At 59.8% G+C, this 56430-nt stretch carries 55 protein-coding genes and 2 pseudogenes (1 of these 57 cut by a window edge); 44 read left to right on the top strand and 13 right to left on the bottom strand.

The window, feature by feature from the left end; translation table 11 throughout:
* From AC07ZE_RS22390 to AC07ZE_RS22380, 3 genes are all read left to right on the top strand, one after another.
* Window positions 1–34, top strand: partial view of a glutathione S-transferase family protein gene (locus AC07ZE_RS22390; RefSeq protein WP_207266669.1) — the end only. 626 nt of this gene lie to the left of the window's left edge; only the last 34 of its 660 coding nucleotides appear in the window; its start codon lies beyond the left edge, outside the window; it ends in the stop codon at window positions 32–34.
* An 8-nt stretch (window positions 35–42) separates the two neighbouring features.
* Window positions 43–849, top strand: a complete 807-nt coding sequence (locus AC07ZE_RS22385) for a DUF4892 domain-containing protein (protein ID WP_207266668.1) — start codon at window positions 43–45, stop codon at window positions 847–849.
* A gap of 70 nt (window positions 850–919) precedes the next feature.
* Window positions 920–1972: an AI-2E family transporter gene (locus tag AC07ZE_RS22380; RefSeq protein ID WP_207266667.1), complete on the top strand. Its 1053-nt coding sequence runs from the start codon at window positions 920–922 to the stop codon at window positions 1970–1972.
* A gap of 135 nt (window positions 1973–2107) precedes the next feature.
* Here AC07ZE_RS22380 and AC07ZE_RS22375 read toward each other — a convergent pair whose 3' ends face one another.
* A complete protein-coding gene (locus tag AC07ZE_RS22375) occupies window positions 2108–3433 on the bottom strand; it encodes a putative porin (protein ID WP_095195753.1) in 1326 nt (441 codons plus the stop codon).
* Between the two features lie 283 nt (window positions 3434–3716).
* Between AC07ZE_RS22375 and AC07ZE_RS22370 the strand changes: the two genes are divergently transcribed.
* Window positions 3717–4841, top strand: coding sequence for a GNAT family N-acetyltransferase (locus AC07ZE_RS22370; RefSeq protein ID WP_207266666.1), 1125 nt, complete (start codon window positions 3717–3719; stop codon window positions 4839–4841).
* 67 nt (window positions 4842–4908) lie between these two features.
* Here AC07ZE_RS22370 and AC07ZE_RS22365 read toward each other — a convergent pair whose 3' ends face one another.
* The 4 genes and pseudogenes from AC07ZE_RS22365 to AC07ZE_RS22350 form a co-directional block, all read right to left on the bottom strand.
* Entirely contained in the window at window positions 4909–6741 is a 1833-nt protein-coding gene (locus AC07ZE_RS22365) for an ABC transporter ATP-binding protein (RefSeq protein ID WP_207266665.1), read from the bottom strand.
* Window positions 6742–6833: 92 nt separating this feature from the next.
* The gene (locus AC07ZE_RS22360; protein ID WP_095195751.1) at window positions 6834–7391 is read right to left on the bottom strand and encodes a peptidylprolyl isomerase; all 558 of its coding nucleotides are present in this window, start codon (window positions 7389–7391) and stop codon (window positions 6834–6836) included.
* 6 nt (window positions 7392–7397) lie between these two features.
* Window positions 7398–8200, bottom strand: a pseudogene (locus tag AC07ZE_RS22355) (alpha/beta fold hydrolase); the annotation flags it as partial.
* Window positions 8201–8214: 14 nt separating this feature from the next.
* Window positions 8215–9138, bottom strand: a complete 924-nt coding sequence (locus AC07ZE_RS22350) for a PA3225 family LysR-type transcriptional regulator (RefSeq protein ID WP_137805358.1) — start codon at window positions 9136–9138, stop codon at window positions 8215–8217.
* Window positions 9139–9188: 50 nt separating this feature from the next.
* On the opposite strand from AC07ZE_RS22350, the gene AC07ZE_RS22345 reads away from it, so the two are divergent.
* The 3 genes from AC07ZE_RS22345 (at window position 9189) to AC07ZE_RS22335 (ending at window position 11378) form a co-directional block, all read left to right on the top strand.
* A complete protein-coding gene (locus AC07ZE_RS22345; protein ID WP_207266663.1) occupies window positions 9189–9503 on the top strand; it encodes a 3-phosphoglycerate kinase in 315 nt (104 codons plus the stop codon).
* Window positions 9504–9653: 150 nt separating this feature from the next.
* Window positions 9654–10253, top strand: coding sequence for an FMN-dependent NADH-azoreductase (locus AC07ZE_RS22340; protein WP_095195747.1), 600 nt, complete (start codon window positions 9654–9656; stop codon window positions 10251–10253).
* A gap of 258 nt (window positions 10254–10511) precedes the next feature.
* On the top strand, window positions 10512–11378 hold the full coding sequence (locus tag AC07ZE_RS22335) for a carboxylate/amino acid/amine transporter (RefSeq protein WP_207266662.1): 867 nt from the start codon (window positions 10512–10514) through the stop codon (window positions 11376–11378).
* Between the two features lie 47 nt (window positions 11379–11425).
* On the opposite strand, the gene AC07ZE_RS22330 is transcribed toward AC07ZE_RS22335, so the two are convergent.
* A complete protein-coding gene (locus AC07ZE_RS22330; protein ID WP_207266661.1) occupies window positions 11426–12724 on the bottom strand; it encodes a mechanosensitive ion channel family protein in 1299 nt (432 codons plus the stop codon).
* A gap of 191 nt (window positions 12725–12915) precedes the next feature.
* Here AC07ZE_RS22330 and AC07ZE_RS22325 point away from each other — a divergent pair, with 191 nt between their 5' ends.
* On the top strand, window positions 12916–14256 hold the full coding sequence (locus AC07ZE_RS22325) for a DEAD/DEAH box helicase (protein ID WP_095195744.1): 1341 nt from the start codon (window positions 12916–12918) through the stop codon (window positions 14254–14256).
* Window positions 14257–14343: 87 nt separating this feature from the next.
* Entirely contained in the window at window positions 14344–14757 is a 414-nt protein-coding gene (arfB, locus tag AC07ZE_RS22320) for an alternative ribosome rescue aminoacyl-tRNA hydrolase ArfB (protein WP_207266660.1), read from the top strand.
* Here the strand turns inward: arfB and AC07ZE_RS22315 are convergent.
* The 6 genes from AC07ZE_RS22315 to phhA form a co-directional block, all read right to left on the bottom strand.
* Window positions 14754–15953 carry an MFS transporter gene (locus AC07ZE_RS22315; protein WP_207266659.1) on the bottom strand — a complete coding sequence of 400 codons (1200 nt, stop codon included), beginning with the start codon at window positions 15951–15953 and terminating at the stop codon, window positions 14754–14756. The two genes, arfB and AC07ZE_RS22315, sit on opposite strands and share 4 nt — an antisense overlap.
* A gap of 103 nt (window positions 15954–16056) precedes the next feature.
* Window positions 16057–16239 carry a hypothetical protein gene (locus AC07ZE_RS22310; RefSeq protein WP_207266658.1) on the bottom strand — a complete coding sequence of 61 codons (183 nt, stop codon included), beginning with the start codon at window positions 16237–16239 and terminating at the stop codon, window positions 16057–16059.
* A gap of 74 nt (window positions 16240–16313) precedes the next feature.
* Entirely contained in the window at window positions 16314–16445 is a 132-nt protein-coding gene (locus AC07ZE_RS22305; RefSeq protein ID WP_256590294.1) for a hypothetical protein, read from the bottom strand.
* Window positions 16446–16720: 275 nt separating this feature from the next.
* Window positions 16721–17914, bottom strand: a complete 1194-nt coding sequence (locus tag AC07ZE_RS22300) for an amino acid aminotransferase (RefSeq protein WP_207266657.1) — start codon at window positions 17912–17914, stop codon at window positions 16721–16723.
* Window positions 17914–18270: a 4a-hydroxytetrahydrobiopterin dehydratase gene (locus AC07ZE_RS22295; RefSeq protein ID WP_007975310.1), complete on the bottom strand. Its 357-nt coding sequence runs from the start codon at window positions 18268–18270 to the stop codon at window positions 17914–17916. The genes AC07ZE_RS22300 and AC07ZE_RS22295 overlap by 1 nt, the downstream gene beginning before the upstream one ends.
* 118 nt (window positions 18271–18388) lie before the next feature.
* Entirely contained in the window at window positions 18389–19180 is a 792-nt protein-coding gene (gene phhA, locus AC07ZE_RS22290) for a phenylalanine 4-monooxygenase (protein ID WP_095195739.1), read from the bottom strand.
* A gap of 370 nt (window positions 19181–19550) precedes the next feature.
* Between phhA and AC07ZE_RS22285 the strand changes: the two genes are divergently transcribed.
* The 35 genes from AC07ZE_RS22285 to flhB all read left to right on the top strand — a co-directional run bounded on the left by AC07ZE_RS22285 (window position 19551) and on the right by flhB (window position 55398).
* Window positions 19551–21110 carry a sigma-54-dependent transcriptional regulator gene (locus AC07ZE_RS22285; RefSeq protein WP_095195738.1) on the top strand — a complete coding sequence of 520 codons (1560 nt, stop codon included), beginning with the start codon at window positions 19551–19553 and terminating at the stop codon, window positions 21108–21110.
* A gap of 310 nt (window positions 21111–21420) precedes the next feature.
* The gene (locus AC07ZE_RS22280; RefSeq protein WP_175389155.1) at window positions 21421–22161 is read left to right on the top strand and encodes a flagellar basal body rod protein FlgF; all 741 of its coding nucleotides are present in this window, start codon (window positions 21421–21423) and stop codon (window positions 22159–22161) included.
* Window positions 22162–22206: 45 nt separating this feature from the next.
* Complete coding sequence (flgG, locus tag AC07ZE_RS22275; protein ID WP_008055493.1) at window positions 22207–22992, top strand: flagellar basal-body rod protein FlgG; 786 nt, start codon at window positions 22207–22209, stop codon at window positions 22990–22992.
* 52 nt (window positions 22993–23044) lie between these two features.
* Window positions 23045–23740 (top strand): flagellar basal body L-ring protein FlgH, encoded by a 696-nt coding sequence (gene flgH, locus AC07ZE_RS22270; protein WP_095195736.1) that lies wholly within the window; start codon window positions 23045–23047, stop codon window positions 23738–23740.
* 6 nt (window positions 23741–23746) lie between these two features.
* Entirely contained in the window at window positions 23747–24856 is a 1110-nt protein-coding gene (locus AC07ZE_RS22265) for a flagellar basal body P-ring protein FlgI (RefSeq protein WP_207266656.1), read from the top strand.
* A gap of 11 nt (window positions 24857–24867) precedes the next feature.
* Window positions 24868–26160, top strand: a complete 1293-nt coding sequence (gene flgJ, locus AC07ZE_RS22260; protein ID WP_207266655.1) for a flagellar assembly peptidoglycan hydrolase FlgJ — start codon at window positions 24868–24870, stop codon at window positions 26158–26160.
* Between the two features lie 23 nt (window positions 26161–26183).
* Complete coding sequence (gene flgK / locus AC07ZE_RS22255) at window positions 26184–28193, top strand: flagellar hook-associated protein FlgK (RefSeq protein WP_207266654.1); 2010 nt, start codon at window positions 26184–26186, stop codon at window positions 28191–28193.
* 13 nt (window positions 28194–28206) lie between these two features.
* Window positions 28207–29799, top strand: a complete 1593-nt coding sequence (locus tag AC07ZE_RS22250) for a flagellar hook-associated protein 3 (RefSeq protein ID WP_207266653.1) — start codon at window positions 28207–28209, stop codon at window positions 29797–29799.
* A gap of 314 nt (window positions 29800–30113) precedes the next feature.
* On the top strand, window positions 30114–31043 hold the full coding sequence (locus AC07ZE_RS22245; RefSeq protein ID WP_095195731.1) for a ketoacyl-ACP synthase III: 930 nt from the start codon (window positions 30114–30116) through the stop codon (window positions 31041–31043).
* 244 nt (window positions 31044–31287) lie between these two features.
* Entirely contained in the window at window positions 31288–32733 is a 1446-nt protein-coding gene (locus tag AC07ZE_RS22240; protein WP_207266652.1) for a flagellin N-terminal helical domain-containing protein, read from the top strand.
* Window positions 32734–32807: 74 nt separating this feature from the next.
* On the top strand, window positions 32808–33158 hold the full coding sequence (locus tag AC07ZE_RS22235) for a flagellar protein FlaG (protein ID WP_207266651.1): 351 nt from the start codon (window positions 32808–32810) through the stop codon (window positions 33156–33158).
* Between the two features lie 81 nt (window positions 33159–33239).
* Window positions 33240–34625: a flagellar filament capping protein FliD gene (gene fliD / locus AC07ZE_RS22230; RefSeq protein WP_207266650.1), complete on the top strand. Its 1386-nt coding sequence runs from the start codon at window positions 33240–33242 to the stop codon at window positions 34623–34625.
* A 155-nt stretch (window positions 34626–34780) separates the two neighbouring features.
* Window positions 34781–35176, top strand: a complete 396-nt coding sequence (gene fliS / locus AC07ZE_RS22225; protein ID WP_095195727.1) for a flagellar export chaperone FliS — start codon at window positions 34781–34783, stop codon at window positions 35174–35176.
* Window positions 35177–35193: 17 nt separating this feature from the next.
* Window positions 35194–35490, top strand: a complete 297-nt coding sequence (fliT, locus tag AC07ZE_RS22220; protein ID WP_095195815.1) for a flagellar protein FliT — start codon at window positions 35194–35196, stop codon at window positions 35488–35490.
* 172 nt (window positions 35491–35662) lie between these two features.
* Entirely contained in the window at window positions 35663–37138 is a 1476-nt protein-coding gene (locus AC07ZE_RS22215) for a sigma-54 dependent transcriptional regulator (RefSeq protein ID WP_137805375.1), read from the top strand.
* A 128-nt stretch (window positions 37139–37266) separates the two neighbouring features.
* Window positions 37267–38472 (top strand): sensor histidine kinase, encoded by a 1206-nt coding sequence (locus AC07ZE_RS22210; RefSeq protein ID WP_207266649.1) that lies wholly within the window; start codon window positions 37267–37269, stop codon window positions 38470–38472.
* A 5-nt stretch (window positions 38473–38477) separates the two neighbouring features.
* Window positions 38478–39869 carry a sigma-54-dependent transcriptional regulator gene (gene fleR / locus AC07ZE_RS22205; RefSeq protein WP_207266648.1) on the top strand — a complete coding sequence of 464 codons (1392 nt, stop codon included), beginning with the start codon at window positions 38478–38480 and terminating at the stop codon, window positions 39867–39869.
* Between the two features lie 146 nt (window positions 39870–40015).
* Window positions 40016–40345: a flagellar hook-basal body complex protein FliE gene (gene fliE, locus AC07ZE_RS22200; protein ID WP_175389139.1), complete on the top strand. Its 330-nt coding sequence runs from the start codon at window positions 40016–40018 to the stop codon at window positions 40343–40345.
* Between the two features lie 15 nt (window positions 40346–40360).
* Window positions 40361–42148, top strand: coding sequence for a flagellar basal-body MS-ring/collar protein FliF (fliF, locus tag AC07ZE_RS22195; RefSeq protein ID WP_207266647.1), 1788 nt, complete (start codon window positions 40361–40363; stop codon window positions 42146–42148).
* Window positions 42141–43160: a flagellar motor switch protein FliG gene (gene fliG / locus AC07ZE_RS22190; protein ID WP_095195723.1), complete on the top strand. Its 1020-nt coding sequence runs from the start codon at window positions 42141–42143 to the stop codon at window positions 43158–43160. Before fliF ends, fliG begins: the two co-directional genes overlap by 8 nt.
* A 4-nt stretch (window positions 43161–43164) precedes the next feature.
* Window positions 43165–43950 carry a flagellar assembly protein FliH gene (fliH, locus tag AC07ZE_RS22185; RefSeq protein ID WP_207266646.1) on the top strand — a complete coding sequence of 262 codons (786 nt, stop codon included), beginning with the start codon at window positions 43165–43167 and terminating at the stop codon, window positions 43948–43950.
* Complete coding sequence (gene fliI, locus AC07ZE_RS22180) at window positions 43940–45298, top strand: flagellar protein export ATPase FliI (RefSeq protein WP_207266645.1); 1359 nt, start codon at window positions 43940–43942, stop codon at window positions 45296–45298. The genes fliH and fliI overlap by 11 nt, the downstream gene beginning before the upstream one ends.
* A gap of 6 nt (window positions 45299–45304) precedes the next feature.
* Window positions 45305–45754 (top strand): flagellar export protein FliJ, encoded by a 450-nt coding sequence (gene fliJ, locus AC07ZE_RS22175; protein ID WP_095195720.1) that lies wholly within the window; start codon window positions 45305–45307, stop codon window positions 45752–45754.
* A gap of 144 nt (window positions 45755–45898) precedes the next feature.
* A complete protein-coding gene (locus tag AC07ZE_RS22170) occupies window positions 45899–46198 on the top strand; it encodes an STAS domain-containing protein (protein WP_137805381.1) in 300 nt (99 codons plus the stop codon).
* Between the two features lie 5 nt (window positions 46199–46203).
* Entirely contained in the window at window positions 46204–47910 is a 1707-nt protein-coding gene (locus AC07ZE_RS22165) for an ATP-binding SpoIIE family protein phosphatase (RefSeq protein WP_207266644.1), read from the top strand.
* Window positions 47911–47940: 30 nt separating this feature from the next.
* A complete protein-coding gene (locus AC07ZE_RS22160) occupies window positions 47941–48309 on the top strand; it encodes an Hpt domain-containing protein (RefSeq protein ID WP_207266643.1) in 369 nt (122 codons plus the stop codon).
* 83 nt (window positions 48310–48392) lie between these two features.
* A complete protein-coding gene (locus AC07ZE_RS22155) occupies window positions 48393–49754 on the top strand; it encodes a flagellar hook-length control protein FliK (protein WP_207266642.1) in 1362 nt (453 codons plus the stop codon).
* A gap of 234 nt (window positions 49755–49988) precedes the next feature.
* On the top strand, window positions 49989–50489 hold the full coding sequence (fliL, locus tag AC07ZE_RS22150; RefSeq protein WP_207266641.1) for a flagellar basal body-associated protein FliL: 501 nt from the start codon (window positions 49989–49991) through the stop codon (window positions 50487–50489).
* Between the two features lie 9 nt (window positions 50490–50498).
* Window positions 50499–51467, top strand: coding sequence for a flagellar motor switch protein FliM (fliM, locus tag AC07ZE_RS22145; RefSeq protein ID WP_056853014.1), 969 nt, complete (start codon window positions 50499–50501; stop codon window positions 51465–51467).
* 66 nt (window positions 51468–51533) lie between these two features.
* Window positions 51534–51992 (top strand): flagellar motor switch protein FliN, encoded by a 459-nt coding sequence (fliN, locus tag AC07ZE_RS22140; protein ID WP_137805386.1) that lies wholly within the window; start codon window positions 51534–51536, stop codon window positions 51990–51992.
* Window positions 51993–52442 (top strand): flagellar biosynthetic protein FliO, encoded by a 450-nt coding sequence (gene fliO, locus AC07ZE_RS22135; RefSeq protein ID WP_207266640.1) that lies wholly within the window; start codon window positions 51993–51995, stop codon window positions 52440–52442.
* Window positions 52442–53200, top strand: a complete 759-nt coding sequence (fliP, locus tag AC07ZE_RS22130) for a flagellar type III secretion system pore protein FliP (protein ID WP_095195713.1) — start codon at window positions 52442–52444, stop codon at window positions 53198–53200. Before fliO ends, fliP begins: the two co-directional genes overlap by 1 nt.
* Entirely contained in the window at window positions 53197–53466 is a 270-nt protein-coding gene (fliQ, locus tag AC07ZE_RS22125; RefSeq protein WP_008058625.1) for a flagellar biosynthesis protein FliQ, read from the top strand. The genes fliP and fliQ overlap by 4 nt, the downstream gene beginning before the upstream one ends.
* Before the next feature lie 3 nt (window positions 53467–53469).
* Window positions 53470–54255, top strand: coding sequence for a flagellar biosynthetic protein FliR (gene fliR / locus AC07ZE_RS22120; RefSeq protein ID WP_095195711.1), 786 nt, complete (start codon window positions 53470–53472; stop codon window positions 54253–54255).
* Between the two features lie 3 nt (window positions 54256–54258).
* On the top strand, window positions 54259–55398 hold the full coding sequence (gene flhB, locus AC07ZE_RS22115) for a flagellar biosynthesis protein FlhB (RefSeq protein ID WP_207266639.1): 1140 nt from the start codon (window positions 54259–54261) through the stop codon (window positions 55396–55398).
* A 151-nt stretch (window positions 55399–55549) separates the two neighbouring features.
* Here flhB and AC07ZE_RS22110 read toward each other — a convergent pair.
* Window positions 55550–55903 (bottom strand): annotated as a pseudogene (locus AC07ZE_RS22110) (DUF6124 family protein); the annotation flags it as partial.
* Between the last annotated feature and the right edge of the window lie 527 nt (window positions 55904–56430).

The raw sequence follows: 56430 nt of genomic DNA, 5'->3' as shown, positions 1-56430 counted from the left end.
CGTCAAGGGTGCCCAGGCCATGCTGATCCGATGAGTCTACCGATGCGTTCTCTCAGTCTGCTGGTGCTGTGCAGTTTCAGTCCCTTGTTGTTTGGCGCTGATATTCCAGGCAGTCAGGACCTGCCGATCGTGCCGCGCATGGTCGATGCGCAGATCGTCGACTATCGCCCGACAGCCGAACTTGAGCGGATTTATCCGCTGGGTTCGATCCGCAAGATCAGCGGCCAGTTGCGCTTCGATGGCCAGGTCAACGCGCGGGGTAACGCCACGTCGGTGACTTATGAGCTGCCACCGGAGCATTCAGCGACGCAAGCGTTCACCGCTGCCCGCGAAGCCTTGCAGAAGCAGGACGCCCAGTTGCTGTTCTGGTGTCAGGCCCGCGATTGCGGCGAAAGCAGCCTGTGGGCCAATGAGGTGTTCGGCAACGCCAAACTCTATGGCTCGGATAATGAGCAGGCGTACCTGCTGTTGCGTCTGGCGGCGCCGAAGGACAACACGCTGGTGGCGCTTTACAGCATCACGCGCGGCAATCGCAAAGCTTATCTGCATGTCGAACAGTTCGAAGCCGCGGCACCTCTGGGCGATTTGCGGCCGACGTCCGCGACTTTGCTGCGTGAACTCAAAAGCACTGGCGAGCTCGATTTCCCCAAGCTGACCAGCGCACCCGATGACACCTGGGTGCGCTTGATCTCCCGTGGCCTGAACCTGGACACGACGCTGAGAATCAGTGTTTCCGGTCCGACTGCCGAAGCCTGGCGTCAGGCGCTGATCGAACAGGGCGTGCGTGCCGCGCGACTGGAAACCGGTAGCGTCGAAGGCTCGGGCCTGCACATCCAACTGTTGCGATAAGCTTTATCGGGCGAACGCGTATCGAAGCGTTCGCCTACTCTTTTGCTGACTGATTTATTCGAGATTTCAAATGATCAATAACGATCGGCTGTTGGTGCAGATCCTGCTCCTGGTGCTGTTTGGCGCGAGCTTCTGGGTGATGGCACCGTTCTGGTCGGCGCTGTTCTGGGGGGCGGTGCTGGCGTTCGCCAGTTGGCCGCTGATGCGTCTGTTGACCCGCTGGCTCAATGGTCGCGAGTCCCTGGCGGCAGCGGTGTTGACCGTGGGCTGGATGGTGCTGGTGGCGGCCCCACTGGTGTGGCTGGGATTCAACCTGGCGGATCATGTACGTGATGCCGTGGCGTTCATCAAGGATGTGCAGATGGATGGCCTGCCGGAAGCGCCGGACTGGCTGGGCGGTATTCCGTTGGTGGGCGGGCGTCTGATGGGGATCTGGAACAGCATCGACCAGCAGGGCGCGGCGATGATGGTGTCGCTCAAGCCCTACTTCGGGCAAGTCGGTAACTGGCTGCTGGCGCGCAGTGCGCAGATCGGCGGCGGCATTCTCGAACTGACCTTGAGCATTGTCTTCGTGTTCTTTTTCTATCGTGACGGGCCACGGTTGGCGGCGTTTGTTCATAGCCTGCTGGAGCGCCTGATCGGCAAGCGTGCCGGGTATTACATCGAACTCGTGGCAGGCACAGTGCAGCGGGTCGTGAACGGGGTGATCGGCACGGCGGCGGCTCAGGCGGTACTGGCGTTGACCGGGTTCCTGATTGCCGGGGTGCCGGGGGCGCTGGTGCTCGGTATCGTGACGTTCCTGCTCAGCCTGATTCCCATGGGGCCACCGCTGGTGTGGATCCCGGCCACGGCCTGGCTGGTCTGGCAAGGTGAGTACGGAATGGCGGTGTTCCTCGGGATCTGGGGCATATTCATCATCAGCGGCGTGGACAACGTCCTCAAGCCGTACCTGATCAGTCGCGGCGGGAACTTGCCGTTGGTGATCGTGCTGCTGGGGGTATTTGGCGGTTTGATCGCGTTCGGTTTCATCGGATTGTTCATCGGTCCGACGTTGCTGGCGGTGGCCTACAGTTTGTTGACCGACTGGAGCAAGAGTCAGGCCCGGGTCGAAGACCGTCGCTGATTCGAGGAGGGATTGCGAGAGGGCAGGAATACAGACTCGCGTTGGTCCGGCGGACGGATGATGGGGACCGTCAGACCAACGCCAGGCTGTAAAAGCGGCTCGGGCTTCCTTGCCCGAGTCGTGTAGCGGGGTCAATCAGAACTTCGCTTCGGCATCCAGTTGCAGGGTGTTGATGTCCGAATCCTTGAGGGTGGCGTTGGTGTAGTCGGAGTTCGCCATGAAGTACGTCGCACCCAGGGTGAAGTTCTTGTCCAGCTCATAGCTCACTTTCAGCTTGCTGCCGCGCGAACCGGTGAAGCCGTTGGCGAAGTCGGAGTCGGTGAAGGCACCCACAACGGCGTTACGCTGTACATCGCGGTAGTTGTAATCCAGACCGAAGCCATAGACCTTGGTTTTGACACCGGCCAGCCAGCCCATGTCCTGGTCGTTGCTGGCATCGTCGTTGTTGACGACTTGACCGTACAACGACAGCGGCATTGGCAGGCCGCCGATGTCGATCTGACCAAAGCCTTCGTACAGTTTGAACTGCTCGCCCGGGCTGTTGCCGTTGACGGCCAGTGCGCATGGCGCGGTGACGGTGCCGGAGGTAGGGCAGGCGCTGTCCTGATCGTTGTCGTAGGCGTAGATGCTGCCGCCCAACGTCATTTTCAGGTTGTCGGTGATGGCGAAGCGTGCGCCCAACTGGCCGGCGTAAAGACGCAGGTCGTGCTTGAACTGCACGCCTTCGCCGTCGACGTTGTCCTTGAGGGTGTAGTGACCGGCGCTACCGAACAACTCGGTGGAGCCGCCCAGCGGGTATTTGTAAGTGACTGCCAGACCTTCCGGGTTGATGTCGCTATCCCAGATGATGTCGCCCATGCTTACCCATGGTTGCGGCATCTTGCCGCCGATCAGGTGCAGGTTCTTGATGGCGTCGGGGTGGTAGTCCACGTAGCCCTGGTCCAGCCAGATCTGCTTCTTGTCGAAGTAGTTGTTCAGGTCCTGGTTGGTGGAGCGGGCGTCGTCGCTGCTGCCGGTAGCGATACGGATACCGGTGTCGACCTGGGAGTTGATCTCCGTATAGGCACCCAGCCGGGCACGAATGCGTTGGCGATCCGAGTCTTTGTTGTTGGAGACGCCGTCGTTCTTGATGGTTTCCTGACGGAAACGCACGTCGCCCTTGAATTGGGTCTTGGCAGCCCAGGCCAGTTTCTGGTCGAAGGTGCTCAGTTCGTTGGTTTTCTTCGCGGTGGCCGCGATCTGCTCATTGGTCTCTTGCTGAGCCTGGCGGGCGATTTGCTGTTCTTTCTGATCCCTGGCCAGCTCGGCTTGCAGTTCGCTGTACTGCGCGTTGGTAATCGAGCCGTTTGCCTTGAGCATGTCGAGCAGTTTGGCGTCGACTGCGGCGCTGGCAGGAACACTCATGGCCAGCAACAGACCACCACACAGGGCTGCCGCAGTTTTCGTGGAAGCAAGACGCATATCAATCTCCGAAGATGAGAGTGGATGACTGAGCCATCCCGGGCACAACCGACCATTGATGGACGGAAAACGGTGGCCGGGCTATAACCCGGCGCTCTAAAAACAGGCGCCAGTATCGCGATGGTTTATGACAGGGCGGTGGCAATGTGATGGCATGTCGATGACGATACGAAGTCTTCGCGAACTATTGAGCTAGAGCGCTGTCGTCGATTTGATCGTGTGCAAAGGATGGCGATGCGCGATACTCGCGAGGCTTTCACGCCATGAATGAGTGAGGATGGTGATGCCGTTGCAACGCCTGCAAAGTCTGTCCGAAATCGCCCCGCACACGTGGGACGCCCTGGTGCCCGAGAATCAGCCGTTTCTGTGTCACGCATTCCTCAGCGCGCTGGAGGACAGTGGTAGCGTCGGTCCCCATTGCGGTTGGCAGCCTGAACATTTGCTGCATGTCGAAGGCGATCGGTTGATCGCCGCACTGCCCAGCTACCGCAAATGGCATTCCTACGGCGAGTACGTGTTCGATCACGCCTGGGCTGATGCCTGTGAGCGTGCCGGTATCGATTACTACCCCAAACTCTTGACCGCCGTGCCATTCAGCCCGGTCAGCGGCCCGCGTTTGCTGGCAGCCAGCGTCGAGGACGGCTTCGAACTGTTGAAAAGCCTGCCGGGCTATCTGGAGATCGAACAACTCTCCAGTGCCCACATCAACTTCACCGACCCGTTCACCGATGCCGCATTGGCTGAACAACCGGGTTGGTTGCAACGCATCGGCTGTCAGTACCATTGGCAGAATCGCGACTATCGGGACTTCCAGGATTTCCTCGACGCCCTGAGTTCGCGTAAACGCAAACAGATGCGCAAGGAGCGCGAGCAAGTGGCGGGGCAGGGCTTCGAATTCGAATGGCTTGAAGGTCGGCAACTGACCCAGGCACAGTGGGATTTTGTCTATGCCTGCTACGCCAATACCTACGCGGTGCGTCGGCAAAGACCTTACCTGACGCGAGCGTTTTTCAGCCTGCTGGCCGAGCGCATGCCGCAGTCGATTCGCGTGGTATTGGCCAAACAAGGTTCACGGCCGGTGGCGATGGCGTTCAGTCTGGTGGGGGGAGACAGTTTTTACGGTCGTTACTGGGGTTGTCTGGCGGAGTTCGACCGCCTGCACTTTGAAACCTGTTTCTACCAGGGCATGGACTATGCGATTGCCAACGGCTTCCAGCGCTTCGATGCCGGCGCCCAGGGTGAGCATAAATTGATCCGCGGGTTTGAACCGGTGATCACCCATTCCTGGCATTACCTGCGCCACCCCGGGCTGAAGGCCGCGGTCAAGGACTTCCTGCATCAGGAACGGGTTGGGGTGCTGGCGTATGCCGAGGATGCGCGGACGGCGTTGCCTTATCGACAATCCTGAAGTCACACAAATTTAATGTGGGAGCGGGCTTGCTCGCTCCCACAATGGATTGTAGTGGACACAGGATCTAGTCGATCCCGACAAACCCACCCGTCTGGTGCTGCCATAACCGCGCATACAAACCGCCATGGGCCAGCAGTTCAGCGTGGCTACCGGTTTCGGCGATCTTGCCGTTTTCCAGCACCACCAGGCGGTCCATGCGGGCGATGGTCGAGAGTCGGTGGGCGATGGCGATCACGGTTTTGCCCTGCATCAGGGTTTCCAGGCTTTCCTGGATCGCCGCTTCGACTTCCGAATCCAGTGCCGACGTGGCTTCGTCCATGATCAGGATCGGCGCGTCCTTGAGCAACACGCGGGCAATGGCAATCCGCTGACGCTGGCCGCCGGAGAGTTTCACCCCGCGTTCACCGACGTGGGCATCGAAGCCGATGCGGCCTTCGGCGTCTGACAGGGTGGGAATGAAACCATCGGCCCGCGCCTTGTGCACCGCTTCCCAGAGTTCGGTGTCGGTGGCGTCGGGTTTGCCATACAGCAGATTGTCGCGGATCGAGCGATGCAGCAGGGACGTATCCTGGGTGATCATGCCGATACGTTCGCGCAGGCTTTCCTGGCTGACGTCGGCGATGTTCTGGCCATCGATGAGAATCTTCCCGCCCTCCACGTCGTAAAGGCGCAGCAGCAGGTTGACCAGCGTCGACTTGCCGGCACCGGACGGACCGATCAGGCCGATCTTTTCACCGGGTTTGATCGTCAGGTTGAGCCCGCCGATGATCCCGCTCTGTTTGCCGTAGTGGAAGTCCACATCCTCGAAACGCACTTCACCACGGGCCACGGCCAACGGTTTGGCCTGGTCACGGTCGGTGACGCTGACCGGTTGTGAAATGCTCTGCAAGCCGTCCTGAACCATGCCGATGTTTTCGAAGATGCCGGTGACCACCCACATGATCCAGCCGGACATGTTGACGATCCGGATCACCAGCCCGGTGGCCAGGGCGATTGCGCCCACGGTAATCAGCGATTGCGTCCACAGCCACAGCGCCAGACCGGTGGTGCAGACGATCAACAGGCCGTTCATGCTGGTGATGACCACGTCCATGCTGGTGACGACACGGCCGGCGAGCTGGGCTTTTTCGGTTTGTTCCTTGATCGCTTCGCGGGCGTACTGTTGTTCGAAGTTGGTGTGGGCGAACAGCTTCAAGGTGGTGATGTTGGTGTAGCCATCGACGATGCGCCCCATGAGTTTGGAGCGCGCATCGGAGGCAACCACCGAGCGATCCTTGACCCGTGGTACGAAGTAGTAGAGGGCGCTGATAAAGGCGACGATCCAGGTCAGCAACGGGATCATCAGGCGCCAGTCGGCTTCGGCGAACAGCACCAGCGAACTGATGGCGTAGATCAGCACGTGCCACAGCGCATCCACCGCTTGCACTGCTGAATCGCGCAGGGAGTTGCCGGTTTGCATGATGCGTTGGGCGATGCGCCCGGCGAAGTCGTTCTGGAAAAAATTCAGGCTCTGCTTGAGCACGTAACTGTGGTTTTGCCAGCGGATCAGGCTGGTCATGCTGGGGCTCAGGGTCTGGTGCACCAGCAAGTCATGCAGGCCAACGAACACCGGGCGCAGGATCAGCGCCACCACCACCATCCAGGCCAGTTCAACGCCATGTTCCTTGAAAAAGTCGGCGTTTGGAGTGCCCTGTGCCAGGTCGATGATGCGGCTCAGGTAGCTGAACAGTGCCACTTCAATCAGCGCGCCGAACAGGCCGACGATCAGCAGGGCAACGAAACTCGGCCAGACCTGTTTGAGGTAATAGGTATAGAAAGGCAGGACCCGGTCCGGTGGTGCGGCAGTCGGGGCGTCGCGAAAGATGTCGATCAGTTTTTCAAAACGGCGATAAAGCATCGGTTTTTCACCCGCGAACGGGTACTCCTTCAACGGTTTGAGCGTTGCCGGTCAAACCGGCAAACGCTCGGACATCCCTGTCCAGCTTAGTCTCAGTCGATGCGCTTGGCCGACTTGATGAATACCGGGTCGGCCGGTACATCCTTCATGCCGCCGCGCACGGTGGTTGGCGAGTTGACGATGATATCGACCACATCCATGCCCTTGACCACTTTGCCGAACACCGCGTAGCCGTCACCCTGGTCGAGGAAATCGTTGTCCTTGACGTTGATGAAGAACTGACTGGTGGCCGAATCCGGCACAGAAGTGCGCGCCATGGACAAGGTGCCACGAACGTTGACCAGGCCGTTCTTGTGTTCGTTTTTGATCGGCGCCTTGGTTTCTTTTTGCTGCATCTGCTGAGTGAAGCCGCCGCCCTGGACCATGAAGCCCGGAATCACGCGGTGGAAAATCGTGTTGTTGTAAAAGCCGCTGTCCACATACTCAAGGAAGTTCTTGGTACTGATCGGAGCCTTGACCGGGTCCAGTTCGATTTCGATCTGGCCGTTGGTGGTTTCCAGCAGCACATGCGGCGCCTTGGCAGGCGTTGCGGCCATCAGGTTGGCGGCAAACAGAACGGAGCCGGCGGCGAGGGCGATTTTTTTCAGCATGGGTCGGTGATCCTGAGTGGGGTGGTATCGACTGCGGTGAGAAACTCGAGCAGTGTCTGGTTGAAGCGTTCGGGCTGGTCCAGCGGGGTGGCGTGACGGGAGTCGGCAATCACCACCAGCCGCGCATCGGGCAGCAGTTTTACGTAGTTTTCTTTCAGCGAGACCGGTGTGTAGTCACGGTCGGCGCTGACGATGAGGGTTGGACAGGACACTTTCGAAAGTCGTTCCTGAACCCCCCAGCCAACGATTGCATCGAAGCTGGCGAGATAAGCATGTTTGTCGTTTTTTGCCCAGCGCTCGGCCATCTTTTGTCGCAAATCCGCCTGCTCAGGCTTGGGGAACAATTTGCCACCCAAGGCCTTGCCAATGGTGCGCAGGCTGAGGACGCGCATCAGGCTCCAGCGTTTGAACCACTGCCAGTAGTCGTCGCGGCTACGCAGTTTGACCTCGGGTGCGCTGTTGACGATGCACAGGCTCTTGAGCAATTGCGGCTGATCCACGGCCAGTTGAAAGCCGATCATGCCGCCCATGGACAGGCCCACAAAGTGGGTCGGTCCGAGGTTCAAATGCTCGATCAGTGCAATCAGGTCGGCGCTGAAACCGGCGATGCTGTAGCGCTCGCGGGGTTTGTCGGAGCGCCCGTGACCGCGTACATCGGGGACGATCACCCGGTAGCGCGCGGCCAGCGCGGGGATCTGTTTTTCCCAGTCCAGCGTGCTGGAACCCAGGCCGTGGACCAGTAGCAACGGCGTGCCGTGGCCATATTCCTCATAGTGCAGGTTACAACCTTCGTGTTCGAAATAGGCCATGGGTACACTCCGTGTCAGGCTTGTTCAGGGGCCGCGAAAGGTGCGTCCAGCGGCGCAGTGTCGAAAGTGCGCAACAGTTCGATGAGGATCTGTGTGGCCGGCCCCAGGGGTTTGTCCTTGTTCGAATAGAGGTAAAAACTCGGGTTGCGGCTACCGCCCTGATCCAACGGTAGCAGCTTGAGCGTACCTTCTCGCAATTCCCGTTCGATCATGTGCCGCGGCAACCACGCAAACCCCAGGCCACTGCTGACAAAGGTGGCGGCGGTGGCCAGGCTGCCGACGGTCCAGCGTTGCTCGGCGCCGAGCCAGCCGACGTCCCGTGGTTGCTGGCGACCGGAGTCGCGGATAACCACTTGCAGCTGGCTCTCCAGGTCCTGGAAATTCAGTTCACGGTTGAGGCGGTGCAGGGAGTGTTCCGGGTGGGCGACCGCGACGAATTCGACATCGCTCAATTCCGCACCCAGGTATCCAGGAATGCTGAAGCCGCTGATGGCCAGGTCGGCCACGCCTTCGAGCAGCACTTCTTCCACACCCGACAGCACCTCTTCGCGCAGCCGCACCCGGCAGCCACGGCTTTGCGGCATGAACGCGGTCAGCGCACGGACGATGCGGGCGCTGGGGTATGCGGCGTCGACCACCAGGCGCACTTCGGCTTCCCAGCCTTGTTCCATGTGGTGGGCCAGGTCTTCCAGCTGGCTGGCCTGTTTCACCAGTTGCCGGGACCGGCGCAACAGAACGCCACCGGCTTCGGTGAGCACCGCTTTGCGCCCGTCGATGCGCAGCAGCGGCACGCCGAGCTGGTCCTGCATGCGTGCCACGGTGTAGCTGACTGACGATTGCGAGCGGTGCAGCGCTTCAGCGGCCTGGGCGAAACCACCGTGGTCGACCACGGCCTGAAGCGTTCGCCATTGATCAAGGGTCACGCGGGGCGCTTTCATGATGGGCTCCTATTGTCCTAAGCTGCGCAGTTCTTATTGGAGACTGCTGAATGAAAAAAATCGTTTGTGTCCTGCTGGCGATGTTGCCGTTGACTGCGTTTGCTTATCCGATCGATGTACAAAAAGAACTCAATGGGCTGAAGATCGACTACACCACCTACGCCTCCGATTACGATCTGGGCTCGATCACCCTGAACAACTACGGTGATACCGCTGCCGAGTGTGCAGTGGTATTTCGCAATGGCCCGGAATCGCCCAAGACCCGCAGGGTCAATCTGGATGCCGGTAAAAGTGCCGACCTCTCAGCCAAGTTCAATCGCAAAATCATCAAGCTGTACATCAGCATGACCTGCAAGCCGAAATGACCCCCAGCGGAGCAGGCCCATCAGCCATGCTTCGCTTATAAACGAAATTATTGATTGGTTATAGCAGTTATTTGCGCTTTTTTATCGATTTGGTCCTGTTTAACCTTCACTCCATCGACTTACAGCATTCTCAGATGGAGCCTACAACCCATGTCCCGCGTTCTGATCATCGAAAGCAGTGCCCGTCAGCAAGACTCGGTTTCCCGTCAACTGACCCAGACCTTCATCAACCAGTGGAAAGCTGCGCACCCGAACGATCAGATCACCGTTCGTGACCTGGCCGTCAACCCGGTGCCACACCTGGATATCAACCTGTTGGGCGGTTGGATGAAACCCGCCGATCAGCGCAGCGACCTCGAACAGCTGTCCCTGGAACGCTCCAACCAATTGACCGACGAACTGCTGGCCGCCGACGTGCTGGTGATGGCCGCGCCCATGTACAACTTCGCCATTCCGAGCACCTTGAAAGCCTGGCTTGACCATGTGCTGCGTGCCGGCGTGACCTTCAAGTACACCGAAACCGGTCCCCAGGGTTTGCTCAGCGGCAAGCGTGCCTACGTCCTGACTGCTCGCGGCGGCATCCACGCCGGCGCCCCGTCGGATCACCAGGAACCGTACCTGCGTCAGGTCATGGGCTTCATCGGCATCCATGACGTCACGTTCATTCACGCCGAAGGCATGAACCTGGGCGGCGGCTTCCAGGAGAAAGGCCTGAACCAGGCGAACGCCCGGCTTTCGCAAGTCGCCTGACCGGTTAATCGCCAGATAATCGCTGGATGGTCTAGTGACCTGGCGCAACCCTTCAAGCCTGTACGCGCATCGAACCTCCCTTTGCACTTATTGCTCCTGAGTGCCGTAGCCCGATTGAACGCATTGGCGAGATCGGGCTTTTTTTTGCCCGCAATTTGATGGGTGGCCACAGATACCACAGAGATTTGTATGCTGTCTGACGATTCGCAGTGAATGACAAAACCCGTTATCTTCGCCGCCATTCGAAACGAGGCGAGCATGGGCTATCTACTTTTTGTCACGCTGATCCAGGCGTTTTCCTTCAGTTTGATCGGCGAGTACCTGGCCGGTCATGTCGACAGTTACTTCGCGGTGCTGGTGCGAGTATTGCTGGCGGGGCTGGTGTTTATTCCACTGACGCGCTGGCGTTCGGTGGAACCGGCTTTCATGCGTGGCATGTTGCTGATCGGCGCTTTGCAGTTTGGCGTGACTTACGTCTGCCTGTACTTGAGCTTCCGCGTGCTGACGGTCCCGGAAGTCTTGCTGTTCACCATCCTCACCCCGTTGCACGTAACCCTGATCGAAGACGCGTTGAACCGCCGGTTCAATCCCTGGGCGTTGGTCGCGGCGCTGGTGGCGGTGGCGGGCGCGGCGGTGATTCGCTTCGATCGCATCAACCCGGATTTCTTCATGGGGTTCCTGTTGCTGCAACTGGCCAACTTCACCTATGCCGCCGGACAAGTGCTCTATAAGCACCTGGTCGCACGGCATCCGAGCGACCTGCCGCATTACCGGCGCTTCGGCTATTTCTACCTGGGTGCTCTGGCGGTAGCGTTACCGGCGTTCCTGCTGTTCGGCAAACAGAACTTCCTGCCTGAAGCACCGTTGCAATGGGGCGTGCTGCTGTTCCTCGGCCTGGTCTCGACGGCGCTGGGACTGTATTGGTGGAACAAAGGCGCGTGCCTGGTCAATGGCGGGACGCTGGCGGTGATGAACAACCTGCATGTGCCGGTGGGATTGCTGGTCAATCTGCTGATCTGGAATCAGCATGAAGAGTTGGGGCGGTTGCTGCTGGGCGGGTCGGTGATATTGATGGCGGTGTGGATCAGTCGGTTGGGTGTACGCCAACCAGCGCTCGCGCACTGACCCCCTGTGGGAGCGAGCAGGCTCGCTCCCACAAAGGAACTGTGGGGTTACATGATGTGTTTTTCCGGCTCGGGGATATGGCTCGCACCCAACACCGCCGGCAACAGCCCGGCCCGTAGATCCGTACCGCTGGGCTGCTGATAGAGGCTCAAGCCAAACTCCGGCAGCACCGCCAGCAAGTAGTCGAAAATATCCCCCTGGATCCGCTCGTAATCGGCCCACGCCGTGGTGCGAGTGAAGCAGTAGATTTCCAGCGGGATGCCTTGGGCTGTGGTCTGCATTTGCCGAACCATGCAGGTCATGTTCGGCTGAACCTCGGGATGGCTTTTCAGATACGCCAGCGCATAGGCGCGGAACGTGCCGATATTGGTCATCCGTCGACGGTTGGCCGACATGGCCGCGACATTGCCCTGGGCTTCATTCCAGGCCTTGAGTTCGGCCTGCTTGCGGCTGATGTAGTCAGTCAGCAGATGCACCTGGGACAATTTCTGTTCTTCATCATCGCGAATGAAGCGCACGCCGCTGGCGTCGATGAACAGGCTGCGCTTGATCCGGCGGCCTCCGGACTGCTGCATGCCGCGCCAGTTCTTGAACGACTCGGACATCAGGCGCCAGGTCGGAATCGAAACGATGGTCTTGTCGAAGTTTTGCACCTTGACTGTGTGCAGGGTGATGTCCACCACATCGCCATCGGCGCCGACTTGCGGCATTTCGATCCAGTCACCGACCCGCAGCATGTCGTTGCTGGTCAGCTGCACGCTGGCCACAAACGACAGCAAGGTGTCCTTGTAGACCAACAGAATCACTGCCGACATGGCGCCAAGACCCGACAGCAGCAACAGCGGTGAACGGTCGATCAGCGTGGCGACGATGATGATTGCACCAAACACGTACAAGACCATTTTTGCCAGTTGCACGTAGCCCTTGATCGAGCGGGTACGGGCGTGTTCGGTGCGGGCATAGATGTCGAGCAAGGCGTTGAGCAGGGCACTGATGGACAGCACCAGGAACAGAATGGTGAAGGCCAGTGCCACGTTGCCGAGAAAAACCATCGCGGTTTTACTCAGCTCCGGTACCAGGTGCAGGCCGAACTGGATCACCAGTGACGGCGTCATTTGTGCCAGGCGCTGGAAGACCTTGTTGTGGCGAAAGTCGTTGATCCAGTGCAGGGCAGGCTGGCGACCGAGCATTCGGCTGGCGTGCAGGATCAGGTAGCGTGCCACTCGTCCGAGCACCAGGGCGATCACCAGCAGCAGTACCAGGGCCAGGCCGGCGTGCAGGAGCGGGTGCTGATCGAGGGTGCCCCAAAGGTCTTGGGCGTTGAGCCAGAGCTGTTTGATATCCATGGGAGAAACGATTCTTCTGTAAGACGCGATGGGCAATTAGAGCATTTAAGACGCTTTGTATTACGTTTGGGGACAAATCAGGCAACAAAAAAGCCACTGTTTGCAGTCGATTGCATAAAGAAACTCGGCCTTCGCGCTCGAAACCGTTACCCTATGCAGCTGATTTTTTGCATTTCTTCGAGGTAGCACCCGTGTTTTCCGAATTCGCCCTGCACGAACGCCTGCTCAAAGCCGTGGCCGAACTGAAATTTGTCGAGCCAACGCCTGTGCAAGCAGCGGCTATTCCGCTGGCGCTCCAAGGGCGTGACCTGCGGGTGACAGCGCAAACCGGTAGCGGCAAAACCGCTGCCTTCGTGTTGCCGATCCTCAACCGCCTGATCGGCCCGGCCAAGATCCGCGTCAGCATCAAGACCCTGATCCTGCTGCCAACCCGCGAACTGGCCCAGCAGACCCTGAAAGAAGTTGAACGCTTCTCGCAGTTCACCTTCATCAAGTCCGGCCTGATCACCGGCGGCGAAGACTTCAAGGTCCAGGCTGCCATGCTGCGCAAGGTGCCGGACATCCTGATCGGTACGCCGGGCCGGATGATCGAGCAACTGAACGCCGGCAACCTCGACCTCAAGGAAGTCGAAGTGCTGGTGCTCGACGAAGCCGACCGCATGCTCGACATGGGGTTCGCCGAAGACGTGCAGCGCCTGGTGGACGAGTGCACCAACCGCCAGCAGACCATGCTGTTCTCCGCCACCACCGGTGGTTCGGGCCTGCGCGAGATGGTCGCCAAGGTCCTGAACAACCCTGAGCACTTGCAGCTCAACGCGGTCAGCCAGCTGAACGAAACCACCCGGCAGCAAATCATCACCGCTGACCACAACCAGCACAAAGAACAGATCGTCAATTGGCTGCTGGCCAACGAGACTTATCAGAAGGCCATCGTCTTCACTAATACCCGGGCCATGGCCGACCGTATCTACGGCCGCCTGGTGGCGCAGGAATACAAGGCGTTCGTCCTGCACGGCGACAAGGACCAGAAGGATCGCAAGCTGGCGATCGACCGTCTGAAGCAGGGCGGGGTGAAGATCCTCGTCGCGACCGACGTTGCCGCTCGCGGCCTGGACGTCGACGGCCTGGACCTGGTGATCAACTTCGACATGCCGCGCAGCGGCGACGAATACGTGCACCGTATCGGTCGTACCGGTCGTGCCGGCAACGATGGCCTGGCCATCTCGCTGATCTGCCACGGCGACTGGAACTTGATGTCGAGCATCGAGCGCTACCTCAAGCAAAGCTTCGAGCGCCGCACCATCAAGGAAGTCAAAGGCACCTACGGCGGACCGAAAAAGGTCAAGGCCTCGGGCAAGGCTGTCGGCGTGAAGAAGAAAAAGACCGACGCCAAGGGCGACAAGAAAAAAGTCGCCGCCAAGACCCCGACCAAGCGCAAGAGCGTCAATCGGCCGAAGAGCGATTCCCTGGTCAGCAAGGACGGCATGGCCCCGCTCAAGCGCCGCAAGCCAGAAGCCCCGGCTGCTGAATAATCGCTTTGGCTGAACAAAAAATGCCCGTATCGTCAGATACGGGCATTTTTGTTTAGATGTCATATAGACCTGAGGCAGTGATTTTCCATGCTGGTGATTTCCAACAACGTGCAGATACCGGATGCCGAGATCGAGTTGACCGCCATTCGCGCCCAGGGCGCCGGTGGGCAGAACGTCAACAAGGTCTCCAGCGCCGTGCACTTACGCTTTGACATACCGGCCTCGTCCTTGCCCGAGTTCTACAAGGAGCGGCTGTTGGCGCTGCGCGACAGTCGCATCACCAGCGAAGGCGTGTTGATCATCAAGGCCCAGCAATACCGCACCCAGGAACAGAACCGTGCCGATGCGCTGGAGCGTTTGACCGAGCTGATTCTGAGCGCCACCAAGATCGAGAAGAAACGCCGCCCGACCAAACCAACCCTTGGTTCGAAGACCCGCAGGCTTGAATCCAAAAGCAAGCGCGGCAACATCAAGGCCGGGCGCGGCAAGGTGGATTTTTAGCGGGTTTCCCGCGTCTGGCGACGTTTCGGTGCCTGCCGGTACAGGTAAATGCAGAGCATCAAACTGCTGATGGCGGCCAGTGCGGCGAACAGGAAGATCGACGCAAAACCGAATCCCGCCGCCACCGCGCCGGCTAATGGCCCGGTGATCCCCAGTGACAAATCAATGAACAGTGAATAAGCGCCGACCGCCGCGCCTCGACTGGAGGCAGGTACCAGGTTCACCGCCTCAACGCCCAGCGCCGGAAACACCAACGAGAAACCGAAACCGCTCAGCGCGGCACCCGCCAGTGCCCAATGAGCATCCGGTGCCAGCCACAGCAGTAACAGGCCCAGGGTTTCTACCGAGAGGCAGGCAATCGCCACGCGAAAGCCACCCAGGCGATTGATCAGGTTACCGAACAACAGCCGCGCACCGATAAAACTGGCGCCGAACAGGCTCAGGCACAACACCGCGTTATCCCAGTGTTGGGTGGCGTAATACAGGGTGATAAATGTAGCGATGGTGCCGAAACCGATCGAGCCCAACGCCAGGCCGCAGCCGTGGGGCAGCACCCGCCCGAGTACGTGCATGAACGGCAGGCGTTCACCGACCACGATTGGTGCGGCGGTTTTCGGCCAGGCCAGTACCAGGCCAAAAGCCGCCAGCAACACAATACTCACACCCATGCTCCACAACCCCAACTGACTGACCAGCCACACACCCAGCGGTGCACCGACCGCCAGCGCGCCGTAACTGGCGATGCCGTTCCAGGAGATGACTTTGGCGGTGTTCGCTGCGCCGACCCGGCCGATGCCCCAGCCAATGGAGCCGGAACCCACCAGGCTTTCCGCGCTGCCGAGCACCAGGCGACCGATGAACAGGCTGATCAGGCTCAGCATCGGCAGGCTTTGGGTCCAGGCCGAAATCAGCATGAACACACCGCTCAAGCCGCAACCGGCCAGGCCATACATCACCGCCAGTTTACTGCCCTTGTTGTCGATGATTTTCCCTGCGTAGGGACGGCTGAGCAGGGTGGCCAGGTATTGCACGCTGATCACCAGTCCCGCAATCACTGCGCCGAAGCCCAAATCGCTGTGGACGTACCCGGGCAGTACCGCCAGGGGAATGCCGATATTCAGGTAGCCGATAAAGGTGAACAGGACGATGGAAACAACTTGCAGCGTGACCGCCAGGGGGCGCTGGTTTTCAGACATGGGCAAAGGTCCACGGAGAAGCAGGATTAGATAGGCTGCTTATGATAACGGTGCTAGCGTTCGTGGGTTGTGAAAAAGTAAAACTATTTGCCGGGCAGGGCCGTCAGGGCTTGGCAGGCGCCACCAATTGCGTGGTGACCAAAGCGGCCAATGCATTTTCCTCGCTGCCGAAACGGGCGAGCAAAGCGGCTTGTTTCTCGGGGGAGAGGCGATTCCAGATCTCGATCATTTTCTCGGCGGTGCCGATCAGAATGCTGGCCTGCTCTTCGCTGAAATCATCTGTCATGGGGGGAGGGCTCGTTTCAGGCAGTGTGGAAAGCGCATGTTAGCGCTTTCCACACGGTCTGTACGGCGGGTGTTTCAGTCTTCGCTGTCAGCCTGGCGGCTGCCAGTGGCTTCTTTCGGCTCGGGCTGTTGGGCACCGGCTTGTTGCGTGGTCGTCTGCTCAGGTTCGTGCAGGCTTGGGAAGGGGAGATTAGGAATCTCGTGCATAGTCGCGCTCCTCGCTAAGTCTGTTGATAGATCTGGTAGATCCGCGCTTTTGAAAAAGCCTGCGCAGGATACAGCACGAGAAATGACAAACAGACTTTTATATCCATTTGTTTCGACGAGTGGGGTTGTCTAGACAGGTAAGGGGTAGTGGCACAAAAACAACTGTGGGAGCGAGCCTGCTCGCGAAGGAGGCGTGACAGTCGAGGTGTATGTTGACTGACACACCGCTTTCGCGAGCAGGCTGGCTCCCACAGGGGGCTACAGAGTTCTGGAGGTTATTTGCAGACCTTGGCGATGGCTTCGGCCAGCAGATCCAGGCGCGTCGCATCAATCCCCGCCACGTTCGCCCGACCTGTACCGACCATGTAAACGCTGTGATGATCGCGCAGCTGTTTGACCTGGTCAGGCGTCAACCCGGTATAGGAAAACATCCCGCGCTGCACACCAATGTGCGCAAAACGCTCACGCAAACCATGCGGTTCCAGTGCTTCCACCAGACCGCTGCGCAGTTGGGCAATCCGCAAGCGCATGGCTTCCACTTCGTCGGCCCAGAGTTGTTTCAATTCCGGATCGCCGAGGATAGTCGCAACCACGGCGGCACCATGGTCCGGCGGTGTCGACCACAGGTTGCGGGCGATGTTGGCCAGTTGGCTGCGAATGTCCACCAGCTTGTCCGCGGTTTTTGCGCAGACAATCAGTGCTCCGGTGCGGTCGCGGTACAGGCCGAAATTCTTCGAGCAGGAACTGGTAATCAGCACTTCCGGCAACTCGGCGGCGAACAGCCGGGTCGACCAGGCGTCCTGTTCCAGGCCATCGCCAAAGCCCTGGTAGGCGAAGTCGATCAGCGGCAGCAGTTCACGCCGACGCACCACCTCCAGCACCCGACGCCAGTCGTCATGGGACAGATCGAAACCGGTCGGGTTATGGCAGCAGGCGTGCAGCAACACCACATCGCCCTTGGGCGCTTCATTGAGCACGGCGAGCATCGCCTCGACGTCGAGACGGTTGTCGCTGCCCACGTACGGGTAGTGACTGACCTTGACCCCGGCCGTGGCGAAAATGGTTTCGTGGATCGGCCAGGTCGGATTGCTCAGCCACACACCACGGCCCGGCAGGCATTGGGCGATAAAGTCCGCACTCAAGCGCAACGCACCAGTGCCGCCCGGTGTCTGGGTGGCGCCGGCGCGTTTTTCGCTGATCAGCTTTGAGTCGGCACCGAGCACCAACTCATTGATGGCTTTGCCGAACGCCGGCTCACCGTGACCGCCAATGTAGGTCTTGGTGGTCTGACGATCCACCAGTCGTGCCTCGGCCAGTTTCACCGATTGCGGAATTGGCGTCAGGCCTTGGGCGTCCTTGTAGACACCCACGCCAAGGTCGAACTTGCGCGGGTTCGGGTCTTGCGCATAGGCCTCCATCAGGCCGAGGATCGGGTCGCCGGGCACCCGGCCTATGGCGTCGAAATGCATTACTTGCGGCCCTCGGCGTCCTTGGCCACTTCGTCAGTGCGCGCGGCCATGATGAAGTCGTTGCGGTGCAGGCCCTTGATCGAGTGGCTCCACCAGGTCACGGTCACTTTGCCCCACTCGGTCAACAGACCCGGGTGATGACCTTCAGCCTCGGAGATTTCGCCGACCGCGTTGGTGAATGCCAGGGCGTGTTTGAAGTTTTTGAACAGGAAGACTTTTTCCAGCTGCATGATGCTGTCGCGTACTTCGATGTTCCAGTCCGGGATCTGCTTGATCAGGATCGGCAGTTCTTCGTCGCTGACTTGTGGGGCATCGGCGCGGCAGGCTTCGCAGTGGGCTTGGTTCAATGTGGACATGATGGATTCCTGAAATCGAATAAATGGAAATCAGCTGTCATGCAACTGGATTAAGTGCTACCACGCTAAAGCAAAGCGTGGTTTCCAGACAGACTCACTTGATCGTAAAAGCAGCGGTTCAGGCGGCTTTTGGTTTTGGCGGAAATTTCGGCGCGTGCAGACCCATCTGCATGGCTTGCTTGACCATGCCCATGATGTCTTCGTGGGCCAGGTCGAACAGGCGCTTGAGGTTCGGCAAGACGAAATACAGGGGTTGCAGGATGTCGATGCGGTACGGCGTGCGCATGCATTCCAGCGGATCGAACGCTTGATGCTCGGGTTCGTCCGACAGGCAGTACACGGTTTCTTTTGGCGAAGACAGGATGCCGCCGCCGTAGATGCGCTGGCCTTGCGGGGTGTCGAGCAGGCCGAACTCGATGGTCATCCAGTACAGACGCGCCAGGTACACACGTTCTTCCTTGGAAGCCTGTAGGCCAAGTTTGCCGTAAGTGTGGGTAAATTCGGCGAACCAAGGGTTGGTCAGCAGCGGGCAGTGGCCAAAGATCTCATGGAAAATGTCCGGCTCTTGCAGGTAATCCAGTTCTTCGCGGGTGCGAATGAACGTGGCCACTGGAAACTGTTTGCTGGCCAGTAATTCAAAAAAGGTCTGGAAAGGGATCAGCGCGGGAACGCGGGCGACCTGCCAACCGGTGGTTTCACCGAGAACCTTATTGATCTCGCCCAGTTGCGGAATGCGGTCGTGGGGCAGACCGAGTTTTTCGATACCGTCCAGGTATTCCTGGCACGCACGCCCTTCGACCACTTTCAGTTGGCGAGTGATCAGCGTGTTCCACACCGCATGCTCTTCGGCGGTGTAGTCGATAAAACCTTGCGCATCGGGCTCGCGAGCCACGTATTGCGTCTGCTTCATGCTGCTCTCCTGCAAGGGGATTCGTTCTTGTTATGTACTGCTATGGACCTAGAAATACTCCATGAATTGCGGTTTTGCAGCTGGAGAGAGGCGTCACACGCAGGAAATCTCGCTGTTAATCGTAAACTTTTCGTTACGTGTTGGTGGCTCTCGCGCAGGTATTGAGATTGACGGGTAGGAAAAGCCGTTTGACTGTCACATAATCTTGACGACTATCTGCGCGCCGAATCAGAAAAATCGGGCACTAACCTTGTGGGAGCCAGCCTGCTGGCGATAGCGGTGTGACATTCGACATACACAGGGCCTGATGCGACGCCATCGCCAGCAGGCTGGCTCCCACAGGTCAATCATCGTTTATCAGGTCTTTTATATGCGTATCAAAGTCCACTGCCAGAACCGCATCGGCATCCTGCGCGACATTCTCAATCTGTTGGTGGAATACGGCATCAACGTCGCTCGCGGGGAAGTAGGCGGTGAGCACGGCAATGCGATCTACCTGCACTGTCCGAACCTGATCAACATTCAGTTCCAGGCGTTGCGTCCGAAATTCGAGGCGATTGCCGGGGTTTTCGGTGTCAAGCGCGTAGGCCTGATGCCCAGCGAGCGTCGGCACATGGAACTTAATGCGTTGCTGGGCGCGCTGGAGTTTCCGGTGCTGTCGATCGACATGGGTGGTTCCATCGTTGCCGCTAACCGGGCGGCGGCGCAGCTGCTGGGTGTGCGCGTCGATGAAGTGCCGGGGATTCCGTTGTCGCGGTATGCCGAAGACTTTGATTTGCCGGAACTGGTGCGCGCCAATAAATCACGGATCAACGGATTGCGCGTCAAGGTCAAGGGTGACGTGTTTCTCGCCGACATCGCACCGCTGCAATCGGAACATGACGACAGCGAAGCCATGGCCGGTGCCGTGCTGACGCTGCATCGCGCCGACCGGGTTGGGGAACGCATCTACAACGTGCGCAAGCAGGAGTTGCGCGGTTTCGACAGCATCTTTCAGAGCTCGAAAGTGATGGCGGCGGTGGTGCGAGAAGCCAGGCGCATGGCCCCGCTCGACGCGCCACTATTAATAGAAGGGGAAACCGGGACCGGCAAAGAGTTGTTGGCACGTGCCTGCCATTTGGCCAGCCCGCGCGGGCAATCACCGTTGATGGCGCTCAACTGCGCCGGCCTGCCGGAATCCATGGCCGAGACCGAACTGTTCGGCTACGGCCCCGGTGCCTTCGAAGGGGCGCGGGCCGAAGGCAAGCTCGGGCTGCTGGAACTGACGGCGGGAGGTACGCTGTTTCTCGACGGTGTCGGCGAAATGAGTCCTCGGTTACAGGTGAAATTGCTGCGCTTCCTGCAGGACGGCTGCTTCCGGCGTGTCGGCAGCGATGAAGAGGTTTATCTCGATGTGCGGGTGATCTGCGCGACCCAGGTCGATCTGTCCGAGTTGTGCGCCCGCGGTGAGTTTCGTCAGGACCTGTATCACCGCTTGAACGTGTTGTCGCTGCACATCCCGCCACTGCGTGAATGCCTTGACGGTTTGCCGCCGCTGGTTGAGCACTTCCTCGATCAGGCCAGCCGACAGATCGGTTGCCCCTTACCCAAACTGGCCCCGGCGGCCATGGATCGGCTTACTCATTACCATTGGCCGGGCAATGTCCGGCAGTTGGAAAACGTGCTGTTCCAGGCGGTTTCCCTGTGCGACGGCGGGACGGTCAAGGCTGAGCACATTCGATTGCCGGACTATGGCGTGCGTCAGCCTTTGGGTGATTTTTCCCTGGAGGGCGGGCTGGACGAGATTGTCGGGCGCTTTGAGAAAGCGGTGCTGGAACGGTTGTATTCCGAACATCCGAGCAGTCGGCAATTGGGTAAGCGGCTGGGGGTTTCTCATACCACCATTGCCAACAAGTTGCGCGAGTATGAGGTCGGTAAGACCGAGTCATAACCGATAGTTGATTCACCTGTGATGGCCTCTTCGCGAGCAGGCTCGCTCCCACATTTGAATCGATAACCCTCTGGGAGCGAGCCCGCTCGCGAAAGCGGAGTTGGCCACTGCCCAAGGCCAAGCCTTGCCACCCACCGGCATGACACCGCCGGTTTTTCGTCTCTGACACATTTCTCCTGATCCCCTGAAACTCCCTCAAGTCCTTTGTTTGCCGGGCCTCGCGCTGCAAAAAACAAGTTGGTCTGCAAATTGCTTATGGCTCATCAGTACAGCAGTGGGCGGCAAACGTCCGGCAGGCAGAGGATAGATTGTGGACAAGTACCTTTATGTGGCAATGACCGGCGCCAGCCAGAATGCACTGGCGCAGAAGGCTCATGCCAACAACCTGGCGAACATCTCTACCAACGGCTTCCAGAAAGACCTGGAGCAGGCGCGCTCGATGCCGGTGTTCGGTGACAGCTTTCCGGCGCGTGCCTTTGCGATGTCCGAACGCCCGGCCACCGACTTCTCTCCGGGCGCTTTGGTGGAAACCGGCCGCGACCTCGATGTCGCCGTGCAAGGCAACGGCTGGCTGGCGGTGCAGAACCCTGACGGCGGTGAAAGCTACGTGCGCACCGGCAGCCTGGTGGTTGACGCCCTGGGTGTGTTGCGCGCCGGCAATGGCATGCCGGTGATCGGCAATGGCGGTCCGATTGCCGTGCCGCCCGAGCAGCAGATCGAAGTGGGCGAGGACGGCACCATCAGCATTCGTGCGATGGGCGAAGGTCCCCGCGTCATGGCGGAAGTCGACCGCATCAAACTGGTCAACCCGGACATCAAGAACATGACCAAGGGCCTGGACGGTTCGATCCACACCAAGGATGGCCAGCCGGCGCAAGCCGATGCCAACGTCAAACTGGTGTCCGGTTTCCTTGAGTCGAGCAACGTCAATGCCGTGGACGAGATGACCTCGGTGCTGGCCTTGTCCAAGCAGTTCGAGCTGCACATCAAGATGATGAACACCGCCAAAGAAGACGACCAGGCCATGGCTCGGGTCTTGCAGATCAGCTAATTATCAGAACGTCGCGCCGTAAAACAGGCGCACGAGGAGAATCGAATGCTTCCGGCTCTATGGGTTGCCAAAACCGGTCTGTCCGCCCAGGACACCAACCTGACCACCATTTCCAACAACCTGGCCAACGTGTCGACCACGGGTTTCAAACGTGACCGCGCCGAGTTCCAGGACCTGCTCTACCAGATCAAGCGTCAGCCAGGCGCCCAGTCGACCCAGGACAGCGAACTGCCGTCGGGTCTGCAACTGGGTACCGGTGTGCGCATCGTCGGCACCCAGAAAAACTTCAACGCCGGCAGCCTGCAAACCACCGAGCAGCCGCTGGACATGGCCATCGACGGTCGCGGTTTCTTCCAGATCCTGCAACCGGACGGCACCACGTCCTACACCCGTGACGGTACGTTCCATCTGGACTCCAACGGCCAGATCGTCAACGCCAGCGGCTTCGCCCTGGAACCGGCAATTGTCATTCCGAACGACGCTCAGACCTTCACCGTGGGTAAAGACGGCACCGTGTCCATCACCGTGGCCGGCAACCCGGCTTCCCAAGTGATCGGCAACCTGCAAACCGCCGACTTCATCAACCCGGCCGGCTTGCAAGCGGTGGGTAACAACCTGTTCCTGGAAACCGCTGCCAGTGGTGCGCCACAAGTCGGCACCCCGGGCCTGGCCGGTTTCGGTACCACGCTGCAGAACACTCTGGAAACGTCCAACGTCAGCACCGTTGAGGAGATGGTCAACATGATCACCACCCAGCGCGCCTACGAGATGAACTCCAAGGTGATCTCCACCGCCGACCAGATGCTCTCGTTCGTAACGCAGAATCTGTAATCAAGTCTATGAGGCGACCATGAGGTCGCCTGCAACACCGTGAGGTAGGGTCATGAAACGCTTCGTCTCTGTTCTGGCACTGAGTGGGATCACCGCGCTCGCAGGCTGCGTGCCTGTGACGCCCAAGCCCAATGACCCTTACTACGCCCCGGTGTTGCCGCGCACGCCGCTGCCGGCTGCGGCGAACAACGGCTCGATCTATCAGGCCGGGTTCGAACAGAATCTCTACACCGACCGCAAGGCGTTCCGGGTCGGTGACATCATCACCATTACCCTGAACGAGAAGACCCAGGCCAGCAAAAACGCCAACTCGCAAATCGACAAGACCAGCAAGACCGGCATCGGCCTGACCTCGCTGTTCGGTAGCAGCGCCACCACCAACAACCCGTTCGGTAGCAACGACCTGAGCCTGAGTGCCAGTTATGAAGGCGATCGCGCGACCAAGGGTGACAGCAAGGCCGGGCAGGGCAACAGCCTGACCGGTTCGATCACCGTGACCGTCGCCGATGTTTTGCCCAACGGCATCATCGCCGTGCGTGGCGAGAAATGGCTGACGCTCAATACCGGCGATGAGCTGGTACGGATTGCCGGGCTGGTTCGCGCCGATGACATCGCCACCGACAACACCGTGTCGTCGACCCGCGTCGCCGATGCACGCATCACCTATTCGGGCACCGGTTCGTTTGCCGATGCGAGTCAGCCAGGCTGGTTCGACCGTTTCTTCCTCAGCCCGCTGTTCCCTTTCTAGGTGGCTATGTTGAATTTCAAACACCTGATCGCGGCTGCGCTGTTGATGTCCATTTCGATAGGCGCTCAAGCCGAGCGCCTGAAGGACATCGCCAGCATTTCCGGCGTGCGTTCCAACCAGTTGATCGGATACGGCCTGGTGGTCGGGCTTAACGGCACCGGCGACCAGACGACCCAGACGCCATTCACCCTGCAGACCTTCAACAACATGCTCTCGCAGTTTGGCATCAAGGTGCCGCCGGGTTCGGGCAACGTGCAGTTGAAGAACGTCGCGGCGGTGTCGATCAGTGCCGATCTGCCGCCGTTCGCCAAGCCGGGTCAGCAGGTCGACATTACCGTTTCGTCCATCGGTAACTCCAAGAGTCTGCGCGGCGGTACGTTGTTGTTGACGCCGCTCAAGGGTATTGATGGCAATGTTTACGCCGTGGCTCAGGGCAACCTGGTGGTCGGCGGTTTCGATGCCGAAGGTCGCGACGGTTCGAAGATCACTGTCAACGTTCCATCGGCCGGTCGCATCCCTGGCGGTGCGTCGGTTGAGCGGGCGGTGCCGAGCGGTTTCAACCAGGGCAACAGCCTGACCCTGAACCTCAACCGTTCCGACTTCACCACGGCCAAGCGCATCGTCGACAAGATCAACGACATGCTCGGCCCGGGCGTGGCCCAAGCCATCGACGGCGGTTCGATTCGCGTCACTGCGCCACTGGATCCGAGCCAGCGTGTCGACTACCTGTCGATCCTCGAAAACCTCGAGATCGATCCGGGCCAGGCGGTGGCGAAAGTCATCATCAACTCCCGTACCGGCACCATCGTGATCGGGCAAAACGTCAAGGTTTCCCCAGCTGCCGTCACCCACGGCAGCCTGACGGTGACCATCACCGAAGACCCGATCGTCAGCCAGCCCGGCCCGTTGTCCAATGGTCAAACGGCGGTCGTGCCGCGCTCGCGGGTCAACGCCGAGCAGGAAGCCAAGCCGATGTTCAAGTTCGGCCCGGGCACCACCCTCGACGAAATCGTGCGTGCGGTGAACCAGGTCGGCGCGGCGCCGGGTGACTTGATGGCCATCCTCGAAGCCTTGAAACAGGCCGGCGCCTTGCAAGCCGATCTGATCGTGATCTGAGGACGTCGACCATGGACATGTACAAGAGCGGTCGTGTGAGCAGCAGCGATTCGGGTGCCTTTTCCGACTTGAACCGCCTCAATCAGCTCAAGGTCGGCGACAAGAACAGCGACGCGAACATGCGCAAGGTCGCGCAGGAATTCGAATCGCTGTTCCTCGGCGAGATGCTCAAGTCCATGCGCTCGGCCACCGAAGCGCTGGGCAAGGACAATCCGATGAACACCGCGGAGGCCAAGCAATACCAGGAAATGTACGACCAGCAGCTGGCCGTTTCCATGTCCCGTGAGGGCGGTGGTATCGGGTTGGCGGACGTGCTGATGCGCCAGATGTCGAAGAACAAACCGCTGGCGCCGGGTGAAGCGGCAACGCTGTCCGCCGCCAAGCAAGCAGCCGCCAAGGCCGCCGCGCAAACGCCGGTGGCCGCCGGTACGGTGGCGATCAACGGGCCGCTGTCGCGGGTCAATGGCGAGCGTCCGTTGTGGGCATCGCGTTCGGTCGGTGCGCCGAGCGGCGAGGGCGCGCATCGCAATGACATGGCATTGATCAATCAGCGTCGCCTGGCTTTGCCGCCGAAACTGGCCGATCGCTTGCTGGCAGGCCTGGTGCCTTCCGCCACGACGACTGCCGCGGCGACCGTCGCGACAGCCAACAAAACTCAATTGCCAGAGCGCGCCACGCCTACCGGTACGGGGCCGCTGTTCAATGGCGACTGGCTGGTGAATGCGCAAAACGCAGCCAACGGCAGCCTGCAGATTCATGGCCGCGCCATTGCCCAGATTCCTTTGGCGCCGGCGAAGAAAGCTTTCAGCTCCGCCGACGCATTCGTCAACACCATGCTGCCGATGGCCAAGGAAGCCGCCGACCGCATCGGCGTCGATCCGCGTTACCTGGTGGCTCAGGCCGCACTGGAAACCGGTTGGGGCAAATCGGTCATGCGCGCCCAGGATGGCAGCAGCAGTCACAACCTGTTCGGCATCAAGACCGGCAGCAGCTGGAAGGGCGATTCGGCGCGGGCGATCACCAGCGAGTTCAGGAATGGCGAGATGGTCAAGGAGACGGCCGAGTTCCGTTCCTACGCCTCTTACAAAGACAGCTTCCACGACCTTGTGACGTTGTTGCAGTCCAACAATCGCTATCAAGATGTCGTGAAGTCGGCCGATAACCCGGAACAGTTTGTACGTGAGCTGCAAAAGGCCGGTTACGCAACCGACCCGAACTACGCAAGCAAGATTTCGCAGATAGCCCGGCAAATGACGAGCTACCAGAACTACGCCGCGGCGGGCGCTTCCACGACGCCTCTATAGACACAAGGTATAAGGTCTGAACCATGAGTTTACTCAACATCGGAATGTCGGGTTTGGCCGCTAGCCACGCATCGTTGGTGACTACCGGTAATAACATTTCCAACGTCGATACCGTCGGGTACTCGCGCCAGCAAACTGTGCAGAACAGCAAAAGTTCTATTCAGTACGGCAATGTGTTCATCGGCACCGGCACCACGCTGGCCGATGTGCGTCGGGTGTACAACAGCTACCTCGATGCACAGTTGCAGACCACGACTTCGCTCAACAGTGATGCGCAGGCCTATCTCGGCCAGGCCACCCAGGTGGACAAGCTGTTGTCCGACAGCGGCACCGGCGTGACCAAGTCATTGCAGGCGTTTTTCACGTCCTTGCAAACCCTGGCCGGCAACTCCAATGACAATGCCGCGCGTCAGGCGTTGCTGACCAATGCCCAGGGCTTGAGCAGTCGCTTCAATGCCATCTCCCAGCAATTGACGCAGCAAAACACCTACATCAACGATCAGTTGGGTTCGATGGCCGACCAGGTCAACAAACTGGCGTCCACCGTTGCCGCGTACAACAAGAAAATCGCCGAAGTCAGCGGTTCGGGCGGCACGCCCAACGAGCTGCTGGACCAGCGCAACGAAACCGTGCGCCAGCTCAACGAGCTGATCGGCACGCAGGTCACCGAAACCGAAGGCCGGCTCGATATCTACCTGGGCAGTGGCCAGCCGCTGGTGGTTGGCGATGTCGTCAATAAATTGCGCGTGGCCCCGGACGCCACCGACCCGACCCGTTCCTCGATCATCATGGACCGTAACGGCTCGTCGGTCGACATCACCAGCGTGATGAGCGGCGGCGAGATGGGCGGCTTGATACGTTATCGCAATGAAGTGCTGACGCCGGCGGTCAATGGCCTGGGGCGCATCGCCATGGTCGTGGCCGATCAGGTCAACAAGCAGTTGGGCCAGGGCCTGGACCAGAACGGCAATTTCGGCGCGGCACTGTTCAATAACATCAACAGCCTGGCAGCCATCAGCCAGCGCAGTATCGCCAGCGCCAACAACAACCCGGCGTCCGGCAACCTGAACGTGACCATCAAGGACACCAGCAAGCTGGCGGCCAGCGATTATCAGGTGACCTTCACCAGTGCCACGGGCTACAGCGTGCGTCGCCTGTCGGATAACACCGACATGGGCAGTTTCACCCTGGGCGCGACGCCGGAGCCGGTCATCGACGGTTTCACTCTGAGCCTGAACGCCGGTCCGGTCGCCGCCGGCGACACGTTCAAAATTACCCCGACCCGCAGTTCTGCCGCGGACATGGCCACGGTCATGACCGATACCAAGACCCTGGCCACGGCGGCGCCGTTGACCTCGACCAAGGCCTCGGGCAATGACGGCACCGGTGCGGTCAGTCAGCCGACCCTCAGCACCCTTCTGGATATCTACGATCCGGTCCAGCGTCTTGAAGTGCAGACGGCAGTCAAGGCTGCGATGCCGGTCCGGATGCTGATGACCAGCGCCACGGCCTATGAAGTATTCGATGCCAAAGGCACCAGCCTGGGCACCGGCAGCATCGTGCCTGGCCAGAACAACGACCTGAATATTGCAGTGCCTTACACCGATGCTGGCGGCAACGCCAAGACCTTCAATGTGGCGATGACTGTCAGCGGCAGCCCGGCGGCGGGCGACAGCTTCAACATCGGCATGACGTCGGCCAGCAGTACCGACAACCGCAACGCTCAGGCACTGCTCGGGCTGCAATCGAAGGCCACGGTCGGCGCCAGTGCCACCAGCCCGGGCGTGAGTTTTACCGACGCGTACGGTGGCCTGGTCACGACCGTGGGTTCCTTGACCAAGCAGGGGCAGCTGGATGCCACGGCCACGGACACCATCATGACCGGTGCACGAAACGCCCGTGACTCGCTGTCGGGTGTCGACCTCGATGAAGAGGCGGGCAACCTGACCAAGTACCAGCAGTACTACACGGCCTCTTCGCAGATCATCAAGACTGCGCAGGAAATTTTCAGCACTCTGATCAATGCCCTTTAAGGAGCCGTAGAACATGCGCATTTCTACAGCACAGTATTACGCGACTACGGCTGCCAACTATTCTCGCAACCTCAACAATGTGATGAAAACGGCTGAGCAGGCCAGTAGCAACCTTAAACTCACGACAGCCGCGGATGATCCGGTCGGAGCCGCACGGCTGCTGCAACTGGAACAGCAAAAAGCCATGCTGGGCCAGTACACCTCCAACATCAACGCGTTGAACACGGCTCAGGCGCAGGAAGAAAGCGTGCTGGACAGCATCAACAACGTGCTGCAGAAAGTCAGCGAGTTGGCAGTGCGCGCCGGTGGTGGTTCGTTGAACGACGATGACCGTAAATCCATTGCGGCGGAGCTCAAGCAGTCCGAAGAGCAATTGCTGACCTTGATGAACAGCAAGGACGCCAACGGCAAGTACATCTTTTCCGGTGCCAGCAACAACACCCAGCCTTTTGTGCGCAACAGCGACGGCACCTACAGTTATCAGGGTGACCAGACCCAGCTGGAGTTGAAGATCGGTGACTCGATGTCGCTGGGCTTGAACGATACCGGTTGGGAGGTATTCCAGCAGGCGATCAACGCGGCCCGCAGTTCGACCACCATGACCGCACCAGCCGTGGATGACGGGCGTGTGGCTTTGTCGCCCGGGCTGGTCAACTCCGGTCCGGCCTTTGATGCGAACTTCCGCCAGGGCCAGCCTTACACCCTGTCGTTCACCAGCAGCACCCAGTATGTGATCACCGATGCATTGGGCAATGACGTAACGGCTGAATCGACGCAGTCTGGCAAGTTCGACCCGAATGCCAAGGGCGGTTCCGATATCAACTTCCGTGGCGTGACGTTCAAGCTGGATATCACCTTCCAGCCGGGCGACAACCCTGCTGACTCCGCCAGTGCCGACGCGGTGATCGCCGGTCACAGCTTCCAGCTGACGGCCAAGCCCGACAGCTTCGTCAGCAACCGTGCCCCGAGCAACGCCTCGACGGCGATCATCAGCCAGACGGCGGTGACCAACGCCGCCGACTACCAGAGCTTTTTCCCGGAAGGCGGAGCGGTTCTGAAGTTCACCGGTCCCGGTACTTTCGAGCTCTACGCCCGTCCATTGACCAGCGGCAGCACGCCGGTAACCACCGGAACCGTGGTGGCTGGCGTGGCGACGGCGGCGGGTGTCAGCTTTACCCTCGGTGGCACGCCCCCGACGCCGGCGGCAGGTGATCAGTTCGACATCGCGGTCAATACTCACCAGACCCAAAACGTGCTCGACACCATCAGCCAGCTGCGTACGGCGCTCGACGCGCCGACCCAGGGCAATCCTGCTGCACAACGTTTTCTGGAAGACACGGTCGCTTCGTCCATTGCCAACCTGAACAACTCCAAGAACCAGGTGGACCTGGCGCGTGGTGCGATCGGTGCCCGGGGCAACGTGATGGACATGCAGCGCGACCAGAATACGAGTACCGGCTTGATCAACGAATCGACATCGAGTGGTATCAGGGATATCGATCCGGCAGAAGTGCTGACGCGCCTGACACTGCAGCAGACCATGCTGCAGGCCGCGCAACTGGCGTTCGCCAAGGTTTCCCAGTTGAGCCTGTTCAACAAGCTTTGAGTCGGTCTTGACCGCTCGCGGCCAGTCCCTGTCATAGGGGGCTGGCTTTTTTTTGCCTTTTTTTTGAATGAAGTGAAGCAGGGCGGGGGGGCAATCCTGGCCACAAAATCAAATAAAGCAGCGATCTCTGAGTGACCCGTCAGTCAAAACGCGCATCTTCACTGTATCCTGTCTGCGGGCGGTGAAGGTGGGAGGGTTGTTCAAGGTGATACCTTGAGTCCCGACGTTGCTTCTTCTGGGGGCCTGGCCCCGACTGTAGACGCCCTCGATTCAGCGAGCGGCGATGTTCAGCTGTTTATTATTGGGAAGCCATAATGATTGGCATAAAAAATATAGCGAGTTACGTGCCGACAGCCGGGGTTGATAACTACGCCCAGGGTGCAAAGTTCGACAAGGACGAAACCTTCATCCTTGGCAAGATCGGTTCGGCGTTTTTGCCGCGCATGGATGCCGATCAGGAAACTTCCGACCTGTGTGTCGAAGCAGCCAATGCGCTGTTCGCCGCCAGTCCCGAACTCAAGCGTGAAGCCATCGACTGCCTGATCGTCGTCACCCAGAACGGTGATGAAGAAGGGTTGCCGCACACCGCCGCAATCGTTCAGGACAAGCTGGGTCTGCCGACCCATGTCGCCGCTTTCGATATTTCCCTGGGTTGCTCCGGCTATGTCTACGGCATCTACGCGATCAAGGGCTTCATGGAAGCGGCGGGGCTGAAAAACGGCCTGCTGATCACCGCCGATCCTTATTCGAAGATCGTCGACCCGGAAGACCGCAACACCACCATGCTGTTCGGCGATGCCGCGACCGCGACCTGGATGGGCGAAGACCCGATCTGGCAGCTGGGCAAATCGAAGTTCGGTACCGACGGTTCCGGCGCACCGCACCTGAAGGTCACCGACGGGGTGTTCTTCATGAACGGCCGCCAGGTGTTCAACTTTGCCTTGCTCAAAGTTCCGGCGCATTTGCATGAGCTGCTGGACGAATCGCACTTGCAGGCCAGCGATATCGACGCCTTCTGCATCCACCAGGGCAGTGCAGCCATTGTCGATGCCGTGGCGCGCCGCTTCGAAGAAGGTGAGCCGGAGAAGTTCGTCAAGGACATGCTCGAAACCGGTAACACCGTTTCGTCGAGTATCCCGCTGCTGTTGCAGAACCATGTGTTCGATTCGAAGTGGACGCGTGTGGCCATCAGTGGCTTCGGTGTAGGTCTGTCGTGGGGTTCGGCGATTCTCTATCGCGGCTGATCGAATCCTTGCAATAAAAAAACGCCCGGAAACGCAAGCTTCCGGGCGTTTTGCGTTTTCTGGCGCCGATTTTCTGGCTCCAAGGCCTTGAAAACAAAGGGCTGGCACCCTGCCACTAAAAAATTCAAAAAAAGCCCTCAAGCAAACCAGTACCACGACGATAACTATTACGTAGGTTCTCTAGGCCAAACCCGACGGATGTCAGGGCCGGAAGCCGAAGTATCCATCCAACGAGGATTTCGTCATGGCTTTAACAGTAAACACTAACATTGCATCGCTGACCGTTCAGAAGAACCTGACCCGCTCGTCCGACGCTCTGCAAACTTCGATGCAACGTCTGTCTTCCGGCCTGCGTATCAACAGCGCTAAAGACGATGCGGCCGGCCTGCAAATTTCCAACCGTCTGACCAGCCAGATCAACGGCCTGGGCACTGCCATCAAGAACGCCGGTGACGGTATCTCCATCGCGCAAACTGCTGAAGGCGCGATGCAAGAATCCACCAACATCCTGCAGAAAATGCGTACCCTGGCTCTGGCTTCCGCGAACGGCTCGCCAAGCGCCGAAGACCGTAAGTCGAACAACGCTGAATACGCTGCTCTGACCTCCGAGCTGACCCGTATCGCTACCACCACTACTTTCGGTGGTCGTAACCTGCTGGACGGTTCTTTCGGTACCACCGCTTTCCAAGTGGGCGCCAACGCCAACCAGACCATCAACATGACTCTGGGCGACGTATCGGCTAACAACATCGGTTCCCAGCAGCTGAAATCCGTGGCCATCGCGCCTAACGCTACCGGTGTTGCCGGCGGTGCAATTGCTATCACCGGTGGTGGCCAGACCGCTAGCATCACTGTTGCCGCTGGTCAGTCCGCCAAGGCTACCGCTGCTCAGATGAACGGCGCTATCGGTGGTCTGTCGGCTACTGCCAGCACTGAAGTCAAGTTCGGTGTCAACACCGCAGCCATCACTGGTGCTGCTCCAGGTACCGCGAACTTCTCCATCCAGGTAGGTTCGGGTACTGCGGTCAACCTGGTTGGTGTAACCGACACTGCTGGTCTGGCTGACCAACTGAAGTCCAACGCTGCCAAACTGGGCATCAGCGTTAACTTCAACGCCACTACCAACAACCTGGAAATCAAATCCGACACCGGTGAGAACATCATCTTCGCCGGCGCTGACGCCAGTGCTCAGGCTGGTATCACTGTTGCGGCAAAAAATGGTGCTGGTGCATTCGGTGCCGGTGTTCCCGCCACCGCCGCTGCTCTGCAAGTGACGGGTGCTGTTTCCCTGAACTCCACCAACAGCTACTCGCTGAACGGCGCTGGTGCTACCGGTCTGTTCGTGGCTGCCGGTACTACCGTCAGCTCGGCCAAAACCGTCGTCAGCAACACTGACGTGACCACTGCTACCAACGCGCAAAACGCTGTTGACGTGATCACCCAGGCGATTGCCAACATCGACTCCCAGCGTGCTGACCTCGGTGCGGTACAAAACCGTTTCGACAGCACCGTGTCGAACCTGCGCAGCATCTCGGACAACTCCACAGCTGCTCGTGGTGTGATCCAGGACGTTGACTTCGCGGCCGAAACTGCTCAGCTGACCAAGCAACAAACCCTGCAACAGGCTTCCACCGCGATCCTGTCCCAGGCCAACCAGCTGCCATCGGCTGTACTGAAGCTGCTGGGTTAATCCTGCGCTTTGATGACTGACGGAAGGGCGCGTTTACGCGCCCTTTTGTTTTTTTCATGATGAGGAGTTCAGGCATGGACATGAGCGTCAAGTTGAACCAGTCCTATCCCGCCGTTGCCCCTCAGGGCGCGACGCCGAATGTCACTGACAAGCAGGAGCAGTCCAGGGCCGAAGTCGTTTCGGTCGCGAAATCCGAGCCCAAGCGCGACGACCTGGAAAAAGCTGTCACCGATATTCAGGAGTTTGTCCAGGCTGCGCAGCGCAATCTGGATTTTTCCATTGATGATTCCACCGGCCGGGTCGTGGTCAAGGTCATCGCCACCGACACCGGTGACGTGATCCGCCAGATCCCTTCGGAAACCGCGTTGAAACTGGCGCAAAGCCTGTCGGACGCCAGTAGTTTGTTGTTTGACGACAAAGTCTGAACTGGCATGAATTTTGTTGCTGTCGCCGATTAAAGCGCACTTTGTCAAGAAGTCGGCAGCCACTGGATAAGGAGAGAGATGATGGCGGGTACAACGGTTAGCGGTATTGGTTCGAACATCGATACCCAGTCGATCGTGAAGTCTTTGGTCGATTCCGAAAGGGCGCCGAAACAGACGCAGATCAACAACCAGACGCTCAAAGCAACCACCTCGCTGTCGTCTATCGGCAAAATCCAGGCGGCGCTGGATGCCTTCCGTGGTGCGTTGGACAACATGAAAACCGCCTCCAGCTTCAGTGGCTTGAGCGGCACTTCCTCTGACGAAAAAGTCGCCACCGTGACCACTGGCACCGGCGCGGCTGCAGGCAGTTTTTCGTTGCTGGTCACCCAGTTGGCAACCGCGTCGAAAATCTCGACCAAGGTCTTTGCCGGTGGCGCTTCTTCGGTGGTCAACGCGGGTTCCGTACCCAGCACGCTGACCATCAAGCAGGGCACCGACACCTTTGACGTCAGCGTTCCTGCGGGTGCGACCTTGCAGCAGGTGCGGGACTCGATCAACTCTCAGTATGCCAACAAGGGGTTGAGTGCCAACATCCTGACCGACGCCAATGGTTCCCGGATGGTGCTGACTTCGACCACTACCGGCGTCGGTACGGACCTGACACTGTCGGGTAACTCGGGTCTGGAAACCGGCACCTCGGTTCTTGCTCCTCCGCAGAATGCCAAGTACACGCTTGACGGCGTGGTGATGGAATCCAAGAGCAACACCATTGCCGACGCGGTAAGCGGCATTACCGTCAAGCTGACGGGGGTTTCCCCCTTGCCGTCTGGTGGTGGTGCGGCAACGCCGGCAACCATCACTGTGTCTGCCAACAGTTCGACACTGAAGTCGTCGGTAAAAGGCTTTGTCGATACGTACAACGCTCTGATCAAGGCGGCCAATGCCGAGACCCAGGTAACCACCAATGCTGATGGTTCAGTGACGTCGGGAGCCCTCACCGGGGATGCTTCGCTGCGTTCCCTGCTGTCGGCGGTGCGCACCGAGCTGAACGCGATGGGTGGAACCGGTCAGATGAAGTCGCTTGCTCAATTCGGCGTCAAGACCGACCAGAAGACCGGGTTGCTGTCGATCGACGATAAGTTGTTCGACGCCGCAGCGCAGACCAATGCCGCCGACATCAACGGCATTTTCAGTGGTGATACCGGCTTGCTGGCGCGCATGAAGACTGCCACGGAGAGCTTCGCCCTGAGCAAGACCGGCGTGTTTGCTGCGCGCTCGGCTAGCTTGACCGATAGCCTGAACGACCTGAAGAAGCAGCAGGATTCCCTTGATGCGCGGATGGTCAGCCTGCAAGCGAGCCTGACGGCCAAGTACACCGCCATGGACTCCCTGGTGGCGAAGCTGCGGGCGCAGAGCGACAGCATCATGACCACGCTCAATGCGCTGAACAATCCGAAGTCCGACTGATCCGGATCAGGCGTAAAAAAACCCAGGCAGGCTGTCATGACAGCGCCTGGGTTTTTTCATGTGTGGCGGGTCTGCGTTAAAGTTATGTGTCGACCAGTCGACATAAAGATCAGAGCACTCCTAATTCCAGCTGTTGTCTGTCACGAGGTAGAAACATGAACCCCATGAGAGCCCTTCGCCAATATCAGAAGGTCAATTCCCATGCCCAGATCTCTGAAGCCAACCCCCATCGCCTGGTGCAACTGCTGATGGAGGGCGGGTTGGATCGCATGGCCCAGGCCAAGGGCGCCATGGAGCGGGGCGATATCGCACTCAAGGGGTTGATGATGGGCAAGGCTGTAGACATCATCATCGGTTTGCGCGACGGTTTGAACCCGGAAAAAACCGACGATCCGGCTTCGCTGCAGCAGCTCGACAATTTGTACGCCTATATGATGACGCGTCTGATGGAAGCCAATCGCGATAACAAGGTCGAAATCATCGATGAGGTATCGGGTCTGCTCGAGACCCTGAAAAGCGGTTGGGATGCAATAGCCAGCCCACAGGCCTGATGGCCGAGGATGACATCATGAGTCAAGCACTGCGACGCATAGAAGAAACCCGCGAAGCCCTGGTCGATGCCTTGGCGGCGCGCAACTGGGATGCCATCGGTGAGCTGGATACGACCTGTCGCGAATGCGTCGACGAGGTGCTCAGTGAGGCGCCGATCGACGAAGAAGCGTTACGGACTAATCTGGAAGGGCTGCTGGCCGTCTATAAAGAGCTGTTGACTGCGACTATGGGCGAGCGCCAGGCGATAGTCGACGAGATGTCGCAGATCAACCAAGCGCAAAACGCGGCAAAGGTTTACCATCTGTTTGGTTAATTGACGCCAGTTAATCCAAACATAGTGCGCCATAAATTTGACTGTGCACGGTTTTTTGACTTAACTAGTGGCTGTTCCAGATTTCAGTCGTCTTCAGGCATGACCGTGCCTGCAAGCGTTTAGCTTGCCCCAGCATTTTGGGCATTGAGTTGACTAGGGAAGTTGCTATTGCATGTGGCGTGAAACCAAAATTCTGCTGATAGATGACGATAGCGTCCGCCGCCGCGACCTGGCGGTGATTTTAAATTTTCTCGGCGAAGAAAATTTACCCTGCGGTAGCCACGACTGGCAGCAGGCTGTCGGCTCTTTATCGTCTAGTCGAGAAGTAATCTGTGTCCTGATCGGGACGGTCAATGCTCCTGGTGCGCTTCTGGGCTTGCTAAAGACACTCTCGACATGGGATGAGTTCCTTCCGGTTTTGTTAATGGGCGATAATTCTTCCATTGACCTGCCGGAGGATCAGCGTCGCCGGGTGCTTTCCACGCTCGAAATGCCGCCCAGCTACAGCAAATTGCTCGATTCGCTGCACCGTGCCCAGGTCTACCGCGAAATGTACGACCAGGCCCGCGAGCGCGGTCGTCATCGCGAACCCAATCTTTTCCGCAGCCTCGTCGGCACCAGCCGAGCGATCCAGCACGTGCGCCAGATGATGCAGCAGGTCGCCGACACCGACGCCAGCGTGCTGATCCTCGGTGAGTCGGGGACCGGCAAGGAAGTGGTTGCGCGCAACCTGCATTACCATTCCAAGCGCCGTGAAGCGCCGTTCGTACCCGTGAACTGCGGGGCGATCCCGGCTGAGCTGCTGGAAAGCGAATTGTTCGGTCATGAGAAGGGTGCCTTTACCGGGGCGATCACCAGTCGCGCCGGGCGTTTCGAGTTGGCCAACGGCGGCACGCTGTTCCTCGATGAAATCGGTGACATGCCGCTGCCAATGCAGGTCAAGCTGCTGCGCGTGTTGCAGGAGCGCACCTTCGAGCGCGTGGGCAGCAACAAGACCCAGAGCGTCGATGTGCGGATCATTGCAGCGACGCACAAGAATCTCGAAAGCATGATCGAGATCGGTACCTTCCGCGAAGACCTGTACTACCGCCTGAACGTGTTCCCGATCGAGATGGCGCCGCTGCGCGAGCGTGTCGAGGACATTCCGTTGCTGATGAACGAGTTGATCTCGCGCATGGAGCACGAGAAGCGTGGCTCGATCCGCTTCAACTCCGCAGCCATCATGTCCCTGTGCCGTCACGGCTGGCCCGGTAACGTCCGCGAGCTGGCGAACCTGGTGGAGCGCATGGCGATCATGCATCCGTACGGGGTGATCGGCGTGGTCGAACTGCCGAAGAAATTCCGCTACGTCGACGACGAAGACGAGCAAATGGTCGACAGCCTGCGCAGCGATCTTGAAGAGCGCGTGGCCATCAATGGTCACACGCCGGACTTCAGCGCCAACGCCATGCTGCCGCCGGAAGGCCTGGACCTGAAGGACTACCTCGGTGGCCTGGAGCAGGGGTTGATCCAGCAGGCGCTGGATGATGCCAACGGCATCGTCGCGCGCGCTGCCGAACGGTTGCGCATCCGTCGTACCACGCTGGTGGAGAAAATGCGCAAGTACGGCATGAGCCGTCGTGATGGAGATGAACAGGCGGATGATTGACGCCTGTTTTTCAAGCTATTCATTTATAAGCGGTTTTTTTTAGGCACGGGTATTGCTACACCCCTCGCAACGTTCCGTTTCACTGACGGTCAGCCAAGCGAGAGTGCACGATGCCCCAAGCCGCCCAGATGTCTCCTGCCCCAGAAACCCTGGGGCAACCGTCGTCCGTAGAGCAGGCAAGCCGGCTTGGCCTCGAGCAGGCTTTCGCCCTGTTCAACCAGATGTCCAGCCAGTTGACCAGTTCCTACAGCATGCTCGAAGCCCGGGTTACCGAGCTCAAGGGCGAGCTGGCGGTGGTGAGTGCGCAGCGCATGCAGGAACTGGCGGAAAAAGAACGCCTGGCCAATCGTCTGCAAAACCTTCTCGACCTGTTGCCCGGTGGCGTCATCGTCATCGACGCCCAAGGCATCGTGCGCGAAGCCAATCCGGCGGCTTGCGAGCTGCTCGGCCTGCCGCTCGAAGGCCAATTGTGGCGTCACGTCATTGCGCGCTGTTTTGCCCCTCGTGAAGACGACGGTCATGAAATCTCCCTCAAGGACGGTCGACGCCTGTCGATCGCCACGCGCTCGCTGGATGCCGAGCCCGGTCAGCTTGTGCTTTTGAATGACCTGACTGAAACCCGGCACCTGCAGGATCAACTGGCCCGTCACGAGCGTCTGTCGTCCCTCGGCCGCATGGTGGCGTCGCTGGCCCATCAGATTCGCACCCCCTTGTCCGCCGCCTTGCTTTACGCCAGTCATTTGACCGAGCAGCAATTGCCGGTCGAGACCCAGCAGCGTTTCGCCGGGCGTCTCAAGGAGCGATTGCATGAGCTGGAGCATCAGGTACGCGACATGCTGGTGTTCGCCCGCGGCGAATTGCCTTTGACCGACCGCGTAACCCCCAAACAGCTGTTGCAATCATTGCAGGCGGCCGCACTGACCCATGTGCAGGACATGCCGATCCGATGGCAGTGCGACAGTCATGCCGGCGAATTGCTGTGCAGTCGTGACACCCTGGTCGGGGCGCTGCTCAATCTCATCGAAAACGCCATTCAAGCCAGCGCCGGTGACGTGCGCCTGAAGGTCCATCTGTATACCCGCGACAGCCAATTGCGCGTGTGCATCAGCGACAGCGGCAGCGGTATCGAACGCGCCGTACTGGCGCGCCTCGGCGAGCCGTTTTTTACCACCAAGGCTACCGGGACCGGCCTCGGCCTGACCGTGGTCAAGGCTGTGGCCCGTGCCCATCAGGGCGAATTGCAATTGCGCTCGCGCCTGGGTCGTGGCACCTGTGCGCAGGTGATCCTGCCGCTTTTTTCTGCTGAAAAAACCAGCGCTCAGGGAGCGGAGTGAAGGTCATGAGTATCAAGGTTCTACTGGTCGAGGATGACCGTGCATTGCGTGAAGCGCTGGCCGATACGCTGTTGCTCGCCGGCCATGATTATAAGGCCGTGGGTTCGGCAGAAGAGGCCTTGGCCGCCGTCGACGCCGAGGCGTTCAACCTGGTGGTCAGCGACGTCAACATGCCGGGCATGGATGGTCATCAGCTGCTTGGCTTGCTGCGCACGCGTCAGCCGCAGCTGCCGGTGTTGCTGATGACCGCTCACGGCGCCGTGGAGCGGGCGGTGGATGCGATGCGTCAGGGCGCGGCGGATTATCTGGTCAAGCCATTCGAGCCCAAGGCCTTGCTCGATCTGGTCGCACGCCATGCCCTGGGCAGTCTCGGTACCGCCGACAGCGAAGGGCCGGTCGCCTTCGAGCCGGCCAGTGCGCAACTGCTGGAGCTGGCCGCGCGCGTGGCGCGCAGTGATTCCACGGTGTTGATCTCCGGCGAGTCCGGGACAGGCAAGGAGGTGCTGGCGCGCTACATTCACCAGCACTCCCATCGTGCCAGTCAGCCGTTCATTGCGATCAACTGTGCGGCGATCCCGGACAACATGCTGGAAGCCACGCTGTTTGGTCACGAGAAAGGTTCGTTCACCGGAGCCATTGCAGCGCAGGCGGGCAAGTTCGAGCAAGCCGATGGCGGGACCATTCTGCTCGACGAAATTTCCGAAATGCCCCTGGGCCTGCAAGCCAAATTGCTGCGTGTGCTGCAGGAGCGCGAGGTGGAGCGGGTTGGCGCGCGCAAGCCGATCATCCTGGACATTCGGGTGGTTGCAACCACCAACCGTGACCTGGCCGCAGAAGTGGCGGCGGGGCGCTTCCGTGAAGACCTTTACTATCGCCTGTCCGTGTTCCCGCTGGCGTGGCGTCCGCTGCGCGAGCGTACTGCCGATATCCTGCCGCTGGCCGAGCGCCTGCTGGCCAAGCACGTCAATAAAATGAAGCATGCCGCGGCGCGATTGTCGCCCGAAGCCCAGGCGTGCCTGATCGGTTACCCGTGGCCTGGGAATGTGCGCGAACTGGATAACGCGATTCAGCGCGCATTGATCCTGCAACAGGGCGGTTTGATCCAGCCACAGGACTTCTGCCTGACCGGGCCGATTGCCGGCGCGCCTCTGCCGGTTTCGATGCCGGCGACCACGCCCGTACGCGCCGTGGAGGTCGAGACTGAATCCGCCGGGGTGCTGGGCGACGACCTGCGCCGGCGCGAGTTCCAGATGATCATCGATACCTTGCGCACCGAGCGTGGCCGGCGCAAGGAAGCGGCGCAAAAGCTTGGCATCAGCCCGCGGACCTTGCGCTACAAGCTGGCGCAAATGCGTGATGCGGGTATGGATGTGGAAGCCTATCTGTTCGCCACCTGAAAGTTTTTGTGGCAAGACACATAGCAGAGTAAGGCTTTTGTTTAGAGCGGCCACCGAGCTGGCACCCTTGTTGCTAACACCTCACTACCCGCCGAGCGAGTGTCAAAAAATTGCGGGTCGCCAACGACGCGTCAAAGAGAGAAACCATGAGCCAAGGTATTGAATTCAATCGGTTGATGCTGGATATGCGCGCCATGCAAATGGACGCCATGTCTGCGCCGAAATCGACTGCCGCCGTCCCTGAACTGAATGGCAGCAGCTTTTCCGACATGCTCGGTCAGGCCGTCAATAAAGTGAACGACACCCAGCAGGCGTCCAGTCAGTTGGCCAACGCCTTCGAGATCGGCAAGAGCGGCGTCGACCTGACGGACGTAATGATTTCCTCACAGAAGGCCAGCGTGTCGTTTCAGGCGTTGACCCAAGTGCGTAACAAGTTGGTTCAGGCCTACCAAGACATCATGCAGATGCCGGTTTAAGGACGAGATTGAGTCATGGCAGAAGCAGTCGCCGATAATGTTCCGGCCAAGGCCACACCCGTAGACGGCAAGCCGCCGCTGTTCGGGTTGTCCTTTCTGGAAAACCTCTCCGAGATGACCATGTTGCGTCAGGTGGGCCTGTTGGTCGGCCTGGCGGCGAGCGTGGCGATTGGTTTTGCCGTGGTGTTGTGGTCTCAGCAGCCGGACTACCGTCCGCTGTACGGCAGCCTTGCCGGTATGGACGCCAAGCAGGTCATGGATACCCTGGGTGCCGCCGATATTCCCTATACCGTTGAACCCAACTCCGGTGCCTTGCTGGTCAAGGCCGAAGACCTGTCCCGTGCACGCCTTAAACTGGCCGGCGCTGGTGTCACTCCCAGCGACGGCAACATCGGCTTCGAAATTCTCGACAAAGAGCAGGGTCTGGGTACCAGCCAGTTCATGGAAGCCACCCGCTACCGTCGTGGCCTCGAAGGCGAACTGGCCCGCACCATCTCCAGCCTGAACAACGTCAAGGGTGCCCGCGTGCACCTGGCGATTCCCAAGAGTTCGGTGTTCGTGCGCGATGAGCGCAAGCCGAGCGCGTCGGTTCTGGTTGAACTGTATTCCGGTCGCTCGCTGGAGCCGGGCCAGGTCGTGGCCATCGTCAATCTGGTGGCGACCAGCGTTCCCGAACTCAGCAAATCGCAGATCACCGTGGTCGACCAGAAGGGCAACCTGCTCTCGGATCAGGCGGAAAACTCCGAACTGACCATGGCCGGCAAGCAATTCGACTACAGCCGTCGCATGGAAAGCATGCTTACCCAGCGTGTGCACAACATCCTGCAACCAGTGCTGGGCAACGATCGCTACAAGGCTGAAGTGTCCGCTGATGTGGACTTCAGTGCGGTCGAATCGACTTCCGAGCAATTCAATCCGGATCAACCGGCGTTGCGCAGCGAGCAGTCTGTCAACGAACAACGTACCGCCAGCAATGGTCCGCAAGGCGTGCCGGGTGCCCTGAGCAACCAGCCACCGTCGCCGGCATCCGCGCCGCAAACGACCGGCGGCGCCACTGCCGCGGCGGGCATGGTGCAGCCAGGCCAGCCACTGATCGATGCCAATGGTCAGCAAATCATGGACCCGGCCACCGGTCAGCCGATGCTGGCGCCGTACCCGGCGGACAAGCGTCAACAATCGACCAGGAACTTCGAGCTCGACCGTTCCATCAGCCACACCAAACAGCAGCAGGGTCGATTGAATCGCCTGTCGGTGTCGGTGGTGGTGGATGACCAGGTCAAGGTCAACCCGGCCAGTGGCGAAACCACCCGTGCGCCGTGGACGGCCGATGAATTGGCGCGCTTCACACGCCTGGTCCAGGATGCGGTCGGTTTCGACGCCAGCCGTGGCGACAGTGTCAGCGTGATCAATATGCCGTTCTCCGCTGATCGCGGGGAAGTGATTGCCGACATTCCGTTCTACTCCCAGCCGTGGTTCTGGGACATCGTCAAGCAAGTGCTGGGTGTCTTGTTCATCCTGGTGCTGGTGTTCGGCGTGCTGCGTCCGGTACTCAACAACATCACCGGTAGCGGCAAGGACAAACAGTTGGCCGGCATCGGCAGCGACGTCGAGTTGGGTGGCATGGGCGGCCTGGACGGCGAACTGGCCAACGACCGTGTCAGTCTCGGCGGCCCGACCAGCATCCTGCTGCCGAGCCCGAGCGAAGGCTATGACGCACAGTTGAACGCAATCAAGAGTCTGGTGGCAGAAGACCCGGGTCGTGTGGCTCAGGTCGTGAAAGAGTGGATTAACGCAGATGAGTGATAACCGAGCCGTTGCCGCCAAACTGACCAAGGTCGACAAAGCCGCGATCCTGCTGCTGTCCCTGGGCTCTACCGACGCTGCCCAGGTGCTGCGCCACATGGGACCCAAGGAGGTCCAGCGTGTGGGCGTGGCCATGGCCCAGATGGGTAACGTGCATCGCGAGCAGGTCGAGCAGGTGATGAGCGAGTTCGTCGACATCGTTGGCGACCAGACCAGCCTGGGCGTCGGCTCCGACGACTACGTGCGCAAAATGCTCACCCAGGCTCTGGGTGAAGACAAGGCCAACGGCCTGATCGACCGTATCCTGCTGGGTGGCAACACCAGTGGCCTCGACAGCCTGAAGTGGATGGAACCGCGCGCGGTTGCTGACGTGATCCGTTACGAGCACCCGCAGATCCAGGCGATCGTGGTGGCGTATCTCGATCCGGACCAGGCCGGTGAAGTCCTCGGCAACTTCGACCACAAGGTCCGGCTGGATATCATTCTGCGGGTCTCTTCGCTGAACACCGTGCAGCCGGCGGCGCTGAAAGAACTCAACCAGATTCTCGAGAAGCAGTTCTCCGGCAATTCCAATGCTTCGCGCACCACCCTGGGTGGCATCAAGCGCGCGGCCGACATCATGAACTTCCTCGACAGCTCGATCGAAGGTCAGCTCATGGACTCGATCCGCGAAGTCGACGAAGACCTGTCCGGTCAGATCGAAGACCTTATGTTCGTGTTCAACAACCTGGCCGATGTCGACGACCGCGGAATCCAGGCGCTGCTGCGCGAGGTGTCCTCCGACGTGCTGGTGCTGGCCCTCAAGGGCTCGGACGAAAACGTCAAAGAGAAGATCTTCAAGAACATGTCCAAGCGGGCTGCCGAACTGTTGCGCGACGACCTCGAAGCCAAAGGGCCGGTACGCGTCAGCGACGTGGAAACCGCGCAGAAGGAAATTCTCACCATCGCCCGCCGTATGGCCGAAGCCGGAGAAATCGTTCTCGGCGGCAAGGGTGGCGAGGAAATGATCTAACACCATGGCCAAGCATGACGATGAACCCACTGACCTGATCCGGGCCAGGGATGTCAGGGGTTTCGATACCTGGGCGCTGCCCAGCTTCGACCCGCCGGAACCCGAGCCTGAACCGGAGCCGGAACCCGAGCCGCCGGAAATGGAAGAGGTGCCGCTGGAGGAAGTCCAGCCACTGACCCTCGAAGAACTCGAAAGCATTCGCCAGGAAGCCTACAACGAAGGCTTCGCGGTGGGCGAGCGAGAAGGTTTCCACAGCACCACGCTCAAGGTTCGTCAGGAGGCGGAAGCCGCGCTGGCGCCCAAGATCGCTGGGTTGGAGCAACTGATGGGGCACCTGTTCGAGCCCATCGCCGAACAGGACACACTGATTGAAAAATCCCTGGTTGATCTCGTGCAGCACATCACCAGGCAGGTGATTCAGCGCGAACTGGCCATCGACTCGACACAGATCGAGCACGTGATGCGCGAAGCGCTCAAGTTGCTGCCGCTGGGCGTGGGCAATGTGCGGCTGTACATCAATCCGCAGGATTTCGAACAGGTCAAAGCCCTGCGTGAGCGCCATGAAGAAACCTGGCGCATCGTTGAGGACGAGTCGCTGTTGCCGGGCGGTTGCCGGGTAGAGACCGAGCACAGCCGTATCGACGCCACGGTCGAAACCCGTGTCAAGCAGGTCATGGACAAGTTGTTCGATCAACTGCACGAACAGGCCTTGCACCCGGCCGCGCCGGACGTGAGCCTTGAACTGCCGATCAAAGGCAAGCCTGCGCCGGACATTCCCGATGCGCCTTGAACGCACCAGTTTCGCCAAGCGCCTGGGCAGTTATGCCGAGGCCACGCAACTGGCGGGCGCACCGATCCTCGAAGGCCGCCTGCTGCGCATGGTCGGCCTGACCCTCGAAGCCGAAGGCTTGCGTGCGGCCATGGGCAGTCGCTGCATGGTCATCAACGACGACAGCTATCACCCGGTGCAGGTCGAAGCCGAAGTCATGGGCTTCTCCGGCAGCAAGGTCTTTCTGATGCCGGTCGGAAGCGTCGCCGGTATTGCGCCCGGCGCCCGGGTTGTTCCGCTGTCGGACAGCGGCCGCTTGCCGATGGGCATGAGCATGCTCGGCCGGGTACTCGATGGTGCCGGCCGTGCGCTCGACGGCAAGGGCGGGATGAAGGCCGAAGACTGGGTGCCGATGGACGGCCCGACTATCAACCCGCTCAAACGCGAACCGATCAGCGAACCGCTGGATGTGGGCATTCGTTGCATCAACGGTATGTTGACGGTCGGTCGCGGTCAGCGGCTCGGTTTGTTCGCCGGTACCGGTGTCGGTAAGTCCGTGCTGCTGGGCATGATGACCCGCTTCACCGAGGCCGACATTATCGTCGTCGGGCTGATTGGCGAGCGGGGTCGTGAAGTTAAAGAATTCATCGAGCACATCCTTGGTGAAGAAGGGCTCAAGCGCTCGGTGGTGGTGGCGTCCCCGGCGGACGATGCACCGCTGATGCGTCTGCGCGCGGCCATGTATTGCACGCGCATCGCCGAGTATTTCCGCGACAAGGGCAAGAACGTCCTGTTGCTGATGGACTCGCTGACCCGTTTCGCCCAGGCCCAGCGGGAAATCGCCCTGGCCATCGGCGAGCCGCCGGCTACCAAGGGCTATCCGCCGTCGGTGTTCGCCAAGCTGCCGAAACTGGTGGAACGGGCCGGCAATGCCGAGAAGGGTGGCGGTTCGATCACTGCGTTCTACACCGTACTGTCCGAGGGCGATGACCAGCAAGACCCGATTGCCGACTCGGCGCGAGGTGTGCTTGACGGGCACATCGTGCTGTCGCGGCGACTGGCTGAGGAAGGGCATTACCCGGCCATCGACATCGAAGCGTCCATCAGCCGGGTCATGCCGGCGGTGGTGTCGCCGGAACACATGAGCCGAGCGCAGTATTTCAAGCAACTGTGGTCGCGTTATCAACAGAGCCGGGACCTGATCAGCGTTGGCGCTTACGTCGCCGGCGGGGATCGCGAAACCGATCTGGCGATTTCCCTGCAACCGCAACTGGTCAAATACTTGCGTCAGGGCCTCAACGACAGCATCAGCCTGGGCGAAAGCGAAGCGTACCTCGCGTCGATCTTCGCGCCCGCAGCGGGCGGTTAACCGATCATGGCCCAGACTCGGGCGGGGCGCCTGGCCCCTGTGGTGGAAATGGCCGAAAAGGCCGAGAAAACCGCCGTCCAGCGTTTGGGGCACTTTCAGGGTCAGGTGCGCCTGGCGGAAAGCAAACTCGCCGACCTCGAAGCCTTTCGTCTCGACTACCAGGAACAGTGGATCGTGCGCGGCAGCGGCGGCGTGTCCGGTCAATGGCTGCTGGGGTACCAGGGTTTTCTGGCGCAACTGGGCACGGCCATCGATCAACAGCGGCAAAGCCTGGCCTGGCACCAGAACAACCTGAACAAGGCGCGGGATACCTGGCAACAGGCCTTCGCGCGGGTCGAGGGATTGCGCAAGCTGGTTCAGCGTTATATGGATGAAGCGCGGGCGCTGGAAGACAAGCGCGAGCAAAAGCTGCTGGACGAATTGTCCCAGCGCTTGCCGCGCCAGGATCAGTATTGAATCAATTGGACCGCGTTATCTGTGGGAGCGAGCCTGCTCGCGAAGAGAGACTCAAAGCTCCCACCGTTTTGCTGCCTTGCCCCAACCTCTACCAAATGCTAAACCTTGTACAAGCAGGTTTACCAATGACAAGGAAGCCATGACATGTCAGTCGTTACAGAAGTCTCTGCGGATGGGCAAAAACTGACGATATCGGTCAGGGGGCGATTCGATTTCGCCAAGCATCAGGAATTTCGGGAATCCTATGAGGACAAAGCGCTCGCCGAGGTCGTGATCGATCTCAAAGAGGCAACCTATCTCGACAGTTCCGCCCTGGGCATGCTGCTCCTGTTGCGTGATCACGCCGGTGGCGACGATTCCGATATACGCGTGGTCAACAGCAGTTCCGACGTGAGGAAAATCCTCGCCATCTCCAATTTCGACAAACTGTTCGACATCAGTTGATCGTCGTGCAGCCTGCACTCGAATCGCTGACGATTTTGATCGCTGAAGACAGCGCGGCTGATCGCATGCTGTTGTCGAGTATCGTCCGGCGCCAGGGGCATCAAGTGCTCACGGCTGCCAATGGCGCTGAAGCGGTCGAGGCGTTTCGCCAGCAACGGCCGCAGCTGGTGTTGATGGACGCGATGATGCCGGTGATGGATGGTTTCGAAGCGGCCCGACAGATCAAGGAGCTGGCCGGGGAAACCCTGGTGCCGATCATCTTCCTTACCTCGCTGTCCGAGAGCGAAGCCTTGGCCCGCTGTCTGGAGGTCGGAGGTGACGATTTTCTGGCGAAGCCGTACAACCAGGTAATTCTCGCCGCCAAAATCAAGGCGATGGACCGTCTACGGCGGTTGCAGACGACGGTGCTGCAGCAACGCGACCAGATCGCCCGGCATCATGACTACCTGCTCAACGAGCAACGGGTGGCCAAGGCCGTGTTCGACAAAGTGGCCCATTCCGGCTGTCTGAAAGCGCCGAACATCCGCTATCTGCAATCGCCTTACGCTCTGTTTAATGGCGATTTGCTATTGGCTGCGTTCACCCCGGCCGGCGACATGCACGTGTTGCTGGGCGATTTCACCGGCCATGGCTTGCCGGCCGCAGTAGGGGCGATGCCCTTGGCCGAGGTCTTTTACGGCATGACGGCCAAGGGCTATGGCTTGGCGGAAACCCTGCGCGAGATGAATGCCAAGCTCAAACGCATCCTGCCGGTGGACATGTTCTGTTGCGCAACAATGTTATGCCTGAGTTTTCAGCGGCGTTCGGTTGAGGTCTGGAACGGCGGCATGCCGGACGGCTACCTGCACAGCATTGCCACGGGGGAGCGCACGCTGCTGACGGCCCGGCACTTGCCGCTTGGCGTGCTGAGCCCGCAAACCTTCGACGACCGCACCGAAGTGTTTCCGATGGCCATCGGGGATCGGGTGTTTCTGTTGTCCGACGGGGTGATCGATACCTGCGATGCCAATGAGCAATTGTTTGGTGTGCAGCGCTTGCAGCAGGTGTTTGCGGCCAATCGACAGCCCGATGCGTTGTTCGAGGATATCAACCAGGCGCTGAGGGATTTTCGCGGTGAGGCCCGGGACGATGTCAGCATGGTCGAAGTCAGCCTGCTGGACCCGGTGCAACTGAGTCCGCCTGCGCCGGTCTATTCCGACAGCGGTCAATCCTGTCCGCTGGACTGGTCGGTGAGTTTCGAATATCGCGCCGCCACGCTCAAACGCTTCAACCCCCTGCCGTACCTGCTGCAATTGCTGCTTGAAGTGCACGGTCTGCGGACGCAGAGCGGCGCGCTGTACAGTGTTCTGGCCGAGTTGTATTCCAATGCCCTGGAGCATGGGGTGCTGGGGCTGGATTCAAACCTCAAGAGCGATGTCGCCGGTTTTGCCCGTTACTACCAGCAGCGCAATTCGCGCCTGGATGAACTGCAGGACGGTTACGTGCGAGTCCATCTGCAGGTTACGCCGCGGGACGAGGGCGGGTGTCTGGTTATACGCGTCGAGGACAGCGGCAAGGGATTTGATGTCGAGCGAGTGATGGAGCGTCCGGTCGATCCTGTCCGTTTGTCGGGACGTGGCGTCAATCTGATCCGTCAGTTGGGGCATAACGCCAGTTGGTCCGACGATGGTCGAAGTGCCCGCGTGGAGTTTTTCTGGGAGGCTCTGGCATAATCCGCGCATTCTTGATCAAGGAGTGAGCAAGTGACTGACAAACATCTGGACCCGGACGTGCTCAGTGCGTTGCGGGAAGTCATGGAGGATGAGTTTTCGACGTTGGTCGAAACCTTCCTGGCGGACTGCGAAGAGCGGTTGCAGCAATTGACTGTAACGGGCGATGCCACTCGGATTCTCGAGACCGCGCATAGCTTCAAGGGCAGCAGCAGCAACATGGGGGCGATTCGCCTGGCCGAGCTGTGTCATGACCTGGAGCAGCGGGCCAAAGAGCGAAATTTTTCCGCCATTGAAACGCTGGTCGCTGAAATCGCCCGCGAATTCGCCTTGGTCCGGCCACTTTATGAAGACGAGCGACAGCGTTCGCTCTCTGCCATCGCGACCGTTCGGCCGTATTAATTACGACCGGACAAAACTGGCCCGTCCTTTGCAGCCAACTCTCCCAACTGTACCTACGATCCCAGTGCAGCGGAGACCGTTAAATGCCCGTTACCCCCAATCTGCTTCTACAGGCTGCCGCGCAGGCCAAGACTCAAGCTGCCTCCGCCAATTCCACGGCGCTGTCCGCTGAGCCCGGGGACAAGGCTTCCAGCTTCGCTCAGGTGTACGCCAAGCAGGCGCAGAGCAAACCTGTTGCAGCGGCTGATGGTTCGGCCAGGCCGGTCCGCGACAAAGCGGCGGACAGCACCGGCAAGAAGGATGTCGCTGACGACAAATCTGCCGCCCCGGAACCGGTCGTTGCCGAAAGCGGCAAAACCTTGCCCGCCGATAAAACGGCGCAGGTTGACGATAAGACGAGCGATGAATCGGCGGACACTGCGCAGACGCCGGTGGCCGAGGCTGCGCCTGTCGACCCGGCGCTCGACCCTGCTTTACTGCAAGTCGTGCAACCGGCGGTCGCTGTGCCGGTTCCGGCAGCACTGCCCGTGGTCGATGCCGCTCAGCAGCAGGTTCAGGCCCCGGTTGTCGCGACTGTCACGGCGCCGGCATCAGCGGCCGTCGCCATCACCGAAACCGATTTCGATCCCGAAGCCGATCCGCTCGACGCGTTGCCCGCCGTGCGCATGGCCATGGAGCAGAGCGGCCACGTTTCTGCATCCAGTCAGGCACAACCCAAAGCCGCAACGACACCTGCCCAGGCCCAGGTCGATGGGGAGCAGACCTCGGCGCAGAACTTTGCCGCCGGCATGGCCAACATGCTTGATGTGCAGGCCGGCAAGGACAGCACCAGCCAGGGTGGCGACAAGGCGTTCAGCGGCCTGATCGATGAGGGGCTCAAGGATCTCACATCGGCCAGCAGCGATACCCGGGTCGACGATTTCGCCAACCGCCTGGCGGCATTGACGCAAGCGGCCACGCCGAAAACCGCCAATGCCTTGCCGGTGAACCAGCCGATTGCCATGCATCAGAGCGGCTGGACCGAGGAAGTGGTGAATCGGGTCATGTACCTGTCCAGCGCCAACCTCAAGGCGGCCGATATCCAGTTGCAACCGGCTGAACTGGGACGTCTCGACATTCGTGTGAACATGGTGCCGGACCAGCAGACCCAGGTGACGTTCATGAGCGCACACCCAGGCGTTCGCGAGGCGCTGGATGGTCAGGTTCATCGTCTGCGGGACATGTTCGCGCAACAGGGCATGGGCCAGGTCGACGTCAACGTCTCCGACCAGTCTCGGGGTTCGCAGCAGGGGCAGGAGCAGGCTCAGCAGAGTCAGGGCGGGCGGACCAGTGCCAGCGGTGGCCGCCTTGATTCAATGGATGACGAGCTGACCCCAAGCGTCGCCGAAGTGGCCGCGCCGGTGACCAGCGTGATCGGCTCCAGCGCCGTCGACTACTACGCCTGATCAAACCAAACACCCAACCCTGTGGGAGCGAGCCTGCTCGCGAAGGCGCCAGATCAGACACCTTTTAGGTAACTGACAGATTGCTTTCGCGAGCAGGCTCGCTCCCACAAGGGTCTTGTGGTGTTCTTCGGATCGCTTGCGGTCCACCCATCTCCCTCCCGACACTTCTGGCATAACACTTGCTCTTGCCTATCCGTGCGACTGTGAAAACCCGAATAGTGACGGATTATTGGCATGGCGAAGAGCGACGCAGCAGTAAAAGACCCCGCAACCAAAGGCAAACTCAAGCTGATTATCGTGATCGTGCTGGCCCTGTTGCTGGCGATCGGTTTGTCCGTGGGGGCGACCTGGTACTTCATGCACAGCACCCAGAGCAAGCCTGTCGCCGCGGCTGAAGTCGCTCCGGTGGGCAAGCAGCCGGCGATTTTCGAGTCCATGGCGCCTGCGTTTGTCGCCAACTACAACCAGAACGGCCGTCAGCGCTACATGCAGGTGAGCATCACCATGCTCGCGCGCAACCAGGTGGACCTGGATGCGCTCAAGGTTCACATGCCGGTGATCCGCAATAATCTGGTCATGCTGTTCTCCGGGCAGGACTTCGCCACGCTCGCGTCGCCGGTCGGCCAGGAAATGCTGCGTCAGAAAGCCACGGCCAGCGTCCAGGAAGTGGCGCAGAAAGAGCTCGGCAAAGTGGTCGTCGAACAGTTGCTTTTCACTAATTTCGTACTGCAGTAGGAACACGACATGGCCGTGCAGGACCTGCTGTCCCAGGATGAAATCGACGCGCTGTTGCATGGCGTGGACGATGGTCTGGTACAGACCGATAACGCTGCCGAACCCGGCACCGTCAAAAGCTACGACCTGACCAGCCAGGATCGCATCGTCCGTGGACGCATGCCGACCCTGGAGATGATCAACGAACGTTTCGCCCGCTACACGCGCATCAGCATGTTCAACATGCTGCGCCGCTCGGCAGACGTGGCGGTCGGTGGCGTGCAGGTGATGAAGTTCGGCGAATACGTGCACTCGCTGTACGTGCCGACCAGTCTCAACCTGGTCAAGATCAAACCGCTGCGCGGCACCGCGCTGTTCATCCTCGACGCCAAGCTGGTGTTCAAACTGGTGGACAACTTCTTCGGCGGCGACGGCCGTCACGCCAAGATCGAGGGGCGTGAATTCACCCCGACCGAACTGCGCGTGGTGCGCATGGTGCTGGAGCAGGCCTTCATCGACTTGAAGGAAGCCTGGCAGGCGATCATGGAAGTGAACTTCGAGTACATCAACTCGGAAGTGAACCCGGCCATGGCCAACATCGTCGGCCCGAGCGAAGCCATTGTGGTGTCGACTTTCCACATCGAACTCGATGGCGGTGGCGGTGACCTGCACGTGACCATGCCGTATTCGATGATCGAGCCGGTGCGCGAAATGCTCGACGCGGGCTTCCAGTCGGACCTCGACGATCAGGACGAACGCTGGGTCAATGCCTTGCGTCAGGACGTGCTGGATGTCGACGTGCCGATCGGTGCCACGGTGGCCCGTCGCCAGTTGAAGCTGCGTGACATCCTGCACATGCAGCCGGGGGACATCATCCCGGTGGAAATGCCGGAAGACATGATCATGCGCGCCAACGGCGTACCGGCCTTCAAGGTCAAGATGGGCTCGCACAAAGGCAACCTTGCGTTGCAGGTGATCGAGCCGATTGAGCGCCGCTGACCGGCGCTCCAACCCTATTTGAAATGACTGCTTCTGACTGAGCAGTTGCTCGCCGAGGACAATTTGATGGCTGACGATATGAATAACCAGGACGACCAGGCGCTGGCTGACGAGTGGGCTGCGGCCCTGGAAGAATCTGGCGACGGCGGGCAGGCCGACATCGATGCACTGCTGGCAGCCGATGCTTCCGGTTCGTCTTCCAATCGCCTGGCGATGGAAGAGTTCGGCAGCGTGCCGAGAAACAACGATCCGGTCACCCTCGACGGCCCGAACCTGGACGTGATCCTCGATATCCCGGTGTCGATCTCCATGGAAGTGGGCAGCACCGACATCAACATTCGCAACCTGTTGCAACTCAACCAGGGTTCGGTGATCGAGCTCGATCGCCTGGCCGGTGAGCCGCTGGACGTGCTGGTCAACGGCACGCTGATCGCCCATGGCGAAGTGGTGGTGGTCAACGAAAAGTTCGGCATCCGCCTGACTGACGTGATCAGCCCAAGCGAACGCATCAAGAAGCTGCGCTGAGTGAAAAAGCTTCTTTGGAGCCTGTTGGCGTTGCCGTTCAGTGTGTTGGCGGTCGAGCCTGTCGCAACAACCGCTACGGCCGCCGCTGCGCCGGTGGCCAGCAGCGGGGTGGCCGGGCAATTGACGCAGCTTGTGCTGGGGTTGTTGCTGGTGCTGGGGTTGATCTTCTTCCTCGCCTGGCTGTTGCGTCGGGTCCAGCAGGCAGGCCCTGCCGGCAAGGGGCAGGTGATCGAGCTGATCGGTTCCCGCGCCCTCGGCCCGCGTGACCGGCTGATGCTGGTGCAAGTCGGCAACGAGCAGATCCTGCTCGGCCTCAGCCCTGGCACGATCACCGCGCTGCATGTGCTTAAAGAGCCGATTGAAGTGCCGTCCACCGCCGACAAAGCGACTCCGGAGTTTGCCCAGCATCTGCTGAAGATACTCGGCAAGGATCAGAAGGATAAGAAGTAATGGGTGCGCTACGCATCGTCTTGACGCTGGCCCTGCTGCTGGCCGCGCCGTTGGCGTTCGCCGCCGATCCGTTGTCGATCCCGGCCATCACCCTGGGTACCAATGCCGAGGGTGCCCAGGAATACTCGGTCAGCCTGCAAATCCTGCTGATCATGACCGCGCTGAGTTTCATTCCGGCGTTCGTCATGCTGATGACCAGTTTCACCCGGATCATCATCGTCTTTTCGATCCTGCGTCAGGCCCTGGGCCTGCAACAGACGCCATCGAACCAGATCCTCACGGGCATGGCGCTGTTCCTGACCCTGTTTATCATGGCACCAGTGTTCGATCGGGTTAACCAGGACGCCTTGCAACCGTATCTCGCGGAAAAAATGACCGCCCAGGATGCGGTGGCCAAGGCCCAGGTGCCGATCAAGGACTTCATGCTCGCCCAGACCCGCACCAGTGATCTGGAGTTGTTCATGCGCCTGTCCAAGCGCACCGACATTGCTTCGCCGGATCAGGCGCCGTTGACCATTCTGGTGCCGGCGTTCGTGACCTCGGAGCTGAAAACCGCGTTCCAGATCGGCTTCATGATCTTCATCCCGTTCCTGATCATCGACCTGGTCGTGGCCAGCGTGCTGATGGCCATGGGTATGATGATGCTGTCGCCGCTGATCATTTCCCTGCCGTTCAAAATCATGCTGTTCGTGCTGGTTGATGGCTGGGCGCTGATCATCGGCACCCTGGCGAGCAGTTTTGGTGGTGTCTCGCCATGACGCCTGAAGTTGCCGTCGACATCTTCCGCGAAGCCTTGTGGCTGACCACCCTGATGGTCGCGGTGCTGGTGATTCCGAGTCTGCTGGTCGGCCTGATCGTGGCGATGTTCCAGGCCGCGACCCAGATCAACGAACAGACCCTGAGCTTCCTCCCGCGTCTGCTGGTGATGCTGGTGACGCTGATCGTGGCCGGTCCGTGGCTGGTGCAGACCTTCATGGAATACATCCTGCAGCTGTACGGCAGTATTCCGCAGGTCATCGGCTAAGCCATGTCGTCGCTACTGCAACTGACGGACACCCAGATCAGTACCTGGGTGGCGGCGTTCATGTTGCCGCTGTTCCGCATCGGCGCCTTGCTGATGGTCATGCCGGTGTTCGGCACCTCCCTGGTACCCAAGCGGATCCGCCTGTATTTCGCCCTGGCCATCACCCTGGTCATCGCCCCGAGCCTGCCGCCCATGCCGCCGGTCAATGCATTGGCCCTGAGCGGGTGGATGCTGATTGGCGAGCAGATCCTTGTCGGCGCGATCCTCGGTTTCTCCCTGCAACTGTTTTTTCAAGCGTTCGTGGTGGCAGGGCAGATCGTGGCCATCCAGATGGGCATGGGCTTCGCCTCGATGGTCGACCCCACCAACGGCGTGTCGGTGGCCGTGATCGGGCAGTTCTTCACCATGCTGGTGACGCTGATGTTCCTGGCCATGAACGGTCATCTGGTGGTGTTTGAAGTACTCACCGAAAGCTTCACCACGCTGCCGGTGGGCAGCGGCTTGATGGTCAATCATTTCTGGGAGCTGGCCGGCAAGCTCGGCTGGGTGCTTGGCGCGGCGTTGCTGTTGGTGCTGCCAGCGATCACCGCGCTGCTGGTGGTCAACATCGCCTTTGGCGTGATGACCCGGGCGGCGCCGCAACTGAACATTTTTTCCATCGGCTTCCCGCTGACCCTGGTGCTTGGGCTGTTTATCGTCTGGGTCGGGCTGGCGGACATTCTCAATCAGTATCAACCGCTGGCCACCGAGGCCTTGCAGTTTTTACGCGAACTGGCAAAGGCGCGCTGAGTCATGTCTGAGAGCGAGAGCGGTCAGGACAAAACAGAAGACCCCACGGAGAAAAAGAAAAAGGACGCCCGTGAGAAGGGCGAGATTGCCCGTTCCAAAGAGCTCAACACCCTGGCGATCATGCTTGCCGGTGCGGGCGCGCTGCTGATTTTCGGTGGGGCGCTGGCCCAGGACATGATGGACCTGATGCGCCTGAATTTTTCCCTGTCGCGGGACGTGTTACTGGATCAACGGGCGATGGGTACTTACCTGCTGCACTCCGGGCAGATTGCCTTGCTGGCGGTTCAGCCGGTGATGATCACCTTGTTGCTGGCCGCGCTGATCGGCCCGATTTCCCTCGGTGGCTGGCTGTTCTCTGCCGGCACCATGGCCCCCAAATTCAGCCGCATGAACCCCGGCGCAGGCCTCAAGCGCATGTTCTCCGCCAAGGCCGTGGCCGAGCTGCTCAAGGCCCTGGCAAAGTTTTTCATCGTCCTGTTCGTGGCGCTGGTGGTGTTGTCGGCAGACATCGACGACCTGTTGCGCATCGCCCATGAACCGCTGGACCGCGCCATCACCCACAGCTTGCAAGTGGTCGGCTGGAGCACCCTGTGGATGGCCTGCGGGCTGATCATCATCGCCGCCGTCGACGTGCCGATCCAGCTCTGGGAAAGCATCAAGAAACTGAAAATGACCAAGCAGGAAGTGCGTGACGAGCACAAGGACCAGGAAGGCCGGCCAGAGGTCAAACAACGGATTCGCCAGCTGCAACGGGAAATGTCCCAGCGACGAATGATGGCGGCCATCCCCGATGCCGACGTGGTCATCACCAACCCGACCCACTACGCCGTGGCCCTGAAGTACGACGCGGACAAGAGCGGCGCGCCGATGCTGATCGCCAAGGGCAGCGACTTCCTGGCGCTGAAGATTCGTGAAATTGCGGCGGCCAACGAGATTCTATTGTTGGAGTCGCCGGCGCTGGCGCGGTCGATTTATTACTCCACGGAGTTGGAGCAGGAGATTCCGGGTGGGTTGTATCTCGCTGTTGCTCAAGTGTTGGCGTATGTCTATCAGATTCGCCAGTACAAGGCGGGCAAGGGCAAGCGGCCGGATCCGTTGAAGGATGATTTGCCGATTCCGCCGGATTTGCGGCGCGATTCCTGACCAGTTAGCCAACTCACACAAAACCTGTGGGAGCGAGCCTGCTCGCGAAGAGGCCATCCCAGCCAACAGAGATGTCGACTGATGCACCGCCTTCGCTAGCAGGCTCGCTCTCACATGAATTGTGCCTGACTCGAATCCTTAACCAGCCTTGCGGATCAATGTTATCCAGCGCCCGATTCACCGCAAGCTCACTCAGCATGATGATCTGCGAAATCGCCAGCATTGTGTTGCGCAGAGAACCTTTCAGACATCCCGCAAAATTATCGGCCACGATTCTGGCGGAGGCCAACGACTCACAGGCGTGGGCCAGCAGGCTTTCAGTGTCGATATCGGGTGCGATCACGAACATCGTGCTGGGTTTTCGCTCAATGGCGTTTATACGGGTGGACAGTTTGATGTACTCCTCAAGGGCGCGGTCGGCGGCTTCATGGAGTTTTTGCGTATCGATTGAGGTGTCTGGGGAAGTGTCTTCGGCTTCCGGCGGACTGGGCGTTACTTTGAACATATATGAAACTCCAAGTCAGAAAAGGGGAGCCAACACCTTCGCTACCAAACGAAGTGGTGGTGGCCATACGCGGGTTGGTAGACCGGTGACTTGGAGAACCGGCGCGCCCGAAGGCGCCCTGCGCATGGCCACCATAAAGACACAGGCCGCAAAGGCCTGATTCAGGTGTGCTACGCACTAAGTCTACCGGGCTACCAAACCCGATCGCTGTTTTTCAGCGACCGGGAAACGATAGAGCCCGGCACTCAGGCGCACAAGCCGGCGGATTCTGGCGTAGTCGTAGGCTGCTGCGCAAGGATGTGTAGGTTCTTTAGGTGTTTGGAGATATAGATTAAACATGATCGTTTAAATCAATAGGTCAGTGCCTTCAGTTGCCCTCGAATAGGTGAGGGAAGCGATTTCTAAGTGCTGGATTGCGGATTTCAGTGTCGTTGCCATACCGTATTATTTGGTTTGCCGCTCTGGTTGGAAGTATTCCAGGTTGCTCCCCATTCATTGCTGAGGCATATCCTTCGTTCTGTGCATGG

The organism is Pseudomonas sp. GW101-3H06 (genome assembly GCF_059424605.1).
The sequence above is the reverse complement of the archived record's forward strand: the minus strand, read 5'-3'. Positions and strand labels throughout refer to the sequence as shown.

Bases quoted from the DNA above. Each gene is read 5' to 3' on its own strand.
- AC07ZE_RS22330 (WP_207266661.1), bottom strand. From the start codon at position 12,724: ATGGATATCAAACAGCTCTGGCTCAACGCCCAAGACCTTTGGGGCACC.
- fliP (WP_095195713.1), top strand. From the start codon at position 52,442: ATGGGTGCGCTACGCATCGTCTTGACGCTGGCCCTGCTGCTGGCCGCG.
- fliJ (WP_095195720.1), top strand. From the start codon at position 45,305: ATGGCCCAGACTCGGGCGGGGCGCCTGGCCCCTGTGGTGGAAATGGCC.
- fliI (WP_207266645.1), top strand. From the start codon at position 43,940: ATGCGCCTTGAACGCACCAGTTTCGCCAAGCGCCTGGGCAGTTATGCC.
- AC07ZE_RS22265 (WP_207266656.1), top strand. From the start codon at position 23,747: ATGTTGAATTTCAAACACCTGATCGCGGCTGCGCTGTTGATGTCCATT.
- AC07ZE_RS22340 (WP_095195747.1), top strand. From the start codon at position 9,654: ATGTCCCGCGTTCTGATCATCGAAAGCAGTGCCCGTCAGCAAGACTCG.
- flhB (WP_207266639.1), top strand. From the start codon at position 54,259: ATGTCTGAGAGCGAGAGCGGTCAGGACAAAACAGAAGACCCCACGGAG.
- arfB (WP_207266660.1), top strand. From the start codon at position 14,344: ATGCTGGTGATTTCCAACAACGTGCAGATACCGGATGCCGAGATCGAG.
- flgG (WP_008055493.1), top strand. From the start codon at position 22,207: ATGCTTCCGGCTCTATGGGTTGCCAAAACCGGTCTGTCCGCCCAGGAC.
- AC07ZE_RS22385 (WP_207266668.1), top strand. From the start codon at position 43: ATGCGTTCTCTCAGTCTGCTGGTGCTGTGCAGTTTCAGTCCCTTGTTG.
- AC07ZE_RS22315 (WP_207266659.1), bottom strand. From the start codon at position 15,953: ATGTCTGAAAACCAGCGCCCCCTGGCGGTCACGCTGCAAGTTGTTTCC.
- AC07ZE_RS22305 (WP_256590294.1), bottom strand. From the start codon at position 16,445: ATGCACGAGATTCCTAATCTCCCCTTCCCAAGCCTGCACGAACCTGAG.
- AC07ZE_RS22235 (WP_207266651.1), top strand. From the start codon at position 32,808: ATGGACATGAGCGTCAAGTTGAACCAGTCCTATCCCGCCGTTGCCCCT.
- flgJ (WP_207266655.1), top strand. From the start codon at position 24,868: ATGGACATGTACAAGAGCGGTCGTGTGAGCAGCAGCGATTCGGGTGCC.
- AC07ZE_RS22335 (WP_207266662.1), top strand. From the start codon at position 10,512: ATGGGCTATCTACTTTTTGTCACGCTGATCCAGGCGTTTTCCTTCAGT.
- fliD (WP_207266650.1), top strand. From the start codon at position 33,240: ATGGCGGGTACAACGGTTAGCGGTATTGGTTCGAACATCGATACCCAG.
- AC07ZE_RS22215 (WP_137805375.1), top strand. From the start codon at position 35,663: ATGTGGCGTGAAACCAAAATTCTGCTGATAGATGACGATAGCGTCCGC.
- fliT (WP_095195815.1), top strand. From the start codon at position 35,194: ATGAGTCAAGCACTGCGACGCATAGAAGAAACCCGCGAAGCCCTGGTC.
- fliF (WP_207266647.1), top strand. From the start codon at position 40,361: ATGGCAGAAGCAGTCGCCGATAATGTTCCGGCCAAGGCCACACCCGTA.
- fliM (WP_056853014.1), top strand. From the start codon at position 50,499: ATGGCCGTGCAGGACCTGCTGTCCCAGGATGAAATCGACGCGCTGTTG.
- AC07ZE_RS22295 (WP_007975310.1), bottom strand. From the start codon at position 18,270: ATGTCCACATTGAACCAAGCCCACTGCGAAGCCTGCCGCGCCGATGCC.
- phhA (WP_095195739.1), bottom strand. From the start codon at position 19,180: ATGAAGCAGACGCAATACGTGGCTCGCGAGCCCGATGCGCAAGGTTTT.
- AC07ZE_RS22345 (WP_207266663.1), top strand. From the start codon at position 9,189: ATGAAAAAAATCGTTTGTGTCCTGCTGGCGATGTTGCCGTTGACTGCG.
- fliS (WP_095195727.1), top strand. From the start codon at position 34,781: ATGAACCCCATGAGAGCCCTTCGCCAATATCAGAAGGTCAATTCCCAT.
- fliR (WP_095195711.1), top strand. From the start codon at position 53,470: ATGTCGTCGCTACTGCAACTGACGGACACCCAGATCAGTACCTGGGTG.
- fleR (WP_207266648.1), top strand. From the start codon at position 38,478: ATGAGTATCAAGGTTCTACTGGTCGAGGATGACCGTGCATTGCGTGAA.
- fliE (WP_175389139.1), top strand. From the start codon at position 40,016: ATGAGCCAAGGTATTGAATTCAATCGGTTGATGCTGGATATGCGCGCC.
- AC07ZE_RS22155 (WP_207266642.1), top strand. From the start codon at position 48,393: ATGCCCGTTACCCCCAATCTGCTTCTACAGGCTGCCGCGCAGGCCAAG.
- AC07ZE_RS22300 (WP_207266657.1), bottom strand. From the start codon at position 17,914: ATGCATTTCGACGCCATAGGCCGGGTGCCCGGCGACCCGATCCTCGGC.
- AC07ZE_RS22170 (WP_137805381.1), top strand. From the start codon at position 45,899: ATGTCAGTCGTTACAGAAGTCTCTGCGGATGGGCAAAAACTGACGATA.
- flgH (WP_095195736.1), top strand. From the start codon at position 23,045: ATGAAACGCTTCGTCTCTGTTCTGGCACTGAGTGGGATCACCGCGCTC.
- fliH (WP_207266646.1), top strand. From the start codon at position 43,165: ATGGCCAAGCATGACGATGAACCCACTGACCTGATCCGGGCCAGGGAT.
- fliQ (WP_008058625.1), top strand. From the start codon at position 53,197: ATGACGCCTGAAGTTGCCGTCGACATCTTCCGCGAAGCCTTGTGGCTG.
- AC07ZE_RS22285 (WP_095195738.1), top strand. From the start codon at position 19,551: ATGCGTATCAAAGTCCACTGCCAGAACCGCATCGGCATCCTGCGCGAC.
- AC07ZE_RS22370 (WP_207266666.1), top strand. From the start codon at position 3,717: ATGCCGTTGCAACGCCTGCAAAGTCTGTCCGAAATCGCCCCGCACACG.
- AC07ZE_RS22210 (WP_207266649.1), top strand. From the start codon at position 37,267: ATGTCTCCTGCCCCAGAAACCCTGGGGCAACCGTCGTCCGTAGAGCAG.
- AC07ZE_RS22350 (WP_137805358.1), bottom strand. From the start codon at position 9,138: ATGAAAGCGCCCCGCGTGACCCTTGATCAATGGCGAACGCTTCAGGCC.
- fliG (WP_095195723.1), top strand. From the start codon at position 42,141: ATGAGTGATAACCGAGCCGTTGCCGCCAAACTGACCAAGGTCGACAAA.
- AC07ZE_RS22380 (WP_207266667.1), top strand. From the start codon at position 920: ATGATCAATAACGATCGGCTGTTGGTGCAGATCCTGCTCCTGGTGCTG.
- AC07ZE_RS22245 (WP_095195731.1), top strand. From the start codon at position 30,114: ATGATTGGCATAAAAAATATAGCGAGTTACGTGCCGACAGCCGGGGTT.
- AC07ZE_RS22240 (WP_207266652.1), top strand. From the start codon at position 31,288: ATGGCTTTAACAGTAAACACTAACATTGCATCGCTGACCGTTCAGAAG.
- AC07ZE_RS22365 (WP_207266665.1), bottom strand. From the start codon at position 6,741: ATGCTTTATCGCCGTTTTGAAAAACTGATCGACATCTTTCGCGACGCC.
- AC07ZE_RS22375 (WP_095195753.1), bottom strand. From the start codon at position 3,433: ATGCGTCTTGCTTCCACGAAAACTGCGGCAGCCCTGTGTGGTGGTCTG.
- AC07ZE_RS22250 (WP_207266653.1), top strand. From the start codon at position 28,207: ATGCGCATTTCTACAGCACAGTATTACGCGACTACGGCTGCCAACTAT.
- fliL (WP_207266641.1), top strand. From the start codon at position 49,989: ATGGCGAAGAGCGACGCAGCAGTAAAAGACCCCGCAACCAAAGGCAAA.
- AC07ZE_RS22310 (WP_207266658.1), bottom strand. From the start codon at position 16,239: ATGACAGATGATTTCAGCGAAGAGCAGGCCAGCATTCTGATCGGCACC.
- flgK (WP_207266654.1), top strand. From the start codon at position 26,184: ATGAGTTTACTCAACATCGGAATGTCGGGTTTGGCCGCTAGCCACGCA.
- AC07ZE_RS22360 (WP_095195751.1), bottom strand. From the start codon at position 7,391: ATGCTGAAAAAAATCGCCCTCGCCGCCGGCTCCGTTCTGTTTGCCGCC.
- fliN (WP_137805386.1), top strand. From the start codon at position 51,534: ATGGCTGACGATATGAATAACCAGGACGACCAGGCGCTGGCTGACGAG.